Below are 57671 nucleotides of genomic sequence, written 5' to 3'. Positions count from 1 at the left end.
ACGGGTCAGCCAGCCGTCGCCAGGGCAAATCACGCTGATGCGCAGCATACCACGCAATTAATTGCCGACGAAATCGCTGCCGCCGCTTCGTTTCAAATAAAGTATTCAGATCAGACATGGCTCTGTCGCTACTGTAGCAGACATGCGAAAAGTGACAAGCCTGACATCAAACTTTACTGAGGCGCGGCGTAGCGATGCGTGGGTACAGGACGCCCGGGACGGAAACTCTGTGTCTGACGAATCTCCAAATTCGCATTCAATGCCTTCGCACAGTTCTGCAAGACTTGCGTTACCTGCTCCGTTAATGATTCCGGATCACAGGCGACGCGGGCATTCACGATCAGATCCACTTCGTTCACCGTGCAGTCAGAAGCGAGAGACAACTTGGGCTCACTGTCGTTGCTCACCAGATTCGCCACGCCGAAAAAGCCTTCCCACAGTCCGATGGTCTTGAGATGCGCGGTCTCGACTCCCTGCTCCTTGAACGAAGCCTGCAGTTGGGTAATCACGTCCAGCAACAACTGATCCAGAGAAAAGGACGTCTCTGAGGTGAGACGCACGCTGCTGTTGAGCCAACCCAGCTCCGCTTCTCCCTCGGCGTAGATATCATAATCGATATCCAGAACCTTACTGCCGAAATCGCCCTCTTGCTCCAGAAACTCAACCAGTCCTTCAAAGCCTTCGCCCGTCAGAGCGGAGGTTCTCAAAACGGGAGTCCCCGGAAAATTCTCGTCAATCAGACCGGTGAGTTCGTCGACCTCTTCGGTCGTGAGTTCATCAATTCGATTCACCAGAATCAGATCCGCCTCTTCCATCTGCTTCCTCAAAATGTAAGCAGCTTTCGGGGAGAAACCGGAGCCCGTCTCATTTTTCAAAATCTTTCGGCCATGACTGGGCTTCATCAGAACCGCATAAGGGTGAATCGTAAACTCAGCATCAAACAATCGCTTAATGGGCTGAATCACCGTTGCCACCAAGTCAGTACAGCTTCCCACCGGCTCTGCCAGAATCACATCCGGCTTCGATTTTGATCCCAGTTCTTCAATCGTTTCCATCAGTGCGTTAAAATGACAGCAGAAGCAGGCACCGGCTACTTCGCCGACATGCAGCCCCTGGGAACGCAGTGCATTGGTATCCACCAGATCTGCAGCCTGATCGTTGGTCACAACACCTACATTCAAGCCCTGATCCGCATAATACTTTGCCAGCCGACCTAATGTCGTGGTTTTCCCCGCCCCCAGGAAACCACCAACCATAATAAATTTAATCTGATGTGACATACTGCACCCATTCACGATAAAATTGATTTTCGAATACTCAATATTAACACCGACTGGTCTCACAGACGGTCGTTAGTAACAAAAATTCCTGTATTTCGTCTACATTTAGTTTAATCAAACATTCTTAAGTACGATAGGATGTTGTTTCAGAATTCCCATTTGGCAACCAAAAAACGGACCCTGACACCGAAGCTTATGAACAGTTCAACACAAGAAAAGCCGGCCATCCTGGGGGGGACTCCCTACTTCCCGGAAGGCCCTCCCGAGTGGCCTTTTGCCTCGCCCGACATCAACCAGGCCTTACAGCAGGCACAGGAAACAGGGTTGTGGGGAAAATACCATGGCCCCTGCTCTCAGGAGTTACAACAGGAACTGGCGGCCTTCCACAAAACCGAAGAAGTGATTCTGTGTTCGAGCGGTACCGTTGCCATCGAGCTTGCCTTGCGGGGATTGGGCGTCGGCCCGGGCGATGAAGTCATCCTCGCCGCTTATGACTTCGAAGGAAACTTCAAGAATATTTTGACCATCGGTGCCACGCCGGTACTCGTTGATGTCGACAGTCGAAATTGTAATCTGGATCTTAACCTGCTTGAGCAGGCTATCACTAACTCGACAAAATGTATTCTGGTATCACACCTACACGGAGGCCTGGTTCCCATGTCGGCTGTGATGAACCTCGCCAAAAAGTGGGGAATTCCCGTAGTAGAGGATGCCTGCCAGATTCCGGGCGCCAAAATTGAAGGACGTACCGCAGGCAGTGCTGGAGACATTGGCGTTCTCAGTTTTGGTGGCAGCAAACTGCTGACAGCTGGCCGAGGGGGTGCGGTTATGACATCATCGCCTCAGATCGCCCAACGCATCCGGCTCTACTCATTCCGTGGCAATGAAGCCTATCCTCTCACAGAGCTACAGGCCGCCTTGCTGATTCCCCAGCTGAAAACACTGCAAAACCAGAATCAAAAACGCCGGGAGAATGTAAAGCATCTGGTGCAACAACTCGCAGGGCACGCCGGATTAACCAGTCTCTACGAGGTGAACACGACTAACGGAACCGACTCCTGCCCCGGCTTTTACAAACTGGGTTTTAAGTACTCCACAGAGCACTTTGCAGGCCTCTCCAGAGCGCTGTTCTGCGCATCAATGCAAGCAGAAGGGATTGCCTTCTACCCGGGCTTCAGAGCGCTTCACACGATTCACAGCAAGCGGCGCTTCAAAAAAATGGATGCACTCCCGGTCGCCACCGCCTGCGATCAGAATCTCGTGGTCCTGCATCATCCGATTTTACTCACCGGGCAAAAGCAGATGGACCAGATCGCCAAAGCCGTTCTTCGCATACACCAGCACGCTGACGAAATCATTCAGATGTCCACCAGCTGCCAACTTGACACCAGCCGTAAAAAAAGCGAGGACCTTTCATTTGAATGATCCTCGCTGTCGACTGACCCCAAGGGGATTTGAACCCCTGTTTTCGGGATGAAAACCCGATGTCCTGGGCCTAACTAGACGATGGGGCCGAAGCGAAATAGTAATCTAAGGTTTCCATCGGATAAGTCAAGCGGACGGCGTTAACAGAATTCATCTTCTCTAAAAAAACTTTGAACTCTGCCCTCTAAGCGGAAGGAGGCCGGGAAACCATTCCATAAAAAAAGCCACCTGATGGCGGCTTTTTTTAGTATCCATATTTGCACAATCCGAAATTACTGCATCAGCTCAGTGGTATCGTTTTCAGCCTCTGGAACCGAATTCTGCTCATTTTGAATTGCTTCATAAACTTCGCTACGATGAATGGGAACTTCACGGGGTGCTTCAATTCCCAAGCGGACTTTATCGCCGCGAATCTCGACAATCGTAATGACGATATTCTCGTCGATTACGATTTTCTCATTCTTCTTACGAGATAATACTAACATGCCATCTTCTCTTTCAGGATACCTGATGCATCCTACGTAAATCCTGATCTAACGCCGTCTGGTAGGGCTGGCGCTACTGTCATGAATTAGTAAAAATACCAATCAATCATTCACTCAGAGATTTTACAAGCCTACATTTATAGCGTCAAGAGGCTAGCGCAAGGTGGGCGCGCAGAGAGAGCGCAAAGCGGCATCAAGAGAAGAAACACACCCGAAGCTGAGGCTTAACACTGCAGACGTAAAGTGTAATCAAATCTACACTTACGAGAACAGATTAGAAAAAGAGTTCATTCGCACCTGGCTTCACAAAAAAGCCCTAAATTTCAAAGAATTTTTGGCTTTTGAGAGTTTTTGACCTGAAAGTTTACTTAAGCGTAAGAAAACTTCGGTAACTTTGAGAGAAGCATGACAACAGATGCGGGAACTCATTATCTTCTTGTAACTGAGACGCGACTCATGCAAGACACAGCCCCCTTCAGGGAAGCTGCATCTTCATGATCGTGTGGTCAGATTCAAGTCGACTGAGCGATTAAACCATCTCTTTCAGTGCTTTGAGAGGTCGAACCTTGACGACATTGCGGGCTGGCTTCGCAGCAACCTGCATCATTTCGCCTGGTTTGAATGGGTTGGGGCGGGTTGTGGCTTTGGTAGCTGGTTTCCGCTGCACTTGAATTTTCAGGAGCCCAGGAATGTTAAAGACGCCAGGACCACGCTTTCCAAGGTTCTTCGAAATCAGTGTGCTTAATTCATCAAGAACTGCAGTCACTTCTTTCTTGGTGAGTCCAGAACCTTCAGCCAGTGCATTGAGGATCTCTGTTTTGGTAAGTGGCTTATCTTTAGTCGTAGCCTTTGCTGCCATCGTGAACTCCTGATACTGGAATTGAAAATGAAAGAAGTGGTTTCCCACTTCGTCATAATGAGTTGCGAAATTAGTTTGTGCCTGGTTCACAGACCGAAGTCACCCCAAGCCAAGCGTAAGTAAAGTGATCTTATTTCCAAAAGTCAATGTGTTTGCCCTATTTTTCAGGACTTTTTGTCATTTCCGACGAAAAAATTTTTTTTGTCGTGTCATTTATTTGCTGCTTTGAGATAATAAAAAGATGGCTTTTATTTAAGAACTTACGATTTGACCGCGAACTACTATTGACGAATTGTATTTTTCCACACCAACCCATTCTTCAAGCAGATCAGATTGAACTGCCTATGAGATATAAAAATGATGCAGCCCGAACGAATCGGGTACACTGAAACAGGGAGCCTCCACAATGGCTACAAATGAACTTCGCCGGGATATGACGCGCTCAATTGTAAATCACATACTCGTGGTCGAAGACGAACAAGACACCGCCTTATTCCTGAGAACACTACTCGAAGAACATGGCTATCACGTGACGATTGCCAAGGATGGAGGCCAGGCGCATTCTTCCTTCTCAATGCACAAACCGGATTTCGTCATCCTTGATCTGATTCTGCCTCATGAAAGCGGATTTGAAATCTGCGAACATATGAAACAAAGAGAATGCCATGTTCCCATACTGATTCTCACAGCAATCGATTCTCCGGAATCGCGCCAGCTGGCAACACGTGTCGGGGCAGACGGGTATCTGCTCAAACCCTGTAACCCGGATGAACTACTCGAATTGATCAAGGAAATTTCCAACGACCTCTGGGAGCAGGAACACTTGCCTCCGGAAAAAGTGAAAACGGAAGAACGGATTCACTTCTTCTGCCCCTGTGGTAAAAAATTAAAAGTGCGCATCAAACACCGCGGGCGTACGATGACCTGCCCGGCGTGTCATGAGTCACTGATGGTTCCCCTGCATGATTAATCAAACCAACTCCAGTTCAGATATGGATTTCCTGATTTTGCATACATGAGCTTCATCCTTCAATCCAGCCTGTTCGCTCACTCTCTCACCCAGGTGAGATTTGATATAACCAACCTGCAGCTTCCAATTGAAAAACAAAAGCAGATCGCCTGTTACCAACTGATTCCACAAGACCACTTCCCTACTTAGCTTTGAGGGCCCCATGCCAAAATTCATTATCAAGACAGGCAAATATCAAGGAAAAAAATTGAAACTTCCTGATCGAGATATCACCGTCGGACGAGACCTGGAATGCGACATCCGCGTTTCAGATACTGACGTCAGCCGAATGCACTGCCAGATTAAAATCCGCGACGGGAAACTGTTCGTGGATGATCTGGAAAGCCGTAATGGAACGTTTATCAATGACATCGCCATCGAGACAGAAACCCCCCTTCAGACAGGTGATCAATTGAGAATCGGGCCGATGGTCTTCGAATTAGCGGGCACAAAAACCAGGATCAAAAAACCCAGTAATCTGGAGCCCGATAAAGCGGCACCACTGTCAGACGACGATATTTCAAGCTGGCTTTCGGAAGAAGTCTCTGAAGAGGAAGCGTCCTCCGCTGGCGATACTACGGTGATTCCCACTTCAAACATTCCACCGACTGGCGTCCCCCCCGCTCCAAAACCTCCGAAAAAAAAGGAATATCACTCGGTTGCCGAGGAGGCCGCTGATATTATCAAAAAACACTGGGAACGCGTCGCGCAACAAAAGCAGGAATCTGAGTGATGCTTCTCATTGCTGACAAGTCTCTATACAATCACGTTTTACAGTAGTTCTACTCCCCGTGGGGGCCATTCGGTTCACACCTGTTATTATTGAAAAGATTAAGCAGTGCGTATTATTGCAGGAAAATACCGTCGCCGAAAACTCCAAGTGAATCCCGGCCAGACCACACGCCCCATCACCGATTTTGTGAAAGAAGTCCTCTTCGAATGGCTTGGCGATACGGTTAAAGAAAGACGTGTGGCCGATATCTATGCCGGCACGGGATCGCTCGGCCTGGAAGCCCTCAGTCGGGGTGCCAGCAGCGTCGTGTTTATTGAGCAGGATCGCAAAGCCCACGAGCTCCTCAAACGCAACGTGGAAACCATTGGCGCAGATGAAGAAACACTCTGCTGGAGAACCAACGCCCTGCTTTCCTCCTTCCGCCCGAAAAACGTCCCGGACTTTGTTCCCTTCGATCTGATCTTCTTTGATCCCCCCTATAAAATGCTCGACGATCTCAAGCCAGGGTCCAGACTTTATGAATCGATGGAACGCCTCGCACGGGAGACGGTCTCTTCCGCAGACTGCCACCTGATCCTCAGAGCCCCGCGCGATGCCGAATTCGAATGTCCCCCGGATTGGGAAGAATACGACCTGCTGCAAAAATCAAGCATGGACCTGCACTTCATGAAAAAACGACAAGGCCAGACCACATGACACACCGCTCTGTTTTCCGCCGCTGTTTCTGGAAGATACTCGCCGTAGCCCTGCTGCTCACAGTCTCCAGCCAGATGGCACGTTCGGAAAATCAGACGCCTGCAAATTTCAAAACGGTGCGCCACGTTCCCTATGATTCCTCGATCCGCATCGGCAAGCATTTCAAAAGCCTCGACATCTATGCTCCCAATTCGGGAAAGAACCATCCCATCGTCGTCTGGGTACACGGCGGTGCCTGGAAAATTGGTGATAAGCGGGGCGTCGATCAGAAACCTCTGGCATTCACACAGCACGGCTACCTGCTGGTCAGCATCAATTATCGACTCCACCCAAAGGCTACCTATGACGAACAGGCTCAGGACGTCGCACAGGCCATTCACTGGGTTCACGATCATGCGCAGGAGTATGGCGGAAATCCCAATCAAATCTTTCTGATGGGCCACTCTGCGGGCGCACACCTGGTTGCTTTGGTCTCGACCAATCCTGCCTACCTCAAACAGGAGTCGCTCTCGCTGAAAACCATCAAGGGCACCATTTTACTCGATGGTGCCGGCTATGATATCGCTGATCGCATCAAGACCGCTGGCCGAACGGGTAAAAAAATTTATACCAGCGTATTCGGTGAAGATGAGAAAATCTGGAAAGCAGCCTCTCCACTGACTTACGTTCGCAGGAATCGATCAATCCCCCCTTTTCTGATTCTGCACGTCGCGAGCCGAGCCGACTCCAGACGGCAGTCAGAGCGTCTGGCTAAAAAACTGAAAGCGAACCAGGTCGACGTCAGCGTGGTTCCCGCACCCGGCAAAACACATATGACGATCAATCGCGAAATTGGTCAAGCCGATGACATGCCTACGCAGAAAATCTTTGCATTTCTCAATCGCATCACAAACGCAAAGAAAACCCGGAGGACTCCCTGATCAGGTTTCCAGTGTTGTTTCCGACTGAGTCCGTTTAATTGCCTGTGGAAGATGCGGCTTCGTGGCTTTGCCGTCCTGTAACAGCGGTGCATTCGCGGCCGCAGCCTGATCTTTTTTATGGGACGCCACGATCAGAGAACCCAGCGGGCCCGCTAACAGAGCCGGCAGAAAGATAATGTCCGCTAACAGAGCAGCCGCGATCAAGGCAGACATCAGAATCCCGAATCGGCTCACCAGCAGCAGTTCTGCCGGGTAGAGCATCGCCAGACTGATCCCCACGGCAGCACTCGTCTGCCACATTGCCGGGCCACAATGCCCCATTGCAGCCGCGACGGCTTCGCTCTTGGTTTTGCCTTCTTCAATGCCGATTTTGAACCAGGTCAGCAAATGCAGCGTTCCATCAACGGCAATCCCCAGCGCCACCGAAGCGGTAATCATCGTCCCGATATCAACGGGCATTTTCATCCAGGAAATCAACCCGAAGACCACGCCGATCGGCATCAGGTTCGGCAACATGGTAATCAAGCCCGCTGTCGGACTGCGGAGCAGAATCATCATCACAACCGCAATCACGGCAAACGCCAGACCGAAACTCTTAATCAGACTTTCCAGAACTGCCTGCTGCGTTCGCAGGAACAGCGGAATTGTGCCGGTTACGAGATGCGTCGTGCCGGCGTGGTCACGTAGAACCGACTGCGTCACCTGGTTCAAATCGCGTGTCAAGTGACCGTAATTCAGATCGGTCATAATCGCCACCTGGGCGGTAATCCGCCACAGTTCGTCCCCTTTATTCACAGCGACCGATCGGTCACCATTGGCGGTCTCCTGCTCCATTTCGATCGCTTCATCGGCAATATACAGAAACGATTTCGCATCACCGGTTTTTAAACTTTCCCGCACGCGTCGTTCTGTTTCATTTACGCGTTTGGCATTGCGTAATTTTTGAAACGTGCTCGCATTTTCCGGTAACGGCTCTGAGACAGGACGAAAATCAGCTAGAGAAATCGAACCACTGATTTCAGGATGCTCTGCAATTTTCTGTTGAATCTTGCGTACGAGTTCCACGCGCTCAACAAAATTCATATTTTTCTGAGCGGCCTCATCGAAGCAGATCACCGTGTCGACGGGAGTAATTCCCGAAAGATTCTCTTCCAGGAACAGGTAATCCTGAATCACCCGAGAGGAATCCGGAAAATATTTGATGACCTTTGTTTCGGTCCGAAACCATTTAAAGCCATAGCAGGAAACGGCAAAAATAATCAGGCAACTCATCGACACCAGCACCTGATGCCGGGATAAGACGCGCCCCAGCTTCTGCCAATGTCGGGTATCCACATCAGATTCTTTGGGAGGCTTACCCGGCCATAACTGTAGCAACGACGGTAAGCCGTATAAGATCATCAACAGTGAAATCAGACAGCCAATCGAAGAATACAGGCCGAAATCACGTACAGGCGAGAGCGGGCTGGTCATGAGCGAAGCCAGACCAATGGCGGTCGTCAGACTGGCCATCATGCAGGGCGCCCGTGCCATTTCGACAGCTTGAGAAACCGCATTTTTCATGTCCACATGCGCGGCGTGTTTCCAGTAATTGGCCACATGAATCGAGCCGGATAGCGTCAGCACTGTCAACAGGGTCGGCATCACCACCAGAACCATATTCATGGTTCCCCCTGTTAAAGGTACGATAGAGACAGCCACAAACGTTGTATAATAAGACACCAGCAGCACCAGGCACGAAAGACGCAGGCTGCGTAACATCAGAAATGCGAGTGCAATCCCAATCAACCCGGAGAAGAGCGTCACAGACCGTTTATGAAACTGCCAGACCGGATACGCAGTATTCCAGGAAGATTCTTTGACCATTCGATTCAAAGCAGCTCCTGCAACAGGTCTGCCTCCCATATGCAAGCCGGCTTCGGGAATGCCCGACTTCGAGGCGGCTGCTTTGACGGCAGCAACCGCAGCAGCATGGTCGGCGTCTCCCGTGTCAGACAGCTCAATCGCAACGGCAATCGGTGTTCCCACGGCAAAGAAACAATCTTTCACCAGAGCAGGATGTGTCGCCGCCGCATCGGCAGTTTTTTCTGACTTCTCTGACTTGGTTTCCGGCAGGATCGTAGGCCGCTTCAGAGACAAGGCCAACTGCTGAATCTGCTCACTCAGTTGAGACGCAGGCTGCATCCGCGGCCAGGTCACTTGAAAATCATGAGAGGGAATCTCGGCCACCAAAGCCTGGAAATCAACCTGCTCTTCATCATCGCTGGCAGGTGTCTCGACAATCTCGGCCTCATTCGATTCATCTACGATCTCAACCCACTCTTTGAAAGCAGGCTTTACCGTCAGCTCGATCCCCAACTCGCTCTTTGCTTTGCCGATCAACTCCTGGATCGTCTGCTCCTGCCTTTTTCGGCCGGCTTCGGTTAACTGGATCTTCAGAGCTCCAGTACCCAGCAGAACACCTTTTAAACGCTCCTGGGCTTCATCCGGCTCAACCCGGTACTCCACCATCTTCCGAATGGCATCCTGAGGCGTTAAGACATTTTGGATGTAAGGTGAACCGCCGCGGAGAATCCCCTTTTCATCGGGTGTTCCCAATAGCAGTGTTTTCAGGCGATCGGCCCGCAAATCAGTTAGCGAACTCCCTTCCCAGGAAAGGAGCAGACGGTCTTCAATGCCAAAACTCTTACGGTGCCAGGAGAGAACTTTTGACTGAGGGTCGTTGGGGGGCAACCAGTTCTCAACATTGTTTTCCTGCCGGATCTCACGCAAAACCCCGAATAGAACCGGGGTGATGAAGATCATGAAAACCACAACCCATAACGAGAAACTGTGTCCCCAAGGATCGCGCTTTTGAAAAAACGAAGCCATTAACTATTCCAATTGCCCCAAGAGGCTTTATCAAATCAATGAATCTCAGCCCTGCCACAACGAAGGTGAAATTCAAATTGAAAATTGTGTGATTCAGAAATGCAGACCAAGTACATCCAACTTGAGCAGAATCCGGGAGAATTCCCGCGCTTTCTCAAATCAGATTTCCTGAATTGTCACTCTTTCACAATCTGAATCAATCTCGAATGTACAAAAAAACGGAAAAGCTCTCTGCTGATTCCGTTCTGATATCACTTCTTACGATCGCCCCGCATCGGTATTTTTCGTCGTCGTATCGGGTTGAACTTGTCGCAACACAAACAACATTTGTATTTGTGATAAAGATTCTGATAATGATATCAATTTTGCGGATTATAGCAGCAGGAATTCCCTGTTAGAGACCCCGCTTCCCTGCAAAAAACAGAAAAAAACGGCACTCTCCCCCCGCTTCAGCCTGCCTGTTCAGCACACGAAAGAGAAAATACTCTTCTAAAACGGCAGAAATATGAACATAACACCACAACAATCGTGCCGCTTACTCTGCCGTTTTGGGGTCAAATCCCTTCAGCAGTTCTTCGTCCCACTGATCCTGCAACGGCCAATCAATGGCGCATGTGCCGAAATCTGCCATATGCAGATACGTATCCAAACGATCAATGGTCGCCTGCAGCAATTCTTTTTTGTTCCGAAAAATCGGACCATGGCTGGGCAGCAGCCATTTGGCATCACAGTCGCGGATTCGCTCCAGAGACTTGATGAAATCAGGAATATCCGACCCATGATGGGCATCAATGTGCCCCACACAGCCGTCACGGTAGATGTTATCGCCAGAGAACAGCAAGTCACCGAAACGGAAAGCAAGTTGGCCGTCGGTATGACCGGGAGTATGCCAGACTTCCAGCTTGATGTCTCCCCCCAGATCAATCACGTCCCCTTCATTCACTTCCAGATCGACCTGGCAGGCGGGCATATCAATCGAAATTCCCTGTGCACTGATCTCGGCATAAGTACTGATGCGGTCTCCTACTTCAAGCAGGCGAGCCGCACTCGGATGCGCTACGACTTGCGCTGCAGGCAATAATTCTTTGGCACGGCTCAACCCTTGAATGTGGTCTACATCGGCGTGCGTGGCAATCAGATATTTGCAATTCGCCAGTGGAAAATCCATCTGACGGATCATCTCGATGATTTCGGAAACTGTGTCTTCGTACCCGATATCAATCAGCAGCCATTCATTCTGATCATTGAATACGAGGTAAACACAACACCCCAAACGCTGTCTGGCTTGATAATTAATTTCGATAACGTGTGGAAAAACTTCGCGTCGGGGCAACATTCCCGTAAGCTCCTCGTATGGTTAAGCTCAGTGATTGATTTCATTCGTTCAGAAAAGCAAAGACTGCTTGAGAGCCGTATCGTTATATGATTCCCAAAACAAACGCCCAATAGACGGGCGCTCTCAAAGCCAGTCTCAGTGATCCCGTCATTCTATGCGGGCCAATTCACTGAAACAACCATTATCAAAGCAGATGTAGGGGTATAAGTCCGATTTTCAAGGGAAACCGGTCACGCTGACGCAAACCCCCATCTTGCGGGAAACCAGACAATCAGAGCCGTTTTACAGCTTCCAGTATTCCGGCAGTCCTGATTTTGTTTCGATCAGAATCTCCAGAATTGCCCGCCGATCCTCGGCACTCAAGTGGGCATACTGCTTACTTTGCTCTTTGCCGGTCAAAATATCCCACAGCCGCTGATACACAAAATCCAGAATCGGGCGCGGCAGCGCATCAAATGATTCCGAGTAAATCAGAAAACTACACGGGTACTTAAACAACCGTTGCTCCAGATCAAAGTCACGCAAAGAACGACCTTGCTGATCCCGTGGACCTGACAGGGGAAATTCCGTTTGAAACCGGGAAACGCCGCGAATCGAGTCTTCCAGCGCCAGCTCATCCACAAACAGCATGTAATCCACCAGACGATTGGCCGAGCTCGCAAACCTCCGTTTGGTACTGTCACTCTGAAACGTCGCTTTCCGCTCCAGCATCTTATTCATCACTGTCGCATCCCGCTCCGTGATCCGACCTTCAAACTGCGCCCGGGTAATCAAATTGTGCATCTTCGTCTGATGCTCCAGAACCATCAATGAAACGATATCACTGTGCGGACTCAGGTACTCTTCCGTATCAAACCACTTCTCCAGATCAACGGCGTTCGCCCCGCGATCACGATTCAGATGATTCGAACTGTCTCCGCTACGGAAAATCAGATTTCCCATGTGACGCATTTTTCCGTGTGTTCCCGAAACATACCAGCCGCCCCAGCGCTCCTCGAAGGGACTGGTATGATCGCTCCGATACGTCCCTTCTCGAAAGACAGGCATCCCGTCCGGACCCGGATAAACTGACCGCATAATATGCCCCGGCACTCCCTGCGTCATCGACGAGGCATGGCACTGAGTGCATTCAAACGTTTTTCGTACAAAAGCAGGTTTGGAGGATTCGGTCTGAGACAGCGTATAAAATACGGTTCCCAGTTTGGCATCACTGGCAGAAACTTCCAGCACAGAACCACCTTGAACGAACCCGATATAGAGATCGTCATTAAAATACAACGCGCGCGGCGACTGCGGATCGATGTGCTTCACCTGCAAACTCGTCTTGGAAAAGACCAGCACCTGGGAAGAGACCGGAATCTCCAGCGACTCCAGCACCGAAGATAAATAACCAGTTCGTTTTTTCCGATCGTAAGACAGCGTCACCTTGCCTGCATCCAGTTTTGTCTGCAGACGCGTGATCAGATTCTCTGGTTTCGATTGATTATAATTAATCGGTGCTTCTTCAAAACTGACCTGCGCTAACGCCGCCGGCATCGAGAAACAGCAACAGACAAAGCATAAAACCATCAACCGTAAACCACGGGCCGTAAGACTCCTGAAGAGAGAGACGAATCGGGATTCTTCAAACGCATACATGAGTTTGACATTCATTTTTTAAAGGCGGGAATCAATCACACAATTCAATGAAATACGGCAATCAATTGCGTGAGGCAGGAAACAAAATCAATATCGGATACAAACATCCATTTTAATCAACTTTTTTACTGTGTCAACTGACTTTTCTCTAAGATCATATCGACCTAAACTAGGGAATCACAAGCTTTTTCAGATAGAGCTCATTCTATAATCGCTTCTAACACCATAGAAAGCCCTCTTATGAAACCCGCCCCGCCTCAAATCCTGCTCACGATTGCAGTTCTGTTTTTCAGTCTGATGTTCGCAAATTTAAAAAGCACCGCCGCCGAACCCACCAAACCACAGATTCGCATCCTGATGATCGGCGATTCCACCATGGCCACTTATAATAACCCTCCCAAAGACCGCCCCGATCTCACTGGCTGGGGTCAGGTGTTTGGCGAGTTCTTCACTGACGATGTGACTGTGCTCAATCGTGCCGCCTCCGGTCGCAGCTCGAAAAGCTTCATCAAAGAAGGTCGCTGGAAAAAAGCGGTTGCAGAAAAGGCCGATTATCTATTTATTCAATTTGGCCACAACGACTGCCCCGGCAAAGGAGACCGTGAGACCGACCCCAAGACAACCTATCAGGACTATCTGCGTCAATACATTGACGAAGCCCGCGCCGCCAACATCAAACCAGTGCTGGTCACACCCATGACGCGTCGCAGATTTAGCGATGGAAAAATCATGACCATTCTCCGCCCCTATGCGGAAGCCATGCTGAAAGTGGGCCGCGAAAAAAACGTGCCCGTCATCGACCTGCACCAGAAAAGCGTGACTCTCTTCAACCAGCTGGGAGACGTCGGCAGCAACGACTTCAGCCCCAGCAAATCCGACCGCACCCACTTCTCAAGAAAAGGCGCCCAGGAAATCGCCCGCCTCGTCGCGGAAGAAATCCCCACCCAGGTCCCCGATCTGAAACCCTATCTCAAACAACCTTTACCATAAAATTTTCACTTGACTATTCCCCGACATTGGGTGGGACCGAATGTAATTCGGTCCGAACGCAGTGAGCAGGAAAAGCATCCGGAATATCATAGGACTAAGATCACGTAATCCGGTCACTGAGTCGTAGGGGCAGTACCCGTGTGTCTGCCCGTCTGGCGGGACACAATTTTGTATTATCTTGCCGATGGGACCAGTTAAAACATACACACGTTGCCCCTGCGGACGAACACATGGGTTCGCCCCTACCACTAAATGGCATCACATGAAAGTACAACGATTACAGGGCTCCACACTCAAACGAGAAACCGTTGCTTCGCGGAGCTTGCGATACTCGGGTGAATTATAGACTTCCAGCACATGTTGGTCGTTCACATTGCCAATCGGGAATTCCGCCTGACCGTCGGCACAGCAGTGGGCCACCTCACCCGTCGCGGTAATCGAAAGCTCAAACCAGCGTTCACATCCCATATTGGGAACCGGGTTCACATTCAGTCCCTCGACCTGCCCCATCCATTCCATCCGGGGAAATACATTCGACTGGAACAATGGATAGTTGATCCCCACCCAATCTACAAATTCACGATCAACGATGGTGCCATCACCCACGCGCGAGAGTACCACCGGAAAATATACATCGCCATCGGCAAACATATCGTGAATCATCTCCAGACGCTGTCGCGTCCGCTGGTAAGGCAATCCCATCACGCGTTCGTACTCTTCCTCGCGATGATCGTTGAACGAGATCCAGAGATATTGAATGTTCTTGACCTCCTGCAAAGCTTCGAGTTTGTCTTCCGTAATCGGCGTCGAATTGGAAGTCAGTGCAATCTTGGCCTGAGGCAGCAGAGTATTTATTTTTTCCAGAACATCAAACAACCGGACCTCCAGAAACGGCTCACTCACCTTAAACGGCGAAATTTGCAAATTCATCTCGCGGGGGATCTCGGTCAGTTCATTCAGAATCTTATCAATCAGCTCATCGCTCATTTTGGTGTGCTTGCGATTGAGATTCGGATACGGACAGAAATTACAGCTCGCATTACACCGAGCCTGCGTTTCCAGATGCACATGCTTTGGATAGTCCATATACAGTGAATGACGCATCCGGGCAATCCCCGCGTCATATGCGGCGCGCTGTTCACTAAAGTGATACGGGCTGACTATATCCAGCGTTTTTTCCACCATTTTTGATGACTCTTCCATGAATCCAAAGAGAAGCGAACCACTTGGCGCGGCGAGCATCGCAGACAATCCGTTTTTTGTCAACGAGAATTCGCCCCGCCTATACATTTGAAAACACCCGTTTTTCAAACATGTCCAAGGGAAAACCCTCATACACATCCACAATTCAAAAACCGGTATGATTCCATTGTCGGCTCAACTTTGTATGATTCATGAAAGAAACCCGCTGTTCCATCAAGAAGAATCATGCTTAACTCATAATACTGAAAGCAGTTACCCGATGCACAATTTTGCCGATCGTTTACATGCCGCCATTCAGAATAAGAAAACACCCGCCCTGGTCGGCCTTGATCCCCGCTTTGACTGGCTTCCCGCAGAAATTGTCTCGGCTGCGGAAGCAACGCATTCCAGTAAAGCCGACATCGTCGCTGCCGCCTTTGAAGAATTCTGTTTCCGCATCATCGACGTCGTCGCCCCCCTCGTGCCCGCCGTCAAACCGCAGGCCGCCTTCTTTGAAGAATGGGGGCCCGCCGGTTGTGCCGCTCTGCAACGCGTCATCAAAAAAGCACGCGATGCCGGCCTCGTTGTCATCTGTGATGCCAAGCGGGGAGACATCGGCTCCACAGCCGAAGCGTACGCCCGCGGCTACCTCGCCGGCGAAAATCCCGACAGTGCTCTCTGGGCCGCCGACTGCCTGACCGTGAACCCGTATCTGGGCAGCGACACGCTGGAGCCTTTTGTGAATGTCGCCGTCGAACGGGGTGCGGGCATCTATGTTCTCGTCCGCACCAGCAACCCCGGCGCAGGTACATTTCAGGATCGCAAAACCGACGGCACCAACCTCTACGAATGTGTGGCCGCCGCCGTCGAAGAACTCGCACTGAAAACCAAGGGCGCGGGTCACTATGGTTCCATTGGCGCTGTTGTCGGTGCCACCTATCCCGAAGAACTCAACCAGCTGCGTGCACTCATGCCACACACACCTCTGCTCGTCCCCGGATATGGCAGCCAGGGCGCAGGTGCCGGCGATGTCGCCGGCGCCTTCGATGAGCAAGGCCTCGGCGCCATCATCAACAGTTCGCGCGGCATTAACTTCGCCATCCGCAAAGCCCCGTATTCTGAAAAATTCGCACCCGAAGAATGGGAACAGGCGATCGAAGCCGCCACACATGATATGATTGCCGATTTAGCCACGCACACCCCCGCGGGTAATTTACAATGAATGACCACGCAGCCACATTCCGCAAAGCGTCACTGCATCTGAGAAAAGCAGATCCGCGTCTGAAAACCGTCATCGATACCGTCGGTCCCTGCCCGCTCAAACCATACCGATATCGCTTTGCCCTTTTGCTGCGTTCGATTGTCTCACAACAGATTTCTACCTCAGCAGCCCGCACGATTTACAAGCGTCTGCACGCACTCACAGGAAAAGGCCAACCCACGGCAGAAAAAATCATGCGACTCTCGCACAAACAACTTCGCGCGGTGGGTCTCTCTACACAGAAAGCTAATTACGTACATCACCTGGCGGAGATGGTTCTGGAGAACAATGTCCGCCTGCACAAAATGCACCACATGACCGATGAAGAAGTCACGACAGAATTGATTCAGGTCAAAGGCATTGGCCAGTGGACCGCGCAAATGTTTCTGATGTTCGGCCTCTGTCGTCCCGATGTCTTCCCCCACGATGATCTGGGAATCCAGAACGGCATTCAGCAGATCTACCAACTGAAATCCCGCCCCGACAAACAGACCTGCATCGAAATCGCAGAGCGCTGGCAACCCTATCGTACCGTCGCCAGCTGGTACTGCTGGCGGACCCTCGAAATGGAAACCCCCGACGGCCCCTGGTAAACTCGAACTCACTTTTATTCTCTACGAAAACCGGATACATCATGACAGATTCCTTTCGTTGCTATCAAGTTAATAAAAACGAACAAAAGAAAATTTCTGCCGGCCTTGTTTCTGCTCCCTATAATAACCTGCCTCCCGGCGCAATCACGGTCCGCGTGGTCTATTCTTCGGTCAATTATAAAGATGCATTAGCGGCCAGCGGACATCCGGGCGTCGTGCGTAAATTCCCCCACGTTCCCGGCATCGACGCTGCCGGTTATGTCGTGGAATCCGACTCCGATCAGTTCCAGGTTGGCGATCCGGTCGTCGTCACCAGCTATGAACTCGGCGTCGAACGCTGGGGAGGCTGGGCCGAATTCATTCGTGTAGAACCCGAGTGGATTGTCCCTCTGCCGGAAGGACTCACGCTCAAAGAATCCATGATCCTCGGCACCGCCGGCCTGACCGCGGCAATGTGCGTCGACAGTATCATTCATCATCATATCACCCCTGACGCAGGCAATATTCTCGTCACCGGTGCTTCCGGGGGCGTCGGTTCCTTCTGTGTCTCGTTACTCAATCAACTCGGCTATCAGGTGACCGCGGTCTCAGGAAAGCATGCACTGCACCAGCGACTGCTTGAACTCGGCGCCACGAAAGTCATCGACCGACTGGAGATCGATCTCAGTTCCGACAAACCACTGCTCAAAGGACATTGGCCCGCCGCCATCGATACCGTCGGCGGCTTCCTGCTCAGCCATGTCATTCGTTCGATTCAACCCCACGGCTGTGTTGCCGCCTGTGGCAATGCGGGAGGCGCCCAGCTGGACCTGACCGTCTTTCCCTTCATTCTGCGGGGCGTCACCCTCGATGGAATTGACTCCGCCTGGTATCCCATCGAACGCCGAACGGCTCTCTGGCAGAAACTGGCCACCGACTGGAAACTGCCCGATCTCGAATCCCGTGCGAAAGCCATCACCTTGGAACAGGTCAAGGAGACCGTCGAAAGTCTCCTGAACCGCACGCACCAGGAACGCACCATCATCAAAATCAGCGAAGAATAACGACGCAGACAGCGCGTAAAAAAAGAAGCCACCCGTTCCCGAATGGCTGCTTCGATTGATTGAGACTCAACCCACGATTTAGTACCGGGCCAGGTCGGCTGCTTCTGCTTTGAGATTCAAACCGCTCACAATCCGCTGCGCTTCGTTGAGCATGAATTTGACTTCAGAGCCACACGCAATAAATCGCCAGCCTTCTGCAATCCGCTGCTCGACCGCTTCCACCGTCTGCACATGCAGGCCAACGGGAGTGCCGGTCTTCTTGCCGGTTTCCAGAATGCGCTGCAGCATTGCTTCCAATTCGTCAGGCGAAGGATGCACGCCAGTCGCTTTGCTCATCTGGAACGTCAGGTCGTTGGGTCCCACAAAAATTCCATCCACACCAGGCAGACTGTAAATCTCTTCCGCATTCTCAACACCTTCGGGAGATTCGGTCTGCAGAATCACCAGAATCTCATCGTTGGCATGTTTGTAATAGTCGCCGGCCGTCGCATCGAAGTTCATCGCATGCAAAACACCACCCACAGAGCGGTTTCCCAGCGGCGGATACTTGACCGCGTCGATCACTTCTTTGGCCTGTTCGACCGTATTGATCATGGGTGCAACAATGCCGTGTGCTCCGGCATCCAGCGCCCGTTTGATCAATTCATATTTTCCCAGGGGAACCCGGCACAGAGGCACGCAGCCCGCGTCCGCAATCGCACCGAACAGCAGCCCTGCCTGCGACCAGTCGATCGGCGAATGCTCCATATCTACTGTCAGCCACGGAAATCCCACGCGGGCCATCAGACGGGTCATCATCACATCCCCCGACGAGAGCCATGTTCCTACTTGAGGTTTTCCTTCACTTAACGCCGCCTTGACCGGGTTCTTTTTCATCAGTCTGAAATTCTTTCCTGTAATCGATTTGAAATAAATAGTCTGTCTGCACCGCTATGCGGTTTCTCCATTCTCGACAGGCTCATAGTGGATTGCAAGCCAAACGCTTTCCCGATCGTCGGCGGTCGCCTCAACCCGGTGCCGACAATGAGCGGGAATGTTCACCGCATCGCCGGGAACCAGCGGCCGCCCCTCGGTTTCTCCCTCAAATCGCAGGACCGCCGAACCCGTGAGCAAAACCACCCATTCTGCATGCTGCTGATCATACCACTGGCCCTCCCGCGTCGCCTGCCCCGTCGAAACAATCCGCTCCACCCGGAAAGTCTGGCCGCGAAATAGCTCCTCAAATAATTCCGCTACGGGCAATGTCTTCTGTGGAGTGAATAGATTACTGATTTCAGGGACCATCGTCGCTGCCTTGTTACTGTCATGTAGAAAAAAAGTAGATCAACGTGTACTTTAAGCGCGCAGGGTGCTCACAACAACCGTGGCCCATCAGGCAACGACCGCGAACCTGCTTGCCGCTCCCTCAGGGAACTGGTAGCATGAATTTCTCGCCGACAATTGATCCTCCCTGCCGATGGAGCCTTCCATGAAAATCACAGGCGTCGAAACGTTTCTCGTTGATGTTCCCTTGCAAGTCCCGGTCTCTCCGTATCAGTCCCGGTATATTTTCTCCACCAGCACCGGCGCCCTGTTGATCCGCCTCGAAACCGACGCCGGCATCATCGGCTGGGGCGAAACTCCACAACGGCTCTCCTTTCAGAACGCAACCAGCTTCACCGGCGACGAAGCCGACTACTTCCGCCCGATTCTGCTTGGCAAAGATCCGACCGACATTTCCGCTCTCTATGCCGACTGGGGCATGGAAGAACCCTATCTGCAATCAGTAGTCGAAATGGCCTGTTGGGACATCCTCGGCAAACAGGCAGGCTTGCCCCTGCATCGCCTGCTGGGCGGCCTGTATCGCGACCGCGTCGAAGTTACCTGCTGCATGGGCATTCGCGGTCCGGAAGAAGCTGCCGCCATCGCGAAGCACTATGTCGACCTCGGCTTCTCGACCCTCAAAACCAAAGCCGGCCGCGAGCCCGAAGAAGACCTGGCGATGGTTCGCGCCATTCGCGAATCGGTCGGCGACCAACTCAATCTCCGCATCGACCCCAACATGGGTTACACGCCCGAGGTCGCCCTACAACTGGCCAGAGATCTGGAGCCCTACGAGCTGCAATATTTCGAACAGCCAATGCACAAAGACCTGCTGCAGGAATCCGCCGACATCCGCAAGCAGACGAGCACGCCACTCGCGCTCAATGAATCGGTGACCACGATGGAAAACGTCCGCAAGATTCTGGAACTGGATGCAGCGCAGTACCTGCTGCCCGACACCTACCAGTGCGGCGGCATCTGGGCCGTCAAACTCGTGGGCGAAGTCGCCGCGTCAGCCGGTGTCCCCTGTATCTTCCACTGCGCTCACGACCTCGGTCTCCGAACCGCCACCATGCTGCACATGGCCGCCTCATCACCCAATTTCCCACTCGCCAATGACTGCACCTACTACAGCCTCGAAAACGATATCATCACCGACCGCTTCGAAATCAACGAAGGCACGATCGCCGTCCCCACCAAACCCGGCTTAGGAGTCGAGATTGATGAAGCCATGCTGAAACGGTATCTGGTTAACAGCTCGGTAGAGTAATTCTCTGCGATTAAAGAACTGTAGGGGCAGTACCCATGTGTCTGCCCGCCTGGCGAAATTCAATTCCAGATTATCCAGCAATGGCACCGGATTACGCCTGTACTCCTGGTTCCTGCATTGAACGCAAACACTGAGGGCGGACACATGGGTCCGCACCCTACGGAAACAGATCGGTGGCCTGGCTCCTGATTGTGTGTTGAAACCGCTACTTCCTGTTGCCTGCGGCAATACCGGATTGCATCCGGTACCACCCGGAAGATAGATTCTAGGAAATAAGCCTCATGAAAATTCAACGCTTGTGTGCCACGGGTGACTCGTCAACCGTGGCTGTGAATCAGCGTCCCTACTTCCTCGTAGGGGTGGCCTCTAAGGTGTTGATTTTGAAATGGCTGTGCGGAAACGGTAGCGACAAGCGGGAATACCTTCCATGAAATAATTTTCGGGACCAAAACCATAGTTCGCCAAGACACTCAGATTTTCCTGTTCGATGATTTTCTGTGCCCGTTTACCGGCAACCGTCTGAGGATATTTTTTGCTCAGTTCAAGTAACTTCCGCTGAATGATTCGAAAACGGGACAAGGCCAGTTCTTCTTGCAATAGCATTAGTTTTTTTGAGACTGTTTGATTCAGATCACCTGAAACAATGTTGGACTGCGTCTCCACACTACTTGGTATTGTCTGTTCGTTGCCAGAGGCCAGTTGCGGCTGAGTCGGTCTGATGAGCAGCCCCAGAACGAGACCAAAGAGTACTGCCAGGATTGTTTTCTGCATTTGTCTTCCCCGCCTTGAGGTGATGATCTCCAGTGTCTGCTCACAGGCGGAGATTTTAAGGCAGAAGACAAACGGCGACAAGATCCGTTTCAGCGCGTCTCCTGCTGGGCTTCGAATTCGTGTTGACGTGCGATCGCAGATGCGGTTTCGACAATCGTCACAGAGGGAAAATGCCGTTTGAGCCAATTCGCATATTTCTTTCCATTCCAGACCTTAAGCAAAAATGCCTTTCCCTGATGAGGCGAGACATATTCTTGCCAGCACCATTCATCCCAGGGATGCGGTTGATCTTCCTCCATTAAGTCCAGAACCTGTTCCCAATATACATCGTCTTCCTGCTTTATAACGGGGGACAGCGTTTTCAGATCATCGGGAGTCCACCAGGCATGGGTGAATCCCCACCCCATCGTAGGAGATTCGAGGATCAATGTCCCCGTCTCACCCGCGTCAAAACGACGACGAAGTTTCCGCCGACTGAGCGTCCGACCGTCATTCCACATGCTGAGATAAAACAGATGTTCGCCCGTGAAATTACTGCAAACAACAAACAAACTGACCAGCATCAGCAACGGTAACACAAACAAGCCGATCAGTAACACGAACGGAGAAAGCAGAATACTCAACAGCTTTTTATACCACGGCCATCCCCAAAATTCTCCCGTTCGTGACATCGATCTCTCCTGAACACAACCTGACAGGAACAGTATAAACAGGTTCCATCATAACAATACCGGTTTTGTTTGAAACAACGAAACAAAGGATGGGTGTGACCGAAAATAATTCGGTCCGAGCGGAGCGAGCGGGAAATTGTCAGAGAACACCTGGGATATTCTTCTTGAGCCCCCTACGTGTGAAACACAACACATTCAAGATTTCAGCTCTACTTACGTGCTCTCACACATCCTGTTGCCTGCGGCAAAACTTTTCGTGTGCTTTCGTGTTTTTCGTGGTAGCCCATAAAAAAACGACCAGCGAAGTTTCTCTCCGCTGGCCGTTTTAATTGTTTTGAATTCAAATCAGACTTCGATTAGAACTCGCCGATCACGTTGCCATCCGCTTTATTCCCTAGATTCTTCCAGGTATCAAGGTGAATGTTTTCCGAGACAAAACGAACGCGACCATCGCCAAGTAGCGTGTGAACGCCACCGACATGCTTGCTGCGGGCTCCAAACAAAGACGTTCCGCCAGTATTCAATGCACACTCCTGTAAATCCGAGTTGGGACCAATCAGAGTCGAATAACTCCATGACCACATCTCTCTGGCATAGAACCAGGAATAACCGCGGCGTTTCTGGTCGGCTGTTCCCGTACAAACCGTTCCCGATGTCGCGTTAATATTGGAATAGGGATGAGCCACGATACACTCTGCAACCAGCATCGTGTTCGAACTTCCGTCTTCGATGTCTTTGAGTTGTGTTTTACTGTTCAGGAACATCACTGAACGACCATTGTTCTGATAAGTGCTGCCTCCTGCCGCATAACTTCCCGAATCAGCAGTACTCGTAACATAGTTCGTCGGACCGTACGCAGACTGCCCCGTCTTACCGCGATTACCGGGATCGCTGGGACAGCGATAAGCGGGTAGCTCATTTTTCATGGCATCCGTGTTCGCAGTTCCCGTATTACCTGGCTCAATACTCCAGTCGATCTTGTTGAACAGGGGCGCCTGATCCATGTAAGGTAAAATCCGAGCCTGCCAGCTGATCATGCTGGTTTCCCATTCGTCACGGACTGAATTGCGATTGCGAACCATTGCAGGTGGAAACGTCCGAAACGTATCGTGATAATTATGCAATGCCAGACCGATCTGCTTCAGATTGTTTTTGCAGGTCGAACGACGGGCCGCTTCCCGTGCCTGTTGTACTGCTGGTAACAGCAGCGCAATCAGAATCGCGATGATGGCAATCACCACCAGCAATTCAATCAACGTAAACCCCTGACGGCGCTTCAGAAAAAATGCTTTCATAGTTTTGATTTATCCAGATATAGAGAAAAGATTCAGTGAGATCGTGAAACGACTCAAGTAAAATGTTATTTCGTTTCCAGCGCGAAATCGGCGGTGTTCTCGCCAGACTTGATCTCATACGTCAGCGTGGAATTCGTATTGTATTTCGCGGGAATATACTGCTTCAGGATCTCCGTTTTCTGACCGTCAAATTCTTGAAACTTACCCGTTTTTTTGGTGGCGTTGATCAGCACTTGGTTCATTCCCACCACAGGTCCCTGGTCAGCATCCAGGCTAAAAGCACCCTCGGAAATCAAGGCTTGAACGGCTTTTCCACGTAGCGGCTTGCCGGAAGCATCGGTACCGGGAACAAACTGAATGCTCCCCTCTGGTAACGGTTTTCCGTCATATGTGATGGTCCCTGAAACCGCAGCCCGTTCGATCTGTTCTGCAGAGCCGCCAAAACAGCCGCAAACAGTCAAAGAACAGAAAACGAGTACACAATGAGTGAAGCGCAAAGAAAGAAACATAGTGTGCCTGTAATTAAATAATTGGGATGCTTAACATCAGGAAGGTGTGGGCTAAACCAGTCAACTTTAGACTAACCAAGGGTAGGATCGGGAAGGCATCTAACTCACAGTATCTAGCTAGACCAAGTACTTAGCGTTTATTTAATGCACAGAATACAACAACTTCCAGCGATTGAAAATCAATCGGCAGAAAAATCTATACAAATAGTAGCACACCCTATTGAACGTAATTCGTTGACCACCCCTTTGTCAACTGTAGACTTGCACAAAACGGTGGCCACAAAATAGAAAAAGGGAGCAAAATTGACAATATGCGATAGTACAAAAGACAAGCAAACGGTCGCCTCAGGAGAAGGTAAAATCCGCCATTGAAACCGCTTACGGCTTCAAATCAAAATCGAATGTATTGTCGCCTTCTTTAATGAGTGCCTGCAAATCGGTTGACTGCTCGCTCTGGTACTTCTTAGGAACATCCTTGAGTGCATCATTCATTTCCGGATTCCCGGATTCCGATGGTGGGGCATCACCCAGACCACTGGAAGTAAAATAAACGCGGTAGTCACCTTCGGGAATCGCATTCGGCAATTCATACGAACCATCCGACTGCAAGTCGGTATAGACCCCCGTCCCGGTGGTCGAAGACACGAAATTAATCCGGCCCTGTGTCAGTGGCTTGCCATCCAGTTTGACCGTTCCACTCGCCGTTCCGGAAGGAATCGTTTCCACACGACTGCCGCAGCCACTTAGAATACAGACGGATAACGCACTCACCACACAGAAAATGGTCTTGGTGACAGCGATCCGCTTCATCGCAACCCCTGAAACAGCTCTCATTTGGATACCTTTAAAATGTAATGACATTCCACCTTCTCCCTGCCGTTGATTTCTTAAAAACAAATAGCCGATGCATTCAGAAAACACATCGGCCGCTGCTTACAATTTGAATGCTTCTACAATGCCCATCAGTGCAGTGAATTAGAACTCACCGAGAACCAGATTATCATTTTTCATACCTAACCGGCGGAGCGTTTCGATATCCACATTATTGGAAATGAATCGCACGGCTCCATCAGCCAGTAAAGCATGAATACCACCCACGTGCTCTGATGTCAGCGGGTTATTGGGGGCATAGGTTTGATCGCCTCCAGTTGGTGCCGTCGGCGGATTAGGGTTATACCGAATCGTATTCACTCCAGTCCCCCAACCTGAGAGACCCAGGTGCCCAGACCAGCCGCCATAATAATTACTACGATAATCTTTGTTATCGACCAGACCAGAGTCTTCGCCGATGATCATGGTATTCGAAGTCCCATCTTTACAATCACGCATCCGGGCAGAATCTGCGATCAGCATCAGACCACTGTTACACCAGTTTCCGCCATAGACAGTACTGCCACATTTTGTATTGAAAGGAGCAACACCTGAATAAGAACCGCTGATGCCTACATAGTCCATCGTCATGCCGGTTTCTTTACCCAGGGAAGCATTCGGTGAGGTGGTTCCATTTTTTGAAATGGGACTGGCCCCTGTATAAAATGCGTCAGCAGTACTCGAAGGACATTTATAAACGGGGACAAAGAAATTATTGAGTACGGCGTTTTCGGTATTGTAGCCAGAGGCCGAATTCCCATTCCCGGCAGCAAAGCCGTGCTGAGAATGCGCTTTTTGAGTCAACTGATTGTAAGCGGGTGCCTGATCAAGATAAGGCAAAATCGAAGATCGCCAGTTGGCCCGATAATAAGACGTTTGAGAACCAATGGGAAACGCGCGAAACGTATCGTGGTAATTATGCAGTGCCAGCCCGATCTGCTTCATATTGTTTTTACAGGTCGAACGCCGCGCTGCTTCACGCGCCTGCTGCACAGCAGGTAATAACAATGCAATTAAAATCGCGATAATGGCAATCACAACAAGTAACTCGATGAGGGTGAACCCTCGCCGTTCTCTCAATAATTTCAACATAGGACACGCTCCGGAGTGATGAAAATCGGAAGGAAGACAAGACAGGAAATTTCCTCGTAAAAGAGTAAAACCTATCCATGTCTGATTTTAACACGCACCCTAAAATGAATCCTAGAATATTTACCTTTATTTAATAAAAAAGACATATAAAAAAATGTATACACAGAACAAAGAAGCCAGATGTATTAATGCATGTACATCTTTTGATCCGTTGCGCCCCCAGTGACGGCTTTTTTACCTCAGCATCAAGGGGCCTTCAGTGACTTCAACGGCCCTCAAAAATCGCTAATTTGTCCGGATTTCGTAGGACATAGATCCCCCGAATCTGGTTCTGTTCCACTTCAAACTGATACGCGGACACCGGCAGCCCCGACTGATAAATTAGCATGCCGGGGGCTCCGTTAAACCAGGCGATTTCGATGCGGACGTCCTCTGCTGCATCCGCAGTGAAAGCGGGACGCACTGCTTTCATAAAGAACCGCGTAATCAGATCGGCTCCTTGAACCACCTTGCGGGCCGCGATCGCTTTGCCGCCGCCGTCAGAGATAAAGACCGCGTCTTCTTTTAACAACGAAACCAGTTCAGCCGTCTCACCCTGCTTCACTGCTTCCGAAAAAGCCACGAGAAATTGCAGATGCTCATCGCGACTTTGGGGAACCTTCTCTACATTACGTCCCAGTTTGATCCGCGCCCGACTCGCCAGCTTGCGGCAGCTACTTTCACTCCGTTCCAGAATATCTCCGATCTCATCAAAGCGATATTGAAACAGATCGTGCAGAATAAAACTGGCCCGCTCTGTCGGCGAAAGCTGATCCAGCAAATACAACAGCGCCATCGAAATCGACTCATCCAGCTCCAGTTCCTCTGCCGGCGTACTCTCGTCCACCAGATACGGTTCAGGTAACCAGGGACCAACATACGACATCCGCTGCACACGGGCACTTTTCAGATAATCGAGTGCCAGCCGCGTGGTGACTTTCATCAACCAGGCGCGCGGCACCCGTATCTCCTGCCAATCCGCATCCAGCCATTTCAGGCACGCTTCCTGGACGATGTCTTCTGCTTCCACGCGCGAACCGGTGATGCGATACGCCAGACCGAGCAACGGTTGGCGCCAAGATTCAAACGTCTCTAAAGCATGGGAAGCATTCACGACAAGACATTCATGAGACTAAAGCTGAATTTCAATCAGACGACAACTGTTAGCATAACCGGCGGCACGCTTGATCGTGGGAAAGACTTTCGCCGAGGCAATACAAAGTCCCAGATCCAGCAAAGCAGCACGACTCATACGAGATCGCATGCGTTCTTCCAGCATCGGCTCAATTGCCTGCGAACTGGCGACCTGCACCGCAAAATCATACAGATCACGCTGCGCTTCCGAAAGTCCATCGCCCCCTTTGAGAACCGCATCGATAATCTCACGCGCGATCCCGTTCTCCAGGGCAAATCGCACATTCAGCTGCAAACACTCGCCACAATCTTCCACCTGCATCGTTGCCAGCTTGGTGATCCAGAAGGCCTCGCTATCCAAAGCCCCCTGGTAATAGGCCAAAGGCCGGAAGGCGGCAAATTTCGCGTACCCTTCGGGAGAAAGCGTCAGCAGTTCCCGCAAATAGGTGGCATCGTACTGATAGCGGTTTTCAAATTCATTCAATTCCTGCAGATAGTTCGGTTCATTCATGGGTCTACTCCTGTGAGAAAAAGTATGTTCACAGGAAGGACGAGTCAGCATCGCGGAATGTGACCAGCTCAGCAATATTTTTTTCAGATTCGAGCAATAAAATTCTTCCAAATCAATGCACGGCCGCCCAGCCATAAACCAGAGTAAAACTCAGGAAAAAGAGGGTTAATAGATAGTATCCCCACTTCAGCCACCAGAGTGTCAGATGTTCTTTGACATCGAAGACGGCCTGCAGCACAACGCGCACGCCCCAGAAAACGGCGGCATAACAACAGAAAGACCGTGCCAGACCACTTCCATTGGCCAGTTCTGCGGAATTGAAAACACTGATCAGGGCAAACGCCACAATCGACAGCACAATATAACCACCATAAACCCAGTACATCTGACGATGCAGCTTGGAGAGTTTTTCAAATTCCTGGTTCCAGTTCAACCGAACGGGCACAAGTGCCGATGCAATCAACACCGTGAATTGACCGCAGCCACACATGAAAATCAGTTTCGCCAGCAATTCTTCCGTCACGCAATCGCCCCCAGAGTTTTCATGAAAGGAATAATCACCGTCTCAACAAATGCAGGATGAAACAAAATCGCAGCGGGCAAGAGCAGGACCAGCATCGCAAAACACCAGCCAGTGAAACCGTGCCGCAGACCGACCTTCCTGCCGAACCTGCTCCGCGAAATTAAAATCGCGATCCCCTGGATCAGAAAGAACAGCGTGGGTCCGCCATAACCACCCTGCGCCGGAACTGAGATCACCAGATCATGCACGAGACCACTGATCAGAAATGCGATGAGTGTCGTCCCCCACACACCACATCGAGGAAAGAGAGGCACAAACAGAAAACGATGGGTCAAATCACGAAAGGCGGTATTCCAGCGCACTCCCCAGAACTCACTGATGCTGGCAGAAGCCAAAGGTCGGTCCATCAAAGGCCGCGCATTGACATTCAAACTGCGCCAGCCGCACGACAGCAGACGAAACAGACCGAAGTGCAGCGTCATCACAATTCCAATCATGCCAATCCAGCCCACCATCAATGGATACCGCGGTGGCACAAGTCGGCTCACTCCCCAGAACAAACAGAGTCCCACAGCAAATTGGAACCACGCAAACAGCCACTCTTGAGCACGACAGGGATCGATTTTCGAATACGCAGGCGATTTCAAAAAGGCCCCCGCATCCATCCCAGGCCAGGCAAGCAGAAAACCGGCATGTTTCCAAAGTGGTGCACCCTCGATCGAAGTTCTCCGCCAGGTCAACCATTTGCAACCGGCGTAAATCGAAAACGAAAGCATCCACATGAAAGACCAGGCCGGCAGATCTTCAGGAAACCAGAGCAGCACACTACCGGGCAGCAGAATCAAAGGTGCCCAGCCATGAACACAGCCAAGCCGCGAACAGCGACGGGCTACTTGCTCTTCCTCACGGATCGATTGAGACTCAACCGCAGTGTTCCGTAACACCGGTGACGCCCTCCAGATCTGCGGCAATCCGATCTGCAATTTGACGACAGAATTCAGAAGACTCTTTCAAACCCTTCACGGTAACCACTTCAAAAATCTCTTTCGAGGCCACTCCTAACGCCGTAAGATCTGCCTGACAGTCCGCCTGTATTTGTTTCAGGGGCCGGATTACGACAGTCAGAACCATCTGATTTTTCATCAGCCGCCACTCGCGGCCATCTTCCGACCCAAAGTATTCATCCCCCAGGTCTTTCATCAAACGCTCCATCTCAGCCGCATCTGACTCATCAAAAGGTAGTTTCAGGTAAACTCGATTCGACGTACAAATCGACATACTGGTTCCCTCCTTAAGCGCTTCCATCCATCAATGTTCTTCCTAAAAACCCCAAGTCGACTTGAGATAACCTGGACTTTCTTAGTATACATAAAAAAAAGCCGCTGTCTGCCGGAATTTGGTAATTCCCTGTAATTCAACAAGGCAACAGCAATGAAACAGACTGAGTTTTTTTATGGAAAGAAGTGTCAAGCAAGCCAGAATCCACCTACGCTGTTTTGAGCCCGTAAAGATCCTGCAGCGCCGACGTCAGATCGGGAAACGAAAACTCGAACTCCTCATCCCGTAAACGACTTGAGACACAATAGCGACCATACAGCGCCAACTCCGGATCCGTTCGCATCAACAGCGGCGCCCCGATGCGTACCATCCAACCAGCGGCGGGCAGCCCGATTGGCATCTTGAGTGCGTGTCGTAATTGACGCATAAATTCCGCATTCGAAACTGGTTCGGGAGCCGTCGCCAGATACGCCCCCTGCATCGTTACGTCTGTGATCGCGCGGTAAAACAGGCGATTCATATCCTGCGCATGAATCCAACTCATCCCCTGTTTGCCACTGCCGACCGTGCCTCCCAGTCCCCAGCGCACCAACTTCGTCAGTCGCTGTAAGGCACCTCCGTCGCGTCCAATGACAAAACTGGTGCGCAGGATGACCTGCCGCATCTCTGGCAGCACCGCACGGGCAAAAGCGGCCTCCCATTCTTGAGCCACAAAGGGCGCCAGTCCATATCCGAAGGCTGAATCTTCATCACAAATGCACTCGGGCGGATCACCATAGCGGTGCGCCGTCGACATCTGCACCCAGACGGGTGGCGGCGATGCAACTTCCCGCACTGCTAATCCCAAAACGTTCGTCGCTTCCACGCGCGACCGGAGAATTTCATCACAATGCTCGGGCGTTTTAATACAGTCGACCGTCCGCCCTGCCAGGTTCACAATCGCGCTCGCCCCATCCAGTTCATTCACCCACGAGCCAACCGAACGCGAATTCCAGGCCACATGCCGCCACGCACCTTGTGTCTTCGGCGCATGCCTCCCTAACAAGACCACGTCAAAATCCAACTCAGTCAGATAACGCGCCAGATTCAACCCCAGAAACCCGGTCCCCCCGGCAATCACAATGCGATGCTTCGTATCCATACTGGTTGCTCTCTATTTCGTATTGACGATTTAATCATCACTCTCTCGCATCGCTTCCAGTAACTGAAGATACTCCTTCACACTCTCTGGCGGATTGATTCGTTTCAATACTTCAATCATCGAATCCCACTCTTCGTCCCCGGCATCCACAATTTCCAACATCAACATCACCTTGTGACGCATTTCCCCCTCGCCGAACAGCCCCTCTGAATCGAGCTCCACAAACACCCTCTCAAACATCTGCATTAATCGCGCTTTGCGGTCATCAAAAGCGTCATCTGATTCCGGTTCGAAGACATATCGATTGATCTCATCTTCCAGATCATCCATATGCGCTCGTCCGATTCGATGGAGTTCCGATTCTTCATTGACATACCATTTTTCAATTGGATATTCGGGAGAATCATTCTCTAGCGCAAATTGCTCTTCCGTGTTCGCAAACAGCGAAAGGACCACAGTGTCGGAATCGGTCGATAACCCAAACAGATAAACCGATTCCTCAGGACGTGACTTACGAAGATCATTCCAAGTCGCACGTACACCGGACAACAGCCGTTGATAGTAGGAATTGTAGTCAATCACATGTTGTTCTTTCATCTATTCTCTTTCCCCTGGAATTCCTCTATCAGACAGAATAATAAAGCAGCTTCATTTCAACAATTCTAACCATTCCAATTGGCATTACTCTTCCTGACACCAGGCATCCTGCTGTAGACCAAAGTTCGTTTGTTCAAAATCTTCAAGTAATAGTCCGTAAGGACCATCCTCGCTCGTTGTCCAGGGAGTTTCAATTTCAAATCCAATACAATGACTTTCCGGTGCCATAAAGAGTTTTCGAATACGATACAGTTTTTTGATGACTGCGTGATCGGAGAGTTCCGGTAAATAGGGACGTTTTCCAATCTCTACTCCGTAATCATGCGCGACATCCGCAGATACAATCTGATAATCGCCCACAAATGCTTCCTCAAGAAGTATTGCCAGTTCTGACTCACGCGCAATCAGTTCATCCAGCAGCTGTTTTTGATTTTCTGTAATTGTAGATCGCTCACCAAAGCAAATGTGAAAGGTCCTGTTGTCGTCTTCTTTCTCATCAATTTTTTCCGGGGAAACATCTTTCGCTTGAGATTCGGATGCTGCAGCTCTAGCTTTCTTTATCTGCTCATCATAATGATCAATGGCCTTATCGAAGCGTTTTCTGAATGCACGAATTTCTTTATCAGGTGGGACCCACTCTTTCAGCCGGATCTTTTCAAGAGGAAATTCTTTTTTGATTTCGTCAAAACAGTCAGGAACAGCCTGCCAAATGATCTGAACATGCTTGACTAAATCATTCTGAGCTTTTGTAAGTTTAGCTTGGGTAGATGTACTTTTTTCAGATATCTCTACTTCTGTCTTATTGTCGTTATTATTGCTCGCAAATTTGAGCAAATCATCGCTGGCTACTTCCCTCAACGATTCAACTTCACTCCCCAATTCACTTAACACAGGTAACGCCACAACATATTCCAACTCACCATCTATGATCAAATCTTTTTTAAGAATCATGCTCTACCTCAGGAGAAGAAACCTTGCTGCATTTAATATCGATACGGAACACCAACAATGTCAAAGGTATCAGCCGGGTCCTTGCTGATAAAGGCACGCAGGTCTTTCGGGGAAATAGAGTCAGAAATAAAATGCACGCCCCCATCACCAGTCAAAACTAGAAATCCGTGGTCAGTAAACCCACCCAAACGGGGAACCGTCGCATCTTTCGAGTACGCAATATCAACAGGTTTCGTCCAGGGCGCTCGGCTCCGCGACTCGGCCAGCATTAATGTGGAAGCGGGCCAGCCTTTGATGTCTTTGTATTGAGCCACCTCCCCCGGATCAAAGACCGTGCCTTTCCCTACCACGGCATACCAGGCACTCTCTGTTGAATCAGGCTTATCACTGGGATGGCGATAGACAGACGGCATGCTCTTGAGCACTTCCCGGTTCACAGGACTGTCCCAGGGTTCGTTGATATCGTAACCACAGTCTTTAATCGCCGTATGATACAACTCGCGATCCATGTACCTGAGCCTGACAGGCTCCGCATCCTTCCTCAACTCTCTAAGTAAAGGCAATAGCTCCACGCGCCAGCTGTGCAGCGTTTTTCCATCCGGCGCATAAAGTACCGCCGAAGGAAACTGCCCGAACAGGTCATGGTAGTTATGCAACGCCAGGCCGATTTTCTGCAAATTCTTAAACCCGGCTGTCTGATGAGTCAGACGGTGAGCTTCCTCGTACGTTTTCGGTTCCTGAAACGCCTTCTCCGCCGGTTCTTCTGTGGACGCTGATTGAATCAAGAAAATCGGTACGATAAAAAAGACGAACATCATCAGAGACTTAGTCATGCTGTGATACTCCTGACTGTTTCTAAAAGTCTACCTTCGTGCCAACAATAGTATATCACCGTGAGATATAACTTATAGAAACGCCTCATCCGGATTCTTGTCTTTGAAATCGGCGGCAATTGCATTTGCCTCAGGTGATTCTGAATAGCACAACGAACTGTAAGCCCACAAACGCACTTCGTAGAAGGGACTCGCTAATTCATCACTCAAGAAGGCAATCGCCTCGGGTTCAACCGATTCACCGATCAATTCGACCAACCGGGAGCGCATCTGTTCTTCGGTTTCTGCTTGTGCCAACGATATCAGTTGAGCCAATACTTCACCCACGTGTCCCTTGATGGAATGATAGCTTTCCTCATACGTTAAGGAATCATCGCTTCGCAGCTGTTGAACGAACTTTTCAAATTCAGACTGGTTCATTTGATTGTGTACCCCAACTCCTTCATTCCACTCGATGTGAACCAAAAGTCTCGATCAAAACATTTCATACCCGGTCACAAAATAGATCATTGAATCAACAATCAAAGCCAGCCCGACCAATACCAGCAAGATCGGCATCAGAAAATTGCTGATGCGAACGAGCCAGTCATTGATTTTGCGTAAAATGATCTGGCTCTTCTCACCGGAAGTCGCAGTCAAAATCGGCACCAGAGCAAACGGCAATGCATACAACACATTGTATCCTGCTAACACAGCCAGCGACGTCAGCGGCGTCAGGTCGGCTTTGAGAATCTGATCCAAGGCTGCGAAATAAGGGAGCGCAAAGGGCAGACCCATGAAATTGACAATCGCCCCCAGACCGACCGCCGACATGGGAGTCAACGTGCAACTCTCTTCCGCCTGTTCGGTTTTTTCTGTTTTCCAGGACAGGAAACCAACCCAGAGCAGAATCAGACCAATCACCATACCGATGATGTAATCGATCTGTTGCGGGTTCGACAAGCGATTTGAAATCGATTCAATGCCAATCGCGATCACCACGCCTGCGACATAATAAGCCAGCGTATGTCCCAGCAGAACGCCACAACTATTCACAACCGGCCGATTCGTCCCGGCCGCATACACTAGAAAGGCAAATAACACCGGATTGACAACATCCGCAATCAACACCGGAATCAGCGTCATCCATAATTCAAACATCGACTCACATTCCTTATAAGCCTCAACCAGTTTCAGCACATCTTGTCGTGGATAAATGCAAACGCCTGCCCGTACGCATCATCGATCAGTTTCGGATCGCCACCCACCAGTCCGTGTTCGCCATTCGGGATCGTCACCAGCTTGTGTTCGACGCCATGTTGCTGAAACTGTTCCGCCAGCATCGTCGACTGCTCGTAAGGCACATCCGTGTCTTTCGTGCCATGCACCATCAGCGTCGGTGGATATTCTTTCGTCACGTTCTTGATCGTCATATACGGATAAAACTTTTCCGGTTCGCGATGATGATCCCAGCCCGCGACCTCTTTCGGCCAGATTCCCTGCTGACGACAATACTGATAAAAAGCACCCCGCTCTTTTTTGCTCTCCCGCGAATCGGCAATCGGGCCATCGCCCACCTGTGCGTACGCTTCTTCTTTGGTGAATTTCGTCTGATGACGTTCATGCGGGCTCGGCTTGCCGATCCAGTCGCCAATCAAGTCGCCATACCCCCAGTAGGGAACCAGCACTGTCGGCCGCGGCTTCGCCCTGAAACCAGAGACCAGCGTCAGACAGCCCCCCGCCGATCCGCCCGAGACGGCAACCTTGCTCGTGTCCACATTAAACAGTTCGGGCCCTTTTTCGTGCAGCCAGGTGAAACCGTCTTCCAGGTCGGCAATGATCTCCGGCAGTTTCGTTTCGGGTGCCAGCCGATAATCAAACGACACGACGGTATAACCGGCGCCCAGCATATCCTTCAGCACGCGCCCACTCACACCACCACGATGCCCGACGATCAATGCGCCGCCATGAAACCAGACCAGCACGGGCCGCGTCTTGTTATCGTCGGCCCGATGCACGTCGGCTTTGATCTCCAGATCGCCGACCGTTTTATACGTAAAGGTTTTCATTTTCGTTTTCGGTTGTTTTGCACTGCTGATCGCAGGCAGACACAACGCAGCCGCACTCGCGGCACTGACTCCCAACATCGCGCGACGATTCATCATAGCAGACATGAATGGTTTCTCCTGGAAAAATGATTCGGGTCTGCTTCCACGATAGCAGAAACAAGATACCGCGAGCAAATCAGAAACAGGGATCAGGCAGAAAAACAGACCATCAGCACAACCAGCGCTATCACCGCTAGAAACATGCCCCACGCGTTTTTTTCCGAAACGCATTCCGGATTCCGCCACCACTTCCGAAATGACCCCAGCCGATGCCAGAGCCAGAAGCCGGCGGGCACCGTCAGCAGCCCGAAGAACCACATCACCCACAGCGGCGTCCCCGTTTGACGCATCACGCCACAATCGCCAATGCCTTCCAGCGCGCCACCGGCAATGTAAGCACCGTTGGCGATCAGGCAGAAACCGGCAAAGAACTGCACCCATGATGCCTGAGACCAGCGCAGCCGGTTTACCACCAGTAACAATCCCAGTGGAAACAGCACACCACATATCGGCCCGGCCCAGACCACCACCGCCGGATAAGGATTCACTGCCAGATCCGTGCGCGAAATCGCCAATGGATGCAGCACCACCCGGGCGATCTCTCCCCCGGTTACCAGACCGCCAATCACATGCCCCAGTTCATGCACGCCCATCATCGCCAGCCAGCAACCGGCCAGAAGCGGAACTCCGAACAGAATCTGAAACCATCGCGATTGAATAACCCTGACTCTCCTCAAGGAACGGGAGGAACGAAAAACGCCACTGGTTTCGAGGTCATACGACTTCAAACCAACAAGTCCATTAGATCATAAACAATGATTTGATAAATACTTAAAAACGAAAAACGGATAAAGAATGGTTCCCCGTCTCACTCACGATATTCTTCAGAAAAGTCGTCAAATGTCGGGTGACACAGCCCAAAGCAGGCTGTTATTATGAAAACCCAACCCTTAATTAGTTTCCTTTATTTTATAGATCAAGAAGTGATTCGCCATGCGCAACAGAGTTTTTCTGAAGCAGACACTCTCCCTGTTTGTATTTCTTGGCTTCTGTGGTCTCACTTTTTTCTCGCTCTCAGGCGCAGAAAAACAGCCCCCCAAAGCAGCGACTCCCGCCGACCACCCGTTGATCCTGTTTATGATCGGTGAAGAAGGCTATAAAACGGCTGAAAGCCTGCCCGCGTTTGCCAAAGCACATCTGCAACCGCTGGGCTTCCGCACTCAGTTTATTTTCCCCGACAAAGACGATCCAAATTCCTTCCCCGGACTGGAAGCGATCAAAGACGCCGACCTGCTGTTCCTCAGTGTCCGTCGCAAAACACTGCCCGCCGCACAGATGAAACTGATTCGCGATTACCTCGCCGCCGGCAAACCGCTGGTCGCACTCCGCACCTCCAGTCATGGCTTCGCCCTCAGTAAAGGCAAACCCGCCGACGGCTATGCCGAATGGAAAGACTTCGATAAAGAAGTTCTGGGTGGCGAATACGCGGGCGACTTCGGTAACAAAACACCGACCGACGTGACCACTCAACTGCGCGCCGAGCAGGATCCGATCATGGCGACGGTCCGCAATAAATATTTCCGCAGCGAAGGTTCGATGTATAAGAGCATCAATCTCAAACGTTCCACCAAAACGCTGCTGCGTGGCCTGTCCAACGTCGAAGGTCAACCAGTTCAGATGCCGGTCGCCTGGACGAACACCTACAATAAATCACGCGTGTTCTACACTTCGCTCGGCCATCCCGGCGATTTCAAAATCAACACGTTCACCCATACACTGGTCAACGCCATCTACTGGTGCCTGAAACAGGCGCCACCCAAAGTCGATGTCGCCGGCAAAATCACCCGCGACCGGTTTAAAAAGAATGTGGCGGCGAACGAGCAGGTCGATAAAGTGATGAAAGCCTTCAAAGGCAAAGGCGAAGTCGGCGATGAATCGGATCCCACGCCCCCGGAAGAAGCCGTCAAACTGTTTCAGGTCCATAAAGACTTCGAAATGGAAAGCATCGCCGCCGAACCTGAAGTCATGCAGCCCCTTTACATGAGCTTTGATCATCGCGGGCGGATGTGGGTCGTACAATACTTGCAGTACCCCTTCCCCGCCGGTCTGAAAGTCGTCAAATACGACCAGTACTTAAGAGCCGTCTTCGATAAAGTGCCCCAGGCACCACCAAACCATGTTAAAGGTGCCGACAAAATTTCGGTTCTCGAAGACACCGACGGCGACGGCACCTTTGATAAGATCAAAGACGTCATCACCGGCTTGAACATTGTCTCCGCGGTCACCGTCGGCAAGGGAGGCATCTGGGTCCTCAATCCCCCGTACCTGATGTTTTATCCCGACGCCAACGGCGACGATATTCCCGACGGCGATCCCGAAGTCCATCTCTCCGGCTTCGGTCTGGAAGACACGCACTCGGTTGCCAACAGTCTCAAGTGGGGCCCTGATGGCTGGCTTTACGGCGCGAACGGCAGTACCACCACCGGTACCGTCAGTTCGGCCGTCACCAAAAACGTCCACTTCAAAGGCCAGATGATCTGGCGTTATCACCCCGAAAGTAAAATCTTTGAAATTTATGCAGAAGGGGGCGGCAACACGTTCAGCGTGGAGATTGATTCCAAAGGCCGCGTCTTCTCGGGAACCAACAACGGCGGCACCCGCGGCATGCATTATGCTCAGGGCGGCTACGCTCATAAAAACTGGGGCAAACACGGCCCGCTGACGAACCCGTACGCCTTCGGCTATTACGAACACATGCGCCACAAAGGCTACCAGGAGCGATTCAGCCAAACCTTCTCGATTTATGAAGGGGGCATCTTCCCCGCCAAATACAATGGCGCGGTCTTCGCAGCTAACTCGCTGCACAACCGCGTGATGGCCAGTAACCTGATTCCCGATACGTCCACTTATCGTACTGAAGACTTGCCGCCGATCGTGCTCACACAAGATCGCTGGTTCCGTCCTGTTGATATAAAGGTCGGCCCCGACGGCTGTGTCTATCTCGCCGACTGGTATGACAGCCGACTGACACACGTCGACCCGCGCGACAACTGGCACAAAACCAGCGGCCGGATCTATCGTTTGAAACCGACTGACTTCGAACCCATCAAACCGTTTGACCTGAGTAAAGCTTCCAACGAAGAACTCATCGAAAAGATGGGGCATGACAATAAATGGTTCCGCCAGAAAGCCGTCCAGGTCATCGGCGAACGTGGCGACCAGACGATGGTTCCCGCTCTGTTAAAGATCGTCAAAAACGAAAACGACGACCGGGCCCTCGAAGCCCTCTGGGCACTCAATCAACTCGGCGCCTTCGACGAACAGCTCGCGCTGGAACTGCTGGGGCACCGCGATCAACATATCCGCCGCTGGACGATCCGCCTGCTCGGCGATCAGCACCGGACCTCAGAACAATTGAAAAAGTCACTCGTCGAGCTTGCGAAAACAGAGCCCTATGCCGAGGTCCGTTCACAGCTCGCTTCCTCCGCCAAACGCTTGCCTGCCGAAACCGGTCTCGCAATGAGTGAAGTTCTGCTGCAACGCGAAGAGGATCTCGAAGACCTGCACATTCCCCTGCTGTTGTGGTGGGCCATCGAAAACAAAGCAACGTCCGATCGCGAAGCCGTGCTGAAGCTGTTCTCCAAGCCGGAATTCTGGCAGGTGAAAATGGTAGAGGACTATATCCTCGAACGCATCATGCAGCGTTATGCGATGGCGGGCGGAGAAGAAAACTATGCAATGTGTGCCAAACTGCTCAAGCTGGCCCCCTCCGATCAGCACAAAGAAAAGTTGATGGTCGGGATGCTCGAAGCGTTCCGTGGTCAGAAAATTGATAATCTGCCGGAAGAACTCAGCAAAGGCCTGGCAGAATACCAGAAGAGCCTGGGGGAATCCGATCTCGCGCTGGCCCTGCGTCTGGGTGACAAAGCAGCCACCAGCCGCGCCTTGAAAATCATCGCCGATAAAAACGCCGATCGACCGACCCGTCTGACCTACATCGAAATTCTGGGACAACTGAAAACCAAAGCCGCCGTCGGCCCGTTGACCGCGATCCTTTCCTCAAGAGGTGCCGACACGCATTCCCTGAAACGAGTGGCATTACAGGCGTTGATGAACTTCGACAATCCCAGCATCGGCAAAAACATCCTGGCCCGTTATCACAGCACCCTGCTGGATGAGCATGACGTCCGCGGTACCGCGCAGCGTGTTCTCGCCAGCCGCAAAGCCTGGAGCAAACAGTTCCTGGGTGAAGTCGATGCCTGGCGTATCAAAGCCAATACGATTCCGCTGGATGTCGTGCAACAGATGGCACTGCACGATGATCCGGACATCAACGCCAGCATCAAAAAGCACTGGGGCAAAGTGCGTGGCAGTACGACCGAAGAAAAACAACAGGAGATGAAACGCGTCGCCAGCCTGGTCAAAGCGGGTGGCGGTCAGTTCTCCTCCGGCAAAGTTCTGTTCAACAAAACCTGCGCCGCCTGCCATACTCTGTATGGCGAGGGAGGCAAAGCGGGCCCGAAGCTGACTGGCTATGAACGGGACAATCTGAACTTCATGCTGCTGGCGGTCGTCGATCCGAGTGCCGCCATCCGCGAAGAGTTTACGAACTTTCTGATCGTTACCGAAGACGGGAAAACCGTCACCGGCTTGATCGATGAACAGACCACGAAAACCATCACACTCAGAGACGTCAAAGGTCAAACCGTGCTTATTAACAAAGAGGAAATTGATATCCTCAAAGCTCTTGACCTTTCTCTGATGCCCGATGGCCTGACCAAAAATCTGACCGATCAGCAAGTCAAAGACCTGTTCACCTATATCATGAGTCGTACCCCCAACGGCGGTAAATAAACCGCCTGCGAAGCGGGCTGCTCCCCTCGGCCCTCTTCGCTTTTTACTCTGTCTTATAGAGCAGGATCGGGACTCTTCAGTTGGGCAGCGCGGGCCTGCCGAAGTTGGGTCAACAGTTCCACGATCGCATTGTGGGCGTGATACGTCTGGCTGATCACCAGCGACTGACTTTCTGCCACCTCTGAGATCGTGCCCCCGACTTGATTTACAACACGACGAGGTTGCGGCCCCACACCTCCCCCCAATCCCCCAGGAGCAGAACGGAGCTCTTCCCACTTCCAGTCACCCAGATTGGCATTGCGGATTGCCTCTTCTAATACCTGATAATCATCAGGGCCAGAACGGCATAAATCTCCGACCGGATAAACGCGGGTTTTCAGCATTTCTGCTGCTTTCACTTTCGAAGTAATCAGGATCAGATCCCGATCGACCACATACGTCAGATCAATCGGATCCAGAATCTGGATCAAGGCATTTTTGAGAGAAAGATCCGTGAGCTTAACATCGATCGGCTCATCAACAGTAAGATTAATGGCTTTTAAATCTGTGCGTTGAATTACAATGGGAACATTGTGTAACTCGCTAAAATAAGTCATCACTTCAGAGAGTGGAATCTCTGGAAAGTTCCCCTCTGTATCGGCTCGTAACGCCGCTTCCAGCTTCTCTTCGCGTGCGGTCAACGCCGGGTAAAAAGCTTGTTTCCCCTGTTTCTCTTTGGCATTCACTCCCTTAGTAGGTTGAGCCTCTGTAGCAGCCTGCTTCTCTTCCGCATGCACGGGCATCGCCAGCCAGCCAGCACTCAACAGGCACGCAGTAACCAGACACGCAGTAACCATTAACGCTGTGATCCTTCTGTTCTTGTATCGCATAAAATCCTCCTTTGCTGTTTCCTGTTTCAAATGTGATTAATCAATAGCGCGTGCCTGACGAAGCTGAGTCAGTAGGTCCACAATCGCATTGTGAGCCCGATAGGTCTGGCTGATGACCAGTGACTTACTTTGAGGCACCACAGAAATGGTGCCGCCTTCCCCTTCTTCATAAACGGAGGAACTTTGTCCCATCCCCGAAAAGCCGCCACCAAAACCTTCTCCACCACCAACTTGAAAGAATCCGCCTCCCCCGCCTCCTCCAAAGCCCCCCGCTTGAGCAGGTTGACCAGGAGTAGCAGACGTCTTCCGTTCGCGCCATTGTCCCAGGCCGGCATTGAGAATCGCGACTTCCAGTGCGACATAGTCTTCAGGTGTATTTCCAAAATCCCCCACCGGGTAAACGCGGGTTTTCAGCATTTCGTTCGCCTTGAGTATCGTCGTAATTTTCACAACATCCCGATCAACCACATAGGTCAGCCCGATCGGCTCCAGGATCAATTCCAGTGCCGTCTTCAACGAAACTTTTCCCAGAGAAATCATAACAGGTTCATCCGGGGTCAGACCTTCTTCCCCCAGGTCATTGCTAAAAACCACAATGTTGGCACCGGTCGAATCCTCATAAAATTTCATGACATCGGACAAAGGGGCATCCACAAATTCCGCTTCCACATTCTCTTTCAATTGTTCCTGAAATTGCTTCTCGAACTTCGTTAATTCCGGAAAGAACAGCGGTGCGACCGATTTTGCCGGTTGTGACACGGAAACATCCAAAACAGGCAATGCAGCCGGAACAGAAGGCTTTTTCGCCTGAGCGCTCTTAACCTTCTGTTTTTCTTCCGCATTCGCCACCATCAGAAAGCCTGCTGCAACCAGACAGCAAAGAGACCCGACAACCATTTTTTGTTTGAATAACCCAATCATGATAGCTCCCCATGCTTAATAAATTTCGAAATTTGAAGCAGACACGACTCAACTCATGTGCCCATTTTTCTAGCTGACGACTATGTTCCTTGATCTTGTCTCACCTGTCTGAGTAGATTCAAGAATTCGACAATCGTGTTATGAGTATGATAGTTCTGGCTAATCACCAGAGAGTTGATTTGAGGAAAAATGGAAATCGTTCCCCCTTCATATGCATAGTTCTGCGCAACCACAGTGGTTCCATCGGAACTGATCACCGGGTCCATTTTACCGATGCCGTTCGGCTTCCAGTTACCCAATTGGGCATTTTGAATCACATCGCTCAAAACCTGATAGTCCTCATGAGATTTGCATAAATCAGCCACAGGGTAGACACGCACCTGATGTGTTCGATTTGCCTGATAGAACGTGGTAATTTTGAGAACTTCACTATCGACGACATAAGTTAAACCCAATGGTTTCAAAATTATTTCCAACGCGGATTTAAGCGGAATGCCAGTTACAGCAACGTTGACTGGTTCCTCAGCCGTCAAGCCTTGTTCTTGCAGGGCAAATGCATCGAGAAAAATATTCACGCCATGTTGCGATTGGATTGAATTCATCACTTTCGATAGCGGAATATCCGGAAAGTCACATTTCGTGTCGGCATTGAGTGCTGCTTGAATTTGTTGCTCAGATTTCGTCAGCGCCGGATAGAAAGACTGCTTGATCTCAACCTTTTTCTGAGTCACAGCCGGGACTTTCTCCTGAACCGTAAATTTCACCGGCCAATTGGAAGTTCTGGTAACCGTCTTCTCTGGTTTGTCTTCTGCGTTTGCGAACACCAGAAAACCACCAACTGCCAGAAAACCAGTCACCATCACAATCCGTTTTGTTCTCAACATCCTCAACATGCAAAACTCCTTCTACTAATGAAATAACTCTATTTCCTGCAGGCGAACCTGATCATTCTCACTAAAATGAAACGTTGACTCTCTTGCTCCAAAGAATTGATGCCTGTTTCATAACGGCAACAGTGTAGAGAGTAGAATGAGAAATGAATGCTCTCGAAAACAATAAATGGCGTTCTCATAAAATGAGAACGCGACTGTCTCTTCTCAAAGAAAGAATGGGCTCAATCAAAATGGGAGCGAAATGAAAAAGAAAATATGTTTGAGAACATCAGCTAAGATAAAAGCATGAAATGATGAATATCTCTCGATGGTAAAAAGTTCACTTCAATGTGTCAACTTTTTTCTTTCATGAATGCAATTTCATTGATGTGTAACCACCCGTCAATCACGAACGACCAGCGATTTCCGCTGCATTATAAACCGTTTGAGAATCCATAAAAACCCGGGCACGGTCAGGAAATAACCTACCAGCAGAAAGCCCCAACCCGCGCCCACCGGGCCATAATTTTTTCCCAGATACCAGACCAGTAACCCGGTCATCAGTTGGCACGCAGTATTCAACATCAGGAACGGCTCCTGTTTAAACGGACGGATATACGCCATCACACACTGGGCGATATGAATCGGAAATATGGCCAGTGTCAGCAGCACGGTCGGATAGAGGGGCAGAATGCGGCCTTGCACTTTCTGAATCAGATTCCAGACCGGTTCCAACGCCTGCCACGCCGCCGACAGTTCCACCCCCTGTATCGCCTGCAGCATCCAGACGACCAGACAAAAAATGGCTCCCCCCGTCAGCAGAACCGTCGTCGAAACCTGAAACAACCGACGAAAGACACGATTCAATTCTGGTATGTCGTTTTGTGAAACCAGTGTGCCGAATAAGGGCGCTCGCGTCAGCATCCACGCATAGGCGGCCATTTGCAACGTCATTAAAGAAGTCCACGTCATTCCCAGTTGCCCGGAGACTTCAGCGCCCTGATAGTTGAACATCAGGGGAATCACAAAAGAACTGGTGAAGTAAGCAGCCATTGCCTGAATTGCCAGTTTCCAATGGAGAGGCCAGACCTCTTCCGACCAGCTCACCTGGGGTCCCGTCACAGGCTTCCACAATGACGCGAAAAAACGTCGATAATGAACGAGAATCAGCCACAGTTCCCAAAACAGACGCACCGCAGAAATTGCCACGCACGTCCACAAGCCGGCGCCACTGGAAATACAAAGCCAGACGACCAGCGTTCCCATGATCCCCTGCAGTGCCCGATACCGATTCGTCACTGAAACCTGATTGCAGCCTTCCAGGAGTGCAACGCAGGGAGCCGCCATCAAACTGAGGGCAGTCAATCCCACGACGCAAAACCAGGGAGCACGCCAGATCAAATCGGACGCCGGCTGAGACGCCAGGAAAAAATAGCCGGCCGTCCCAATAGCCGCCACAAACAGCGTCCCTGCGATTGAGTACCATTTCACTACCAGTGCCGCCAGACTGCGCAAACGGGACAATGCCGACACGTCGCCGGTTAAATAACCCCGCTCATCAATTTCCAATTGAGCCCATTCGTGACTGGCCAGATACAGTGTTACTACCTGCATCCCCATTTCAACAAACGTCTGCAGCGCAATCAGCGCACCAAAGTTGTAATAGTAACCTTGCGTCTCACTGGAAAAAAACGCGACGATCAATAACAGCGTCACGGGCCCTGAGAGAAACTGCCAACCTCGATTCACCAGCGCATAAAAGACCGCCCGGTTGACTTCCATGCGGTTCAGCATGCGACGGGGCCAACTGCGCCTGGGTGGTTGAGGTTCCCGCTGTTCGGTCATGCTGCCTTTTTCTGCTCTCTAATCGAATTCGATGTCATTCTCAACCGGTGTTGTCTGCCAGTTCAGAAACCGCCTGCATCAGATCGGCTTCCGTTTGACACAATTGCTCAGCCGTTTCGGAAATCAATAACACAGTCACCAGCCGCACGGTTTGCCCGTCGATCTGATCGGGGGATGTCGCAATCAATCGCCTACCCGATCCCCCTTGTTCTGAAACACATCTTAACCAGTTTGAAAAGCAGATACCATACGACTCTTTCCAGGGGAAATGCAGCCAGCTTGCCGCCTGATGCGGCTGCAAAAATCGCGAAAAGCCCAGCGCCAGCCGCCCCATCGTATACCGGGCATTCACATCCTGAATCGGGCGCCACCGCTTTTCACCGTGCTCATCCGAAAATCGCATCGCATCGATGCCCAGCGGACCAAAGTAACCGGCCGCTTGTGCCCGCAGCGCCACGCGCTGTCCCACTTCAATCGCGGGTTGCCACTCCCGTCGCGTTTCCACATCAACCGTGATCCGGCTCCCCCGATATTGTCCCCGCTCATCAGACAGCAACAGGGCCAGACCAAGCCATTCAGGCTCTCCCTCTCTGGAAATGAAAAACTGCAATCCCGCTTCCGCCGTCCGCTTCACCCAGGGTTCCACAAACAGAGGCTGTCCCTGTGCAAATCGCTTCGCCGCCCAGCCGATCACCTGTTCGGTTAACCGGGTTCCACGCCCGAGCATTCGTTCGCGAGCCGACATACTGAAGTTGGCTTTGACGACCCACGTATTGTCCGGCTCCGCTTCCTGTCGCTGCAGTTGACGTATCGCTGTCTCCAGCTCAGCCAGATCATTCACCTGACAACTCCCCGGCAAAGCCAGGCCCCACTCCTGCTCACAGGCAAAAGAAAACGTGCGCGCATTCACAGTCTGGACAGCTCTGAGATCGGGCGATTCAAATTGAAACCCGTTGTCAACCGCGATCCGCTTCACTGCATCCGACCAGCCCCAGGGAACGAACTCCAGCTCCGCAGCCTGTTCTCGGGTCGGCCATTGATTCGTCAATTCCACGCGCGGCAAGCCGGCCTCGCTGAGTTGAGACACAAAATCAGAAGCAACACGGCCGGGAAGAAAAAGCAAATCGTCCTCTTCCGCCAGACCGATCCAGCAACTGGCAAAGATCGCATTCAAGGCTGGCGTCGCGCCCCCCGACGCCGCATATACCTCGCTTGCCAGTTGATGTTCGAAATCAAAATTACCCAGAAAGAAACGTCGCATTGATCAAGTCAACTTTTTCAAGAATCGGATTTCCCGTTGTAAGTTTCAGATTATGGTTGAATTCGGAACAGGGAAATCTGTTATACTATGTCACTCCTGCCAGAACTATCCTCACACGCTTTTTCTCACGAAAGTCAGACCGATGTCCCAGCTTAGAAAATGCTACGTTGTACTTCTCAGTATTTCAGTTCTAGCGCTCATCATCTGCGTTCATCCCAGTCTCAGTCAGGCCGCAGGAACATCCGAGTCGGCTCCCCTGCAAGTCGCTACTTTTGAATGCGACATCACGCCCCCGATTGGCAGCCCCCTCTGTTATGGACATGTGGCCCCCGCCAAAAAAGTGGTTGACCCGCTCAGTGCACGCGGCATCGTCATTCTCGGTTCCGAAAAACCGATCGTCCTGTTGGCGCTCGACTGGGTTGGCGCCAATAACGGTGCACAGGATGTCTGGAAAAAGAAACTGGCCGAGGCACTCGCTACCACAACCGACCGTTGCGCCGTGCACTGCCTGCATCAGCACGATGCCCCCGGTGTCGACATTTCCGCGAACGCTCGTTTGAAACAGCAAAACCTCAACGGCATCATGTACAACGAAGACTATCTGAATGATGTCATGCAACGCACGATTCAGGCTGCGAAAGCGAGCCTCAAAACAGCACAACCGGTCACACACGTCGGCACCGGCAAAGGCAAAGTCAAACAGTTCGCCTCCAACCGCCGCATTTTAGGTCTGGACGGCAAAGTGAAAATCGTCCGCTATAGTTCCTCACGCAATCCCGCCGCTATCGCGGCTCCCGTCGGCACCATCGATCCGTTCGTTCGGTTGCTGAGTCTGTGGAACAAAGATCAGCCTGTTGTGATTCTCAGTTACTATGCCACACACCCGCAAAGTTATTATGGTAAAGGCGGCATTAGTTGTGACACCGTCGGCCTGGCCCGGGCTCTGCATGAAAAACAGACGCCCGGCGTGTTGCACGTGCACTTCAATGGTGCCGGCGGTAATATCGGCGCAGGAAAATTCAATAACGGCGATCCCAAAAACCGTCCTCTCTTGGCACAACGTCTGGCAGCCGGCATGGAACAGGCCTGGAACACCACCCAAAAAACACCGGTCTCCGCGAAAGATGTGAACTGGAAATCAAAACCGGTCCTGCTCCCTCTACGTGATACGCTAGACGAAACAAAACTGACGGGCATTCTCGAAAACCCGAAAGCCCGCTTAACTGATCGCATCCGCGCTGCCCGCGACTTGGATTATCTTAAACGCACGCAAGCCGGAACCACGATCGACATTACCCGCCTCAAGCTGGGACCAGCCCAGGTCGTGCATATGCCGGGAGAATTGTTCGTCGAATATCAGCTCGCCGCACAGAAAATGGCGCCCCATGATTTCGTCTGTATGGCCGCCTACGGGGATCAGGGCCCCGGCTACATCGGCACAACCATCGCCTACGCCCAGGGAGGCTACGAAACAGGCCGCGTCTCGCGCACGGCTCCTGAAGTCGAAACCGTCTTAATGCAGACACTCAAGGAGCTGGTATCCAACAACGATTAATAGAGCATTTATTAATCGTTGTTGTGTGGCACTGTTGGCTTGCCAACAGTGATTATAAAAGCGTGCCTAATAAAAATCGTAGGGGCAGTACCCATGTGTCTGCCCGCCTGGCAAGACTCAATTCTGTATCATGCTGACGATGGGACCAGATCAAACCTGCGCACGTTAGTTACACCTTTGACGCTGACCCTGCGGGCAGCCACATAGGGCGCCCCTACAGAAACACGGGGCGGGATCATTTTTCTAAAATTGAACGAGCAACGTTATATAAACAACCTGGGACACTGATGTGAAGCCCCCCTACTCCGACTTCGCAGGCTTTGACCACTTGATCCGGGATGTATAAATCCGGTTGTTACTCCCGTATTTTTCAATGCCGATTGGCTGCATCCACTCGGCCACCACAACCCACGTCTCAGAGGGGCTGATGTCAACGACGGCAAAGTTCCCCATCCGCGCCCCTTTTTCCGGAACGATAATCCGTTCGGTCTTTTGAATCACACGCAGTGTTTTCGGGTCGACTTCTGCCATGAACAGCGGTGCCCGATGACGGAAGACGTGATCATTATTCGCACCGCGACGCGTATAAACCAGATACAGTTTTTCGCTGTGCGTCACCCAGTGCTGCTGCGTGTTATAGTTGCCCAGTTCCTGACCATCGTCGAATTTCCAGACGATCGGCTCGGAATAGTTCAAGCCATCCTCACTGACAGAGACATAGCCCTTTTCGTCATTCCGCATTGTCAGATAATATTTATTCTGGAACTTCGTGAGAGACGGCTCATAGAGACCACGCTTCACGGGAATCGTGTGCGCGCTGCCATGCTTTTTGTACGTCAGTTTTTCGCCATCGAAGTCACAGAGCACCACTGCAGAACTGTATTGTTTTGCTGTTTTAGTTTTGAAGTACACGGGCAGTAGAATCGTGCCGTCTTCCAGATCCACACGCTGGGCCGAACCGGCGCCGCAGTTTTCGAATTCCGGCCGATCCGGCATCGGCATCGTTGTCCACTCTGACCAGGTATGATCTTTCTGATTGTAAACCGAATACGCCACGCTCCGTTTGCGAACGTGCATCACCTTGTTATTTTCGTAACGCACCGAGTGTCCGGTCCCCAGCAGTTTTTTCGTCTTCGCGTGCCAGCCGGGTGTAAAATCGCAGATCGCAATTTCGCGCGTGTCTGATAAACGGCGACGCGCGAGTGTGTCATGCTTGATCGGTCCTACCCAGTTTTCTCCATCACTGGTTCGAAATTCATTCAAGGCATAAAACACATCGGAGCCGGTGAGTAATAACTTTTGGGTTGTCAGCACCACGGTCGAGGGAAATAGCCCTGTTTGGGGAATCGCACCGGCACGCGCCTGCACCCAGCAGGTTTTACCGTCAAAGCCTTCTGTGACAGTTCGCAAATCGACCTCATACGTCAACGGCTGCGATTCATCAGCGGCTGTGAGGGTATCAATTCCAACAGCCAGCAAACCAACAATAATACAAACAGGGATCAATTTTTTCATGCGAGCCTCTTTTTAATGACAAGGGAGTATCTCTTTACGATAAGCAGATTTACCACCGGTCTCAATACCAGAGCATAGAATGTTGGCAAAGTCGCCCGGCATCGCAGGATTGCAATCTACTCGAAACCAGCTTTAATATGAAGCTACGCGTGTCTTTTGATGATGAGCCAGCCTCTCTTTTCTTTCTCTTTTCAGGAACAGACAAATGCGAACTTGCTCTCTGATCGCAATCTTCTATTTAATGTCTGCCAATACTCTGACGGCAGCCGAACTGGATTGGATTCAAGTCAGCCCGGACGGAAAATCATTCGTGACTGCAGAAGACCAGAAGCCGTTTGTCCCCTGGGGATTCAACTACGATCACAACCGAGAGGGACAACTTCTCGAAGATTACTGGAACACCGACTGGAAAACGATCGAGCAGGACTTCGCCGAAATGAAACAGCTCGGCGCGAATGTCGTACGGATTCATATTCAGTTCGGCAAATTCATGACGGCCCCCGATCAACCGCGTGAATCCGCATTAAAAAAACTGGGAGAGCTGCTGAAACTCGCCGAACGCACGGGCCTGTATCTCGACCTGACTGGGTTGGGCTGTTATCACAAACAGGATGTCCCCGGCTGGTACAATCAATTGAGTGATGTAGAGCGCTGGCAAGCTCAGGCAATTTTCTGGTCCGCCGTCGCTAAAGAATGCGCCCACAGTCCCGCCATCTTCTGCTACGACTTAATGAATGAACCGGTGGTTCAGGCGGGCAAGAAGAGAGGAACCGACTGGCTCGGACCCGGGTTTGGCGGCAAGCATTTTGTGCAACGGATTACGCTCGGTCCTGATGAACGCCCGCGTCCCGAGATCGCAGCCGCCTGGATCAAAACACTCGTGGAGGCGATCCGCAAACAGGACCAGCGACATCTCATTACCGTGGGTCTCGTCCCCTGGAGTCTGGAACGCCGTGGTCTGCAGTCTGGTTTTGTTCCCGACAAAGTCAGCCAACATCTGGATTTTATCTGCGTGCACCTCTATCCCGAAAAAGGGAAAGTGAAAGAGGCACTCGAAACACTGAAAGGCTTTGACGTCGGCAAACCGCTGGTGATTGAAGAAACGTTCCCGCTCAAAAGCTCGCCTCAGGAATTCGAAGAGTTTCTCCTGAAATCAAAACAATACGCCGACGGCTGGATCGGTTTCTACTGGGGCCAAACCCCAGAAGAACTGAAACAGGGCAAAACGATCGGCGATGCCCTCACGGCCAGCTGGCTGAAGTTCTTTGAGAAAAACGGTCCCCAATTTAAAGGTGAGCAATGAGAAAATAGAAACGTAGGGGCAGTACCCATGTGTCTGCCCGCCTTGTGGGAATCAACTCTGTGATACAATGTCGATGGGACCAAATGAAGCATGCGCACGTTGGTCTTGCATACGGCCTCAACCCTGCGGGCGGCTACATAGGGCCGCCCCTACCACGAAACACTTGCGTGATCTACGGCTTGAACACAATGTCGGTCACGGTACCAAACTTCGCGGGCAAAGGCATGTTCGCAAACTGCGCATCATTGCCTACTCGATACTGCCAGCGCCCTGCTAAAGGGAGTGCACTTGTCGCTGAGATCAGTTGCGGGACAGAACGAAAATCGGACTCTTTCGTCTCACCTTTCACCTGCAGCACAATCAAATTGGCATCGTTTTTCGCCACCGGTTGACAGTCGACTTGAAAGCCCGCGTCCGTCTTTTCAAGAGCCGTGCCATTGAACCAGGCGTTGACTTCAGTCCCTTCCGCACCAGCGACTTTCAGCAGCAGCGGTTTGCCCGCCATCCACTTTTCCGGAATGCGAACCACGCAGCGATACCAGCGACTCTGTTCGGTTTTCGGTGCTTGCTTTACATCGGGAATCTGCACGACGGACCAGTGTGGGGCTGCATGCAGCGTGACTTTCTCAGAAAGACTCACATCAGCCGGATTGAGGCCGGCGGCCCAGTAGATGCCGTTCGCTAAGAGTCGCACATACTCCGGTTGTTTGAAATCCCCCGGATGCCCGAGCGACGTATAAAACGACTTGCCGCCGTCTTTCCGCTTGAAGGTCCAGGCGACCGGCTCGGCCGGTTTCCCTTCCGCTTTCGCGGTCAGCAACACGGTCGTCCCTTTCGCCAGCGGCAAGACTTCATATAACGAGTACGCTTGCGGGAAGGGCTTATCGGGGATTCCCGTCAGAATCGGATTTCGCTTTTGGGCTTCGTTGATTGAAACAATCGACTTCAAATCGTTGGCGTAATGCCCGTGATAGTTGCCACCAAATACTTCCGCGTCAAACTCAGGCCAGTCCTGCAGGCCCTTGGGGGGTTGTTTGCCTCTGAGCGAAAACGCGTGACTGGCGGTCCGAATTCCCACAACCGGCTTGCCCGCTTTGACGTAATCACGAATCGCCTGCATCGCTTGTTTCGGCAGGACGCGCCGACGAACGCTGAACAGTACGACGTCCGCATCCTTGATGGCTTCGATGCCGGGAATCGAATTGCGGTCCTTGTCATCGGCAAATACCATACTCACCCGAAAATGTTTTCCCAGATTCTGATGGGCAAATTCGGGCAGGCTCTCATTCGTCTCATACTCGGCTTCTGCCATCACGATCAGCAAATGGGGACGCTGATCGCGTTTGAAAGTAAATTCCTCACCGCCTAGAATCTGATCGCTGGTGATGGTTGGACAGACAAACTTTTCGATGTGTGAGATAATCAGATCGTTGCCGGTAAAATGACTGACGTAAGGCCAGCGTTTCGGGTTATACATCGTGTCGGTCATGTCGCGAACCAGAACGACATTCTTTCCGTTCTTCGACAATTGACGCAGACCAAAGGGCCGCCCCAGCACACACATGTTAGTATGCACGCCGGTCAGAATCACATTCTTGATGCCGCGACTTTCGAGAATCCGCCAGACCTCATCCCCTTTATCGCTGATATAATCTTTGTCGCCGTTGATGGTGATCAAAGGAGACTGGCTCTTCCAAGGCAGTGCGGGATTGCGTCCCAGCGATTTCAATTTCTTCGCCCAAGCTGCGTGCTCTTCCGGATCGTCGTCTTCGCCTCCATCCGATTGATCGAGGGGATAGACGGCTCGTTCTTCGCTGGGAATCTTCGAACACCAGTTTTCAATTCCTTCGGGAATCGGGCCCTTGTGCTTCACCTGCATCACCCGCATGCGGGCCGGATGCCCCTGATAAGCGGGCATACAGTCACTGGGAGCGTGAATAATGGTCACGCCCTGTGACCGCGCTTTCTTCAGCAGGTTGTCTAACCGCGGTGCAAACTGTTCCAGACGTTTGACAGCGTTCAAACAGTGATGATAATCCCAGACATCGCAGACAATGATTGCTGTCTGCTCAGGCTTCCATTGTTCCGTGCGCTGCAAACGATGGTAGCGCCCCGAGTCTTTGCTCGTTTCCTGTTGAGAACGAAGTTGTAATTTGAGATCTTCAGCCGACAAACCGGTGTTCGTCAGCAAAACCAGACTCAAGCAGGCAGCCAGTTTGCATAAAGTATTCACGTGATGTCTCCTGGTGACAGGCAACGGGAAGGAACGACAGAACAGATTCTGCTGACGGCATCAACAGTCTCTTCATTCTAAAGCGAGACAATACCAGAACAAAAGTCTGAAAGCGAAAAACAAAAAAATCCAGCCCGAAAAGCAAGTCGCTTCTCAGGCTGGATCAGTTTTTTGAGTCTATCTCAGGATAATCGAGAGCGTATCGCCTTAACGACGAGATCCTTCAGAACGGCGGTAGCGTTCGAGCCGTTGCTTGACCTGCTCAATTTTAGCCCTCTGTTGCTGATTTGAAACAGACGCTTTCTGGGCCGTTTGTTTGAAGGAAGAAGGCGGACGAAATGTCGGCTCTTCCTGTTGCTGTGAACGACTCTGACGCTGTACGCTGGCAACACGGGGCAGACTGCGGCTGATACGTTCGTCTCTCATGCGTTGCTGTGAGTGTGGCTTGTGAGTCAGTACTTTATCCGGCTGGAAGCGAGCCGAAGTCGGCTGCGGCTGATTGCTGACTTCGCCTGACAGATACGAAACAAATTTCGAACTGGCTTTGTTGATAATCACCACACGACTGGCTGACTGTGGTTTGTTCAACGGACGAATAATACAGACGACTTCTGCTTCTCCCGTCTGATCCAGAGCCGCCTGCAGTTGAGACAGATCCGGATTGCCGGTTGTGGCTGATGTAACGGATTGGCTGGGCATGGCCTGTTCCAGGAACTCATCCAGCAACGCCTGATTGGGTTCGGCCCGCATTTCCTGTCGCGATTCGGCCATCGCCAGTTTGACTTCAGGAGCACTCTCTTCGATTTCAGGCTGCCGCTTGTACAACGCCGTCAATTTCGCGTCGTCCAGTAATTTATGAACCACAGGCAAGCCGGCATACAAGCCACGTTTGTCATCTTTATCAACGGCAAAGCAGACGCCCACCAGTCGGCCTGACCGATCGAACAAGCCGCCGCCGGAACGTCCCTGCACGGGCATCCCCGTACATTCAATATTGTCAGGTCCTAAGAACCGATTCAGTTCGGTCACCTTGATCTTTTCCAGTGTCGGCAGTTCACCGCCGTTACACCCGATACTGGCGACTGTATCGCCGGCATTGACTTCATGTTCGATGGCAGCAACTTTTGCAGCAGCAACAATGCCTGAAGTTGGAATCGAGATCAGTCCGACATCACCTTCCATATTATATCGCACCAGTGTGCCTACGTACGTTTCGAATTTCTCGCCTTGAAAGACATCGACTTCGATCACGGAATCGTTCTTCAATTCACTGAAGATGTGACTGCAGGTCATAATCAAAGTTCGCCCCACGGCACTGTGAATGATCGTTCCGGACCCCAGGTCCATCCCTTTTCGATCTTTGACGCGAATCCGCACCGTGCTCGCACGCCAGTCATTCACGACCGGAGCCTGTGGTGACTCCACCAAATGATCGCCGGCAGCATCGCCGAACTGAGCCCGGATCACAGGCTCTTCTACAGGCACCGATTCCTCCGCTTCTTTCGATCTATTTAAAAAGGGAATATTGAATCCGAGCGATTTCTTTTTTGGTTTGGTCTCGTTTTGTGCCAGTTGAATGGGTGCTTCCTCAGACTGACCTGCTTTTCTCTCATTCGCAGCAAAAATCACCGAGTCCTCTTTTTTAGAATTCGCAGGTGCTTGTGCCTCTTTAGCAGGAATCCGAGCCAGCATCCGTCTCAGATTGCTTTCCGTCGTCGCACCCACAGACCGGGCGACTTCCCGACCTTCAACCACCAGCACAAATGCCGGAATGCTGGAAACGTTAAAGCGACGCGCCAATTCTGGCTGCTGATCGACGTCAACCTTTTTAATCGGATAACCTTCACGCTTCAAACGCGAAATCAACGGGCTCATTTTCTGACACGGACCACACCAGGTCGCTGTGAAATCCAGCAGCACTCCGTTGGGAGCTGCAGCACTGGCTGAACCGGATAAAACTACAAATGATAAAATGACTGTCGTCAAAAACTTCATCTACCAACTCCTCAAAAAGGTTGGTTTGAACGCACGAAGCGTTACTGATTCAGATAAAGGGGTATATTCTCCTGACTCCTGCCGAGAAACAGGAATGTTTCTCAGGACAGAGCAGACAACCAAACGGGCTGTCATTTGCAGAGAAGCAGTGCGGCGAGATTGATTGACAATCTCTGCGTGAGCGAAAAACTGCTTGAGCCCCCTCTTCATCCGAAGAGAGTCGACAGTTCGAAAGTTCACAGCCCTGTTGAATGAATCAACGGGCGATCTCTGTGAAAATAGCTTCACGATGCGGCTTCCATGCCTCTTGGTTTGTTCCAACTCACCGTTGGAAATGAAAATCTGTTAAATGGTGAATCGAGTCGGTCTTCCTGACCATCTGCTTTGATTCAAGTGAATTGTCGGTTCCGTACCTGTGTACAAGTATGACTTAGAAACGGGATTCAGAATCCCATTTGTGACGGGTAATTAAATAATGACGCACCTTGCGTACCAGAAAAACAAATTATTTTGCGAAATCTTCGCGAGAACGCGTAAATACATTAAAGGGAATTCTTTGTAAATAGGATTTTCTCTGGAACCTTTTACAATCAACTCTTACAGAAATCATTTTGCTGTCTTTTTTGCAAGGCATTGTAATTTTTACGCTATTTTCCACAGTTTTTTTCACAAGCACCAATGAGGGCCGGTTGTGGTGGTATCGCGGCACCAATCAGAGGGATTTTGACAGGAGCCCCAAACTGGTTGTGTACTTTTTGACGTTGAAAGAACTATAATAAAACAGAGGATCTTCTGAGAGCAAATTCCACAGGTGCGAACTCGGATGCCTTTTCTTAAGCAACTGTTATTGAATCACTTACACCACCTGAAGAATGACGCCGTCTTTCTTCGCACTGCCCCACCTTGAACATAATTACAGAACCGTTTTCTGTTTTCCCAATATTACGCAATGAAGAGGCGATCAGACATCAGACACGATTTCGATTCGTGAACTTCCCGAATCAAACAGATCGCTTTGAATAATTTGACCCGTTAATGTATCAAACTCTTTTCCGAATGAAACGCATGAAACCGATATTCCCCGTTCTGATGACGATCCTGCTGTTACTCTCTGTCGGCTGCAGCAAACAGGAAGAGATCACCTCTTACACCGTTCCCAAAACAGATTCAGGCCTTGCTCCTGCCGGATCAGACAGTGCCATGGCTCCCGCCAAAGAAGTCCGCATGCTGGCGGCGATTTTGCCCGGCAGTCCACAGAACTGGTTTTTCAAGATGACCGGCTCTCCCGAACAGGTGAAAGCTGAATTCGATCGGTTCGTTCAATTTCTGAAGTCCGTCTCCATGAAAGCCGGCAAACCCGAATGGAAACTTCCGGAAAACTGGACCCAGGAGCCAGGCAGTTCCATGCGGTTCGCCACTCTAAAAGTAAAAGACAGCGACCCGCCCGTTGAACTCTCTGTGATTCCTCTTCCTGCCAGCAGTAATCTGAACGTGGACTTACTCTCCAATATCAATCGCTGGCGCGATCAGGTGGGACTCGGCAATATTACCGAAGCGCAGTTGAAAGACGCTTCAGATACCCCCGCTCTGGATACCGAACTTTTCACTGTTAAGGCCGGCGATCAACCCCTGACGGTCGTCAGCCTGAAAGGCAAGATGGCAGCCAACCCCATGAGCCGTGCTCCCTTTGCATCCGGAATGATGGGAGGCGGAGGCCGTCCTGCTCCCGGCCCTGTAAATCCACCCGCTGCTGCCGCATCACCAGTCAAATTTGAAACCCCCAAAGGCTGGAAGCCCGGTCGTAGCGGTGGAATGCGAAAAGCCGCCTTTAATATCACTGAGGGAGACGAAACCGGTGAAGTCACGATCATTGATCTGGCCAAAGACGCCTCTCCCCTGCTCCCTAATATCAACCGTTGGCGGGGACAGGTCGGCCTGAAAGACATTACAGAAGCTGAGCTCCCCAAACAATCCGAGCAATTAAAAGCCGGCGATCTGGAAGCCACCTATGTCAAACTGATTGGCCCCCAAGAAGCCATTTTAGGTGCGATCATCTATCGAGGTAATCTGGCCTGGTTTGTGAAATATAAGGGCTCTACAAAACTGGCCGAACAGGAAGAAGCACGATTTAAACAGTTAGTGCAGTCGATCCGATTTAAATAAGCCTTCACGATAAAACAATTCAAACGACATTTATTGCGTTCTAGTTTCAGGAAATGATCATGTCGACAAATACACTCTCAGACACATCCAGCGAATTTGCCACAACCGACTCCAATTCGGGGTCTGCAAATTCCAATGAGCAGTTCCTGAAAATTTTGCAGCCCTTTGCATCATTGAAGCTGACCGTGGTGCTGTTCGCGATGGCCATCTTCATTATTCTGGCCGGCACACTGGCGCAGGTGAATAAAGATATCTGGGTCGTCATCGACGAATATTTCCGTACCGGAATCGCAAAGATTGAATTCAAAATCTTCTTTCCCCCCTCTTTTTTCCCGAACCTCGACCAACAAAATATCCCCGGCTTCATTTACTTTCCCGGCGGCTGGCTCATCGGCTTCATGATGGGCATCAACCTGTTCGCTGCACATTTCATTCGTTTCAAAGTGCAAGCCAAAGGGACACGGCGAACAGCAGGCTGGATTACCATTGCCGTCGGGCTACTCATCACCTGGGCTGTGATTGCCAGTGGATCGAATAAAGATGGCTTCCAGGAAACGCCTCTCTTAAGCTGGTCCGCGTTATGGGCGATGATTGAAGTCGGGATGGCGGCCTGTGTTCTCGGCTGTATCTGGCTCTTTTTCCAGATTGAATCCTATCGCAAAGTCGAACGCGGGTTAGCTGTGCTGGGCGCTGGACTGTTCGCCTGTCTGTTGATCTGGTTTCTATCTCAAGGTGACGCGGCCCGCTTCAGCGATTCTTCCATGCGGATTCTCTGGCAGTTAATCAAAGCCACCTTTGCCGGGGTTGTACTCCTGGCAGGCTGTATTGTCCTGTTTAAAAAACGAGCGGGAGTCGTGCTGTTACACGGCGGTGTCGGTCTGATGATGCTCAGCGAACTGATGGTTGGCACCATGGCCGTCGAAACCCAGATGACCATCTCGGAAGGGGAAACAACCAACTACGTCCACGACATTCGCACCATTGAACTGGCGATTATCGATCAGACCGATCCGAAACAGGATCAGGTCACGGTGATTCCCAAATCGATCTTACTCGCAAACCGGGATGGAGTCGTTTCTGATCCGAAGCT

The 57671-nt window shown here is 51.1% G+C and carries 52 protein-coding genes and 1 tRNA gene (2 of these 53 only partly in view); 15 read left to right on the top strand and 38 right to left on the bottom strand.

Going from position 1 to position 57671, the window contains the following annotated elements; translation table 11 throughout:
- Both mutY and Enr17x_RS03620 read right to left on the bottom strand, forming a co-directional pair.
- A protein-coding gene (gene mutY, locus Enr17x_RS03625; RefSeq protein ID WP_145305958.1) for an A/G-specific adenine glycosylase crosses the window boundary here: on the bottom strand, nucleotides 1-118 show its 5' end (the start). The gene continues 1091 nt to the left of window position 1, outside the view; only the first 118 of its 1209 coding nucleotides appear in the window; its start codon is at nucleotides 116-118; its stop codon lies beyond the left edge, outside the window.
- 55 nt (nucleotides 119-173) lie between these two features.
- The gene (locus Enr17x_RS03620; protein ID WP_145305956.1) at nucleotides 174-1280 is read right to left on the bottom strand and encodes a GTP-binding protein; all 1107 of its coding nucleotides are present in this window, start codon (nucleotides 1278-1280) and stop codon (nucleotides 174-176) included.
- Between the two features lie 195 nt (nucleotides 1281-1475).
- On the opposite strand from Enr17x_RS03620, the gene Enr17x_RS03615 reads away from it, so the two are divergent.
- A complete protein-coding gene (locus tag Enr17x_RS03615) occupies nucleotides 1476-2705 on the top strand; it encodes a DegT/DnrJ/EryC1/StrS family aminotransferase (RefSeq protein ID WP_198000950.1) in 1230 nt (409 codons plus the stop codon).
- A 14-nt stretch (nucleotides 2706-2719) separates the two neighbouring features.
- On the opposite strand, the gene Enr17x_RS03610 is transcribed toward Enr17x_RS03615, so the two are convergent.
- The 3 genes from Enr17x_RS03610 to Enr17x_RS03600 all read right to left on the bottom strand — a co-directional run bounded on the left by Enr17x_RS03610 (nucleotide 2720) and on the right by Enr17x_RS03600 (nucleotide 4049).
- Nucleotides 2720-2794: transfer RNA gene (locus Enr17x_RS03610), tRNA-Glu, on the bottom strand.
- A gap of 183 nt (nucleotides 2795-2977) precedes the next feature.
- Complete coding sequence (csrA, locus tag Enr17x_RS03605; RefSeq protein ID WP_145305952.1) at nucleotides 2978-3190, bottom strand: carbon storage regulator CsrA; 213 nt, start codon at nucleotides 3188-3190, stop codon at nucleotides 2978-2980.
- Nucleotides 3191-3719: 529 nt separating this feature from the next.
- Nucleotides 3720-4049, bottom strand: coding sequence for an HU family DNA-binding protein (locus Enr17x_RS03600; RefSeq protein ID WP_145210839.1), 330 nt, complete (start codon nucleotides 4047-4049; stop codon nucleotides 3720-3722).
- A gap of 406 nt (nucleotides 4050-4455) precedes the next feature.
- Here Enr17x_RS03600 and Enr17x_RS03595 point away from each other — a divergent pair, with 406 nt between their 5' ends.
- The 4 genes from Enr17x_RS03595 to Enr17x_RS03580 all read left to right on the top strand — a co-directional run bounded on the left by Enr17x_RS03595 (nucleotide 4456) and on the right by Enr17x_RS03580 (nucleotide 7407).
- A complete protein-coding gene (locus tag Enr17x_RS03595; RefSeq protein ID WP_145305950.1) occupies nucleotides 4456-5019 on the top strand; it encodes a response regulator transcription factor in 564 nt (187 codons plus the stop codon).
- A 202-nt stretch (nucleotides 5020-5221) separates the two neighbouring features.
- On the top strand, nucleotides 5222-5791 hold the full coding sequence (locus tag Enr17x_RS03590; protein ID WP_145305948.1) for an FHA domain-containing protein: 570 nt from the start codon (nucleotides 5222-5224) through the stop codon (nucleotides 5789-5791).
- Between the two features lie 105 nt (nucleotides 5792-5896).
- Nucleotides 5897-6487 (top strand): 16S rRNA (guanine(966)-N(2))-methyltransferase RsmD, encoded by a 591-nt coding sequence (gene rsmD, locus Enr17x_RS03585; protein WP_145305946.1) that lies wholly within the window; start codon nucleotides 5897-5899, stop codon nucleotides 6485-6487.
- Entirely contained in the window at nucleotides 6484-7407 is a 924-nt protein-coding gene (locus Enr17x_RS03580) for an alpha/beta hydrolase (RefSeq protein WP_198000949.1), read from the top strand. Before rsmD ends, Enr17x_RS03580 begins: the two co-directional genes overlap by 4 nt.
- Here the strand turns inward: Enr17x_RS03580 and Enr17x_RS03575 are convergent, their stop codons facing one another.
- The 3 genes from Enr17x_RS03575 to Enr17x_RS03565 all read right to left on the bottom strand — a co-directional run bounded on the left by Enr17x_RS03575 (nucleotide 7408) and on the right by Enr17x_RS03565 (nucleotide 13183).
- Entirely contained in the window at nucleotides 7408-10278 is a 2871-nt protein-coding gene (locus Enr17x_RS03575; protein WP_145305942.1) for an efflux RND transporter permease subunit, read from the bottom strand.
- A 535-nt stretch (nucleotides 10279-10813) separates the two neighbouring features.
- Entirely contained in the window at nucleotides 10814-11614 is an 801-nt protein-coding gene (locus Enr17x_RS03570) for an MBL fold metallo-hydrolase (RefSeq protein WP_145305940.1), read from the bottom strand.
- Nucleotides 11615-11896: 282 nt separating this feature from the next.
- The gene (locus Enr17x_RS03565) at nucleotides 11897-13183 is read right to left on the bottom strand and encodes a hypothetical protein (protein ID WP_232100935.1); all 1287 of its coding nucleotides are present in this window, start codon (nucleotides 13181-13183) and stop codon (nucleotides 11897-11899) included.
- 309 nt (nucleotides 13184-13492) lie between these two features.
- Here Enr17x_RS03565 and Enr17x_RS03560 point away from each other — a divergent pair, with 309 nt between their 5' ends.
- Entirely contained in the window at nucleotides 13493-14242 is a 750-nt protein-coding gene (locus tag Enr17x_RS03560; protein ID WP_145305936.1) for a rhamnogalacturonan acetylesterase, read from the top strand.
- Between the two features lie 258 nt (nucleotides 14243-14500).
- Here Enr17x_RS03560 and Enr17x_RS03555 read toward each other — a convergent pair whose 3' ends face one another.
- Nucleotides 14501-15484, bottom strand: a complete 984-nt coding sequence (locus Enr17x_RS03555) for a radical SAM/SPASM domain-containing protein (RefSeq protein ID WP_232100934.1) — start codon at nucleotides 15482-15484, stop codon at nucleotides 14501-14503.
- Nucleotides 15485-15704: 220 nt separating this feature from the next.
- Between Enr17x_RS03555 and pyrF the strand changes: the two genes are divergently transcribed.
- The 3 genes from pyrF to Enr17x_RS03540 are packed head-to-tail and all read left to right on the top strand — an operon-like array spanning nucleotide 15705 to nucleotide 18321.
- Nucleotides 15705-16646, top strand: coding sequence for an orotidine-5'-phosphate decarboxylase (gene pyrF / locus Enr17x_RS03550; RefSeq protein WP_145305934.1), 942 nt, complete (start codon nucleotides 15705-15707; stop codon nucleotides 16644-16646).
- Complete coding sequence (locus Enr17x_RS03545; RefSeq protein WP_145305933.1) at nucleotides 16643-17278, top strand: DNA-3-methyladenine glycosylase family protein; 636 nt, start codon at nucleotides 16643-16645, stop codon at nucleotides 17276-17278. The genes pyrF and Enr17x_RS03545 overlap by 4 nt, the downstream gene beginning before the upstream one ends.
- Nucleotides 17279-17319: 41 nt before the next feature.
- Nucleotides 17320-18321, top strand: coding sequence for an oxidoreductase (locus Enr17x_RS03540; protein WP_145305931.1), 1002 nt, complete (start codon nucleotides 17320-17322; stop codon nucleotides 18319-18321).
- Nucleotides 18322-18399: 78 nt separating this feature from the next.
- Here the strand turns inward: Enr17x_RS03540 and Enr17x_RS03535 are convergent, their stop codons facing one another.
- Nucleotides 18400-19197: an HpcH/HpaI aldolase family protein gene (locus tag Enr17x_RS03535; RefSeq protein WP_145305929.1), complete on the bottom strand. Its 798-nt coding sequence runs from the start codon at nucleotides 19195-19197 to the stop codon at nucleotides 18400-18402.
- 54 nt (nucleotides 19198-19251) lie between these two features.
- Nucleotides 19252-19605: a cupin domain-containing protein gene (locus Enr17x_RS03530; RefSeq protein WP_145305927.1), complete on the bottom strand. Its 354-nt coding sequence runs from the start codon at nucleotides 19603-19605 to the stop codon at nucleotides 19252-19254.
- A 184-nt stretch (nucleotides 19606-19789) separates the two neighbouring features.
- Here Enr17x_RS03530 and Enr17x_RS03525 point away from each other — a divergent pair, with 184 nt between their 5' ends.
- Nucleotides 19790-20893 carry a mandelate racemase/muconate lactonizing enzyme family protein gene (locus Enr17x_RS03525; RefSeq protein WP_198000948.1) on the top strand — a complete coding sequence of 368 codons (1104 nt, stop codon included), beginning with the start codon at nucleotides 19790-19792 and terminating at the stop codon, nucleotides 20891-20893.
- A 366-nt stretch (nucleotides 20894-21259) separates the two neighbouring features.
- On the opposite strand, the gene Enr17x_RS03520 is transcribed toward Enr17x_RS03525, so the two are convergent.
- The 19 genes from Enr17x_RS03520 to Enr17x_RS03430 all read right to left on the bottom strand — a co-directional run bounded on the left by Enr17x_RS03520 (nucleotide 21260) and on the right by Enr17x_RS03430 (nucleotide 35983).
- Nucleotides 21260-21664 carry a hypothetical protein gene (locus tag Enr17x_RS03520; protein WP_145305923.1) on the bottom strand — a complete coding sequence of 135 codons (405 nt, stop codon included), beginning with the start codon at nucleotides 21662-21664 and terminating at the stop codon, nucleotides 21260-21262.
- An 89-nt stretch (nucleotides 21665-21753) separates the two neighbouring features.
- Nucleotides 21754-22335: a hypothetical protein gene (locus Enr17x_RS03515; RefSeq protein WP_145305921.1), complete on the bottom strand. Its 582-nt coding sequence runs from the start codon at nucleotides 22333-22335 to the stop codon at nucleotides 21754-21756.
- Nucleotides 22336-22691: 356 nt separating this feature from the next.
- On the bottom strand, nucleotides 22692-23630 hold the full coding sequence (locus Enr17x_RS03510; RefSeq protein ID WP_145305919.1) for a DUF1559 domain-containing protein: 939 nt from the start codon (nucleotides 23628-23630) through the stop codon (nucleotides 22692-22694).
- A 65-nt stretch (nucleotides 23631-23695) separates the two neighbouring features.
- Nucleotides 23696-24139, bottom strand: a complete 444-nt coding sequence (locus Enr17x_RS03505; RefSeq protein WP_145305917.1) for a hypothetical protein — start codon at nucleotides 24137-24139, stop codon at nucleotides 23696-23698.
- Between the two features lie 378 nt (nucleotides 24140-24517).
- A complete protein-coding gene (locus Enr17x_RS03500) occupies nucleotides 24518-24973 on the bottom strand; it encodes a carboxypeptidase regulatory-like domain-containing protein (RefSeq protein ID WP_145305915.1) in 456 nt (151 codons plus the stop codon).
- Between the two features lie 141 nt (nucleotides 24974-25114).
- Nucleotides 25115-26101: a DUF1559 domain-containing protein gene (locus Enr17x_RS03495; protein ID WP_145305913.1), complete on the bottom strand. Its 987-nt coding sequence runs from the start codon at nucleotides 26099-26101 to the stop codon at nucleotides 25115-25117.
- Nucleotides 26102-26366: 265 nt separating this feature from the next.
- The gene (gene sigJ, locus Enr17x_RS03490; protein ID WP_145305911.1) at nucleotides 26367-27254 is read right to left on the bottom strand and encodes an RNA polymerase sigma factor SigJ; all 888 of its coding nucleotides are present in this window, start codon (nucleotides 27252-27254) and stop codon (nucleotides 26367-26369) included.
- 18 nt (nucleotides 27255-27272) lie between these two features.
- Complete coding sequence (locus tag Enr17x_RS03485) at nucleotides 27273-27785, bottom strand: carboxymuconolactone decarboxylase family protein (protein ID WP_198000947.1); 513 nt, start codon at nucleotides 27783-27785, stop codon at nucleotides 27273-27275.
- 112 nt (nucleotides 27786-27897) lie between these two features.
- A complete protein-coding gene (locus tag Enr17x_RS03480) occupies nucleotides 27898-28308 on the bottom strand; it encodes a hypothetical protein (RefSeq protein ID WP_145305907.1) in 411 nt (136 codons plus the stop codon).
- Nucleotides 28305-29252, bottom strand: a complete 948-nt coding sequence (locus Enr17x_RS03475; RefSeq protein ID WP_145305905.1) for an MBOAT family protein — start codon at nucleotides 29250-29252, stop codon at nucleotides 28305-28307. The genes Enr17x_RS03480 and Enr17x_RS03475 overlap by 4 nt, the downstream gene beginning before the upstream one ends.
- Nucleotides 29230-29613: a hypothetical protein gene (locus tag Enr17x_RS03470; RefSeq protein ID WP_145305903.1), complete on the bottom strand. Its 384-nt coding sequence runs from the start codon at nucleotides 29611-29613 to the stop codon at nucleotides 29230-29232. Before Enr17x_RS03470 ends, Enr17x_RS03475 begins: the two co-directional genes overlap by 23 nt.
- A 181-nt stretch (nucleotides 29614-29794) precedes the next feature.
- Nucleotides 29795-30727, bottom strand: coding sequence for a TIGR01777 family oxidoreductase (locus tag Enr17x_RS03465; protein ID WP_145305901.1), 933 nt, complete (start codon nucleotides 30725-30727; stop codon nucleotides 29795-29797).
- Between the two features lie 30 nt (nucleotides 30728-30757).
- Nucleotides 30758-31324 carry a DUF4303 domain-containing protein gene (locus tag Enr17x_RS03460; protein ID WP_145305899.1) on the bottom strand — a complete coding sequence of 189 codons (567 nt, stop codon included), beginning with the start codon at nucleotides 31322-31324 and terminating at the stop codon, nucleotides 30758-30760.
- An 84-nt stretch (nucleotides 31325-31408) separates the two neighbouring features.
- Nucleotides 31409-32275 (bottom strand): hypothetical protein, encoded by an 867-nt coding sequence (locus Enr17x_RS03455; RefSeq protein WP_145305897.1) that lies wholly within the window; start codon nucleotides 32273-32275, stop codon nucleotides 31409-31411.
- Nucleotides 32276-32307: 32 nt separating this feature from the next.
- Entirely contained in the window at nucleotides 32308-33108 is an 801-nt protein-coding gene (locus tag Enr17x_RS03450; protein WP_145305895.1) for a DUF1559 family PulG-like putative transporter, read from the bottom strand.
- Nucleotides 33109-33180: 72 nt separating this feature from the next.
- The gene (locus Enr17x_RS03445) at nucleotides 33181-33528 is read right to left on the bottom strand and encodes a HEAT repeat domain-containing protein (RefSeq protein WP_145305893.1); all 348 of its coding nucleotides are present in this window, start codon (nucleotides 33526-33528) and stop codon (nucleotides 33181-33183) included.
- Between the two features lie 54 nt (nucleotides 33529-33582).
- Nucleotides 33583-34248, bottom strand: coding sequence for a GAP family protein (locus Enr17x_RS03440; protein WP_145305891.1), 666 nt, complete (start codon nucleotides 34246-34248; stop codon nucleotides 33583-33585).
- A 32-nt stretch (nucleotides 34249-34280) separates the two neighbouring features.
- Entirely contained in the window at nucleotides 34281-35261 is a 981-nt protein-coding gene (locus tag Enr17x_RS03435; RefSeq protein WP_198000946.1) for an alpha/beta hydrolase, read from the bottom strand.
- Between the two features lie 83 nt (nucleotides 35262-35344).
- Nucleotides 35345-35983, bottom strand: coding sequence for a hypothetical protein (locus tag Enr17x_RS03430; RefSeq protein WP_232100933.1), 639 nt, complete (start codon nucleotides 35981-35983; stop codon nucleotides 35345-35347).
- A 205-nt stretch (nucleotides 35984-36188) separates the two neighbouring features.
- On the opposite strand from Enr17x_RS03430, the gene Enr17x_RS03425 reads away from it, so the two are divergent.
- Nucleotides 36189-40049 carry a PVC-type heme-binding CxxCH protein gene (locus Enr17x_RS03425; RefSeq protein WP_145305887.1) on the top strand — a complete coding sequence of 1287 codons (3861 nt, stop codon included), beginning with the start codon at nucleotides 36189-36191 and terminating at the stop codon, nucleotides 40047-40049.
- 53 nt (nucleotides 40050-40102) lie between these two features.
- Here Enr17x_RS03425 and Enr17x_RS03420 read toward each other — a convergent pair whose 3' ends face one another.
- From Enr17x_RS03420 to Enr17x_RS03400, 5 genes are all read right to left on the bottom strand, one after another.
- Nucleotides 40103-40885: a hypothetical protein gene (locus Enr17x_RS03420; protein WP_145305885.1), complete on the bottom strand. Its 783-nt coding sequence runs from the start codon at nucleotides 40883-40885 to the stop codon at nucleotides 40103-40105.
- 69 nt (nucleotides 40886-40954) lie between these two features.
- On the bottom strand, nucleotides 40955-41839 hold the full coding sequence (locus tag Enr17x_RS03415; protein WP_145305883.1) for a hypothetical protein: 885 nt from the start codon (nucleotides 41837-41839) through the stop codon (nucleotides 40955-40957).
- A gap of 80 nt (nucleotides 41840-41919) precedes the next feature.
- Entirely contained in the window at nucleotides 41920-42732 is an 813-nt protein-coding gene (locus Enr17x_RS03410) for a hypothetical protein (RefSeq protein ID WP_145305881.1), read from the bottom strand.
- Nucleotides 42733-43113: 381 nt separating this feature from the next.
- Nucleotides 43114-44556 (bottom strand): polysaccharide biosynthesis protein, encoded by a 1443-nt coding sequence (locus tag Enr17x_RS03405; RefSeq protein ID WP_145305879.1) that lies wholly within the window; start codon nucleotides 44554-44556, stop codon nucleotides 43114-43116.
- 40 nt (nucleotides 44557-44596) lie between these two features.
- Nucleotides 44597-45817 carry a hypothetical protein gene (locus Enr17x_RS03400; protein WP_145305877.1) on the bottom strand — a complete coding sequence of 407 codons (1221 nt, stop codon included), beginning with the start codon at nucleotides 45815-45817 and terminating at the stop codon, nucleotides 44597-44599.
- A 142-nt stretch (nucleotides 45818-45959) separates the two neighbouring features.
- Between Enr17x_RS03400 and Enr17x_RS03395 the strand changes: the two genes are divergently transcribed.
- Nucleotides 45960-47372: a hypothetical protein gene (locus Enr17x_RS03395; RefSeq protein WP_145305875.1), complete on the top strand. Its 1413-nt coding sequence runs from the start codon at nucleotides 45960-45962 to the stop codon at nucleotides 47370-47372.
- Nucleotides 47373-47672: 300 nt separating this feature from the next.
- Here Enr17x_RS03395 and Enr17x_RS03390 read toward each other — a convergent pair whose 3' ends face one another.
- Nucleotides 47673-48887: a sialidase family protein gene (locus tag Enr17x_RS03390; RefSeq protein ID WP_145305873.1), complete on the bottom strand. Its 1215-nt coding sequence runs from the start codon at nucleotides 48885-48887 to the stop codon at nucleotides 47673-47675.
- A gap of 205 nt (nucleotides 48888-49092) precedes the next feature.
- On the opposite strand from Enr17x_RS03390, the gene Enr17x_RS03385 reads away from it, so the two are divergent.
- Nucleotides 49093-50190, top strand: a complete 1098-nt coding sequence (locus Enr17x_RS03385) for a cellulase family glycosylhydrolase (protein WP_145305871.1) — start codon at nucleotides 49093-49095, stop codon at nucleotides 50188-50190.
- 172 nt (nucleotides 50191-50362) lie between these two features.
- Here the strand turns inward: Enr17x_RS03385 and Enr17x_RS03380 are convergent, their stop codons facing one another.
- Together Enr17x_RS03380 and Enr17x_RS03375 are read right to left on the bottom strand one after the other, a co-directional pair.
- Nucleotides 50363-52423 carry an isochorismatase family protein gene (locus Enr17x_RS03380; RefSeq protein WP_145305870.1) on the bottom strand — a complete coding sequence of 687 codons (2061 nt, stop codon included), beginning with the start codon at nucleotides 52421-52423 and terminating at the stop codon, nucleotides 50363-50365.
- Between the two features lie 207 nt (nucleotides 52424-52630).
- On the bottom strand, nucleotides 52631-54418 hold the full coding sequence (locus Enr17x_RS03375) for a thioredoxin domain-containing protein (RefSeq protein ID WP_145305868.1): 1788 nt from the start codon (nucleotides 54416-54418) through the stop codon (nucleotides 52631-52633).
- A 1065-nt stretch (nucleotides 54419-55483) separates the two neighbouring features.
- Here Enr17x_RS03375 and Enr17x_RS03370 point away from each other — a divergent pair.
- On the top strand, nucleotides 55484-56581 hold the full coding sequence (locus tag Enr17x_RS03370) for a hypothetical protein (protein WP_145305866.1): 1098 nt from the start codon (nucleotides 55484-55486) through the stop codon (nucleotides 56579-56581).
- 59 nt (nucleotides 56582-56640) lie between these two features.
- On the top strand, nucleotides 56641-57671 hold the 5' end (the start) of the coding sequence (gene ccsA, locus Enr17x_RS03365) for a cytochrome c biogenesis protein (RefSeq protein ID WP_198000945.1). 2689 nt of this gene lie beyond the right edge of the window; the window shows 1031 of its 3720 coding nt (coding positions 1-1031); it begins with the start codon at nucleotides 56641-56643; the stop codon falls past the right edge of the window.

Source organism: Gimesia fumaroli (assembly GCF_007754425.1).
Lineage (GTDB): Bacteria > Planctomycetota > Planctomycetia > Planctomycetales > Planctomycetaceae > Gimesia > Gimesia fumaroli.
Note: the sequence above shows the minus strand (reverse complement) of the source record. Positions and strands in the feature narration are given on the sequence as shown.

What these genes read in the sequence shown, in the direction of transcription:
- Enr17x_RS03440 (WP_145305891.1), bottom strand. Translation starts at nt 34,248, where the DNA reads ATGTTTGAATTATGGATGACGCTGATTCCGGTGTTGATTGCGGATGTT.
- Enr17x_RS03580 (WP_198000949.1), top strand. Translation starts at nt 6,484, where the DNA reads ATGACACACCGCTCTGTTTTCCGCCGCTGTTTCTGGAAGATACTCGCC.
- Enr17x_RS03600 (WP_145210839.1), bottom strand. Translation starts at nt 4,049, where the DNA reads ATGGCAGCAAAGGCTACGACTAAAGATAAGCCACTTACCAAAACAGAG.
- Enr17x_RS03450 (WP_145305895.1), bottom strand. Translation starts at nt 33,108, where the DNA reads ATGACTAAGTCTCTGATGATGTTCGTCTTTTTTATCGTACCGATTTTC.
- Enr17x_RS03495 (WP_145305913.1), bottom strand. Translation starts at nt 26,101, where the DNA reads ATGTTGAAATTATTGAGAGAACGGCGAGGGTTCACCCTCATCGAGTTA.
- Enr17x_RS03505 (WP_145305917.1), bottom strand. Translation starts at nt 24,139, where the DNA reads ATGTTTCTTTCTTTGCGCTTCACTCATTGTGTACTCGTTTTCTGTTCT.
- Enr17x_RS03575 (WP_145305942.1), bottom strand. Translation starts at nt 10,278, where the DNA reads ATGGCTTCGTTTTTTCAAAAGCGCGATCCTTGGGGACACAGTTTCTCG.
- Enr17x_RS03510 (WP_145305919.1), bottom strand. Translation starts at nt 23,630, where the DNA reads ATGAAAGCATTTTTTCTGAAGCGCCGTCAGGGGTTTACGTTGATTGAA.
- Enr17x_RS03525 (WP_198000948.1), top strand. Translation starts at nt 19,790, where the DNA reads ATGAAAATCACAGGCGTCGAAACGTTTCTCGTTGATGTTCCCTTGCAA.
- Enr17x_RS03465 (WP_145305901.1), bottom strand. Translation starts at nt 30,727, where the DNA reads ATGGATACGAAGCATCGCATTGTGATTGCCGGGGGGACCGGGTTTCTG.
- Enr17x_RS03570 (WP_145305940.1), bottom strand. Translation starts at nt 11,614, where the DNA reads ATGTTGCCCCGACGCGAAGTTTTTCCACACGTTATCGAAATTAATTAT.
- csrA (WP_145305952.1), bottom strand. Translation starts at nt 3,190, where the DNA reads ATGTTAGTATTATCTCGTAAGAAGAATGAGAAAATCGTAATCGACGAG.
- Enr17x_RS03395 (WP_145305875.1), top strand. Translation starts at nt 45,960, where the DNA reads ATGTCCCAGCTTAGAAAATGCTACGTTGTACTTCTCAGTATTTCAGTT.
- Enr17x_RS03615 (WP_198000950.1), top strand. Translation starts at nt 1,476, where the DNA reads ATGAACAGTTCAACACAAGAAAAGCCGGCCATCCTGGGGGGGACTCCC.
- Enr17x_RS03390 (WP_145305873.1), bottom strand. Translation starts at nt 48,887, where the DNA reads ATGAAAAAATTGATCCCTGTTTGTATTATTGTTGGTTTGCTGGCTGTT.
- Enr17x_RS03620 (WP_145305956.1), bottom strand. Translation starts at nt 1,280, where the DNA reads ATGTCACATCAGATTAAATTTATTATGGTTGGTGGTTTCCTGGGGGCG.
- Enr17x_RS03515 (WP_145305921.1), bottom strand. Translation starts at nt 22,335, where the DNA reads ATGTCACGAACGGGAGAATTTTGGGGATGGCCGTGGTATAAAAAGCTG.
- Enr17x_RS03535 (WP_145305929.1), bottom strand. Translation starts at nt 19,197, where the DNA reads ATGAAAAAGAACCCGGTCAAGGCGGCGTTAAGTGAAGGAAAACCTCAA.
- Enr17x_RS03595 (WP_145305950.1), top strand. Translation starts at nt 4,456, where the DNA reads ATGGCTACAAATGAACTTCGCCGGGATATGACGCGCTCAATTGTAAAT.
- Enr17x_RS03545 (WP_145305933.1), top strand. Translation starts at nt 16,643, where the DNA reads ATGAATGACCACGCAGCCACATTCCGCAAAGCGTCACTGCATCTGAGA.
- Enr17x_RS03400 (WP_145305877.1), bottom strand. Translation starts at nt 45,817, where the DNA reads ATGCGACGTTTCTTTCTGGGTAATTTTGATTTCGAACATCAACTGGCA.
- Enr17x_RS03410 (WP_145305881.1), bottom strand. Translation starts at nt 42,732, where the DNA reads ATGTTGAGGATGTTGAGAACAAAACGGATTGTGATGGTGACTGGTTTT.
- Enr17x_RS03500 (WP_145305915.1), bottom strand. Translation starts at nt 24,973, where the DNA reads ATGAGAGCTGTTTCAGGGGTTGCGATGAAGCGGATCGCTGTCACCAAG.
- Enr17x_RS03435 (WP_198000946.1), bottom strand. Translation starts at nt 35,261, where the DNA reads ATGTCTGCTATGATGAATCGTCGCGCGATGTTGGGAGTCAGTGCCGCG.
- Enr17x_RS03565 (WP_232100935.1), bottom strand. Translation starts at nt 13,183, where the DNA reads ATGGTTTTATGCTTTGTCTGTTGCTGTTTCTCGATGCCGGCGGCGTTA.
- Enr17x_RS03375 (WP_145305868.1), bottom strand. Translation starts at nt 54,418, where the DNA reads ATGAAGTTTTTGACGACAGTCATTTTATCATTTGTAGTTTTATCCGGT.
- Enr17x_RS03470 (WP_145305903.1), bottom strand. Translation starts at nt 29,613, where the DNA reads ATGGAAGCGCTTAAGGAGGGAACCAGTATGTCGATTTGTACGTCGAAT.
- Enr17x_RS03555 (WP_232100934.1), bottom strand. Translation starts at nt 15,484, where the DNA reads ATGCTCGCCGCGCCAAGTGGTTCGCTTCTCTTTGGATTCATGGAAGAG.
- Enr17x_RS03530 (WP_145305927.1), bottom strand. Translation starts at nt 19,605, where the DNA reads ATGGTCCCTGAAATCAGTAATCTATTCACTCCACAGAAGACATTGCCC.
- Enr17x_RS03485 (WP_198000947.1), bottom strand. Translation starts at nt 27,785, where the DNA reads ATGAATGAACCGAACTATCTGCAGGAATTGAATGAATTTGAAAACCGC.
- Enr17x_RS03420 (WP_145305885.1), bottom strand. Translation starts at nt 40,885, where the DNA reads ATGGTTACTGCGTGTCTGGTTACTGCGTGCCTGTTGAGTGCTGGCTGG.
- Enr17x_RS03425 (WP_145305887.1), top strand. Translation starts at nt 36,189, where the DNA reads ATGCGCAACAGAGTTTTTCTGAAGCAGACACTCTCCCTGTTTGTATTT.
- Enr17x_RS03455 (WP_145305897.1), bottom strand. Translation starts at nt 32,275, where the DNA reads ATGATTCTTAAAAAAGATTTGATCATAGATGGTGAGTTGGAATATGTT.
- pyrF (WP_145305934.1), top strand. Translation starts at nt 15,705, where the DNA reads ATGCACAATTTTGCCGATCGTTTACATGCCGCCATTCAGAATAAGAAA.
- Enr17x_RS03415 (WP_145305883.1), bottom strand. Translation starts at nt 41,839, where the DNA reads ATGATTGGGTTATTCAAACAAAAAATGGTTGTCGGGTCTCTTTGCTGT.
- Enr17x_RS03540 (WP_145305931.1), top strand. Translation starts at nt 17,320, where the DNA reads ATGACAGATTCCTTTCGTTGCTATCAAGTTAATAAAAACGAACAAAAG.
- Enr17x_RS03445 (WP_145305893.1), bottom strand. Translation starts at nt 33,528, where the DNA reads ATGAACCAGTCTGAATTTGAAAAGTTCGTTCAACAGCTGCGAAGCGAT.
- Enr17x_RS03370 (WP_145305866.1), top strand. Translation starts at nt 55,484, where the DNA reads ATGAAACCGATATTCCCCGTTCTGATGACGATCCTGCTGTTACTCTCT.
- Enr17x_RS03590 (WP_145305948.1), top strand. Translation starts at nt 5,222, where the DNA reads ATGCCAAAATTCATTATCAAGACAGGCAAATATCAAGGAAAAAAATTG.
- Enr17x_RS03520 (WP_145305923.1), bottom strand. Translation starts at nt 21,664, where the DNA reads ATGCAGAAAACAATCCTGGCAGTACTCTTTGGTCTCGTTCTGGGGCTG.
- Enr17x_RS03560 (WP_145305936.1), top strand. Translation starts at nt 13,493, where the DNA reads ATGAAACCCGCCCCGCCTCAAATCCTGCTCACGATTGCAGTTCTGTTT.
- Enr17x_RS03460 (WP_145305899.1), bottom strand. Translation starts at nt 31,324, where the DNA reads ATGAAAGAACAACATGTGATTGACTACAATTCCTACTATCAACGGCTG.
- Enr17x_RS03385 (WP_145305871.1), top strand. Translation starts at nt 49,093, where the DNA reads ATGCGAACTTGCTCTCTGATCGCAATCTTCTATTTAATGTCTGCCAAT.
- Enr17x_RS03405 (WP_145305879.1), bottom strand. Translation starts at nt 44,556, where the DNA reads ATGACCGAACAGCGGGAACCTCAACCACCCAGGCGCAGTTGGCCCCGT.